A 57,310-nucleotide genomic window follows, 5' to 3' on the forward strand; every position below is an offset into this window, starting at 1 on the left:
GGCTGAAACTCAGCCCGTCCGGCGATTGAGGACACTCCGGGGGGACCCAGGAAGGGCGTGCGGGGTCCGGGGGCGGAGCCCCCGTTACGGCAACCAGGCAGAGCCCTGGCTCACCACAGCACCGGCAGCCTCTCCGGCAGCCGTTTGATGAAGCCCGTACGCCACACCAGTTGCTCCTCGGGCACGGCGAGCCGCAGCCGCGGCACCCGGTCCACGAGCGCGGCCAGTGCGGTCTCGGCATGCAGCCGGCCCAGAGCCGAGGCGGGGCAGAAGTGTCGGCCGCCGCCGAAGGAGAGATGCGGATTGTGCGCACGCTCCAGGTCGAGACGCCCGGGGTTCTCGAAGACCTCGGGATCGAAGTTCGCGCCCTCGACCAGGACCAGCACCAACTCGCCCTTGCGGACCAGGACATCACCGAGCTGTACATCGTCGAGAGCGAGGCGCGGCAGTCCGTCGCCGATCGACAGATTCCAGCGCAGCAGCTCGTCGACGGCGCCGCCCATCCGCTCCGGGTGCTCCCGCAGATACCCGATCAGCTCCGGGCGCTGGAGCAGCGCCAGTACGGCCAGGACCAGGAAGGCGGAGGTGGAGACCGCGCCCGCGCCGAACAGCGACACGGCGACGGTGGCGAGCATCTCGTCCGTCAGATGCGCCGACTCCTCGTCCTCGCGCAGCGCCGCCAGCCGGCCCAGCAGTCCGGTGCGTTCGGACTCGGGGACGTTCAGCCGCTCGACCATGTAGTCGAGGTCCTTGTACCAGTTGAGCTGCGAGCCCTCGAAGGTGTGCGAACTGGTCATGAAGGCGATGTCCAGGCCGGACATCAGCCGTCGCCAGTCGCTGAAGGGCACCCCGATCACCCTGCAGTGCAGTGCGGCCGAGAAGGGGTCGGCGAAGCCGGTCCGCAGATCGACCGGCGGGCCCTCGGCGAGCAGCCTGTCGATCAGCTCGTCGGCCGTGGCACGCAGCCAGCCGTGCAGCCCTTCGTCCGCACGCGGGTTGAGTGCCTTCATCACCGCGCCGCGCAGCCCCGCACTGCTGATGTTCCCCATGTTGTTGACGACCTCGGGCGGGATCGTCAGCGCGTACTGGCGTGGCACTCCGGGAGCGGCCGTCTCCTTGAGGCTGAACCGCTTGTCCTGAAGAACCTGGCCGGCCAGCCGGTGGCTGCTCACCAGCCAGGCGCTGTCGCCGGTGAGCGTACGCACCCGGGCCACCGGCTGCTGCTCGCGCAGCCGGGTGCACTCCACGGGGAGCGCATCGCCCCGCCGGGAGAGCGGGAAATCAAGCTGCTCGGGCTCGGTGGTCATCGTCCACGCTCCTTTCGGGGGCTTCGGGCCGTACGACGGCATAGCCCTGATTGCGGGCGGCTCGCAGCCCGCCGCCCTTTCCGTAGAGAAGTTCCGTCAACGGCATCAGCGCGTGATAGCAGGAGACGGAGGAGGGGACGCCGAGAATCCCCGGGGTGTCGAGGAAGAAGGGGAGTTCCGCGGCGATGTAGTCGAGACATGCCGATCTCTGCTCGGAGGTGATGGATTCACCGGCGGACAGTTTGGGCGCCAGGAACTGCTGGACCATCCGGTCACAGCTCTTCCGGAATTCCTCGTCCGTGACGAGGAAGTGCTGTACGCGCCGGTGCAGCAGCGCGTACACCGGATCGCCGGAGAATTCCGACAGCGCCCGCACCCCGATCCGCCGGCCCGGCGGCCCGGCGGCCTCCACGCCGCCCAGAATCCGCCTGCGTACGGCCTTGAGCTCCTTGGTCGCACGCCGGGCGGCCTGCTCCGGGGCGTGTCCCAGCGCCGCGAAGACGGCTGACACATGCAGATCGGCATAGACGAAATCAACCGCGGTGAAGCGCGGCGCCGCCCAGCGGGCGAGTTCTGTGATGCGTGCGGCGGAGAAATAGCTGTTCCCCGGGGAAACCCCGATCAGGACATGGTCGGCCTCGTCCCAAATGATGTGGCAGTTACGGGTGAAGGGCCGGACCGTGAATGAGTCGGTTGTGATCGTCACTGTTGACATCACCCTTGCGCCGCTTGTCCCTGGGAGCCCTGCGCTCCTGGTGTGGCGGCGACGCCATGAAGTTATCCGGCCGCGGCGAAGAGTGACGAAGCTCCCCCGGGAATTTGGCGAGAACTGATTCCAGCGGGGCGGAAAATCAACTTCCGTGCTACGGAAAGGTAATTGAAGCCTTTTCTGTCGCCCGGGTCATGCGGCTCATCGGGCCTCGAACAGAGCTTCGGAACCCACCGGCCGGAAGCCCGCCGCCTGGAACGTCCGCACACTGCGGGCGTTCCCCGGCGACTGCTGGGCCCACACCACCGAGTCCGGCACCAAGTGGCGGGCCGCCACAGCGAGTTCCACGCCGAGGCCCCGGCCGCGCGCCTGTTCGTCCACCTCGATCGCGGCCTCCCAGCGGCCCGCGAGGCCCCGGCCGAGGACCAGCACCCCGCCTTCCGCGGCCCAGACCCGCACGCCGTCGCGGAACTTCAGGGCGCGTGCCACCCGCGGGTGCTCCGGGTCCTCGATCTCGCGCAGCTCAAGCCCAGGTCTGCCCGGCAGCGTGCCGGCGACCGTCACCAGGTCGATGGTGTGCATCGAGCGGCCGGTACGGGCCATCATGGCGGCCAGGAACACCGGGTTCATCGCGGCGGCCAGCCGGTCGGAGGCGGTGGCGGCGAGCTCGGCCCGTACCCACTCCGGATCCTCGTCGGTGAAGACCACGGAGTGCGCGGTGAACGCCACCACACCGGCGTCGCGGACGCTCGGCTGCCCGATCACGGTGATGGATCCGTCCGGCGGCGGGAACTCCCCGCGTGCCGCCGCGGCCAGGATCTCCGCCAATGCCTTGCTCATCCCGTGTCCCTCTCCTCTGCCTCAGTCTCCACCTGCTCTTCCTGGAGGACGTACGCAGCGTGCTCGAGGGTGAGAGGAGAGCCGCTGTCGCCCTCGAACGACTGGCCGCTGCCCTGAGGGCTCAATCGGGCGGCTAATCTGACCCCGTCAGTAATGCACCAAGGAGGGGCGGAAGCAGTGGCGGACATCGAAGAGGCGCGCAGGGCGTTCGAGCGCTACGACCTGGACGGCGACGGCCTGATCACGGCGAGCGAGTACAAGAGCGTGATGGCTCAGCTGGGCGACTTCCATGTCACCGAGACGGTCGCCGAGGCAGTGATCAAGACGAAGGACGCCAACGGCGACGGTCAGCTGACCTTCGACGAATTCTGGGCCTCGCTCAACAAGGCCTGAACAGAACTGAGCAGGACCTGAACAGAGCTGCTCAGGGCCTGAACAGGGCCTCGTCAGGCCTGCGCAAGGTCTGACGCACCGGAGCGGCTCCCCGGCCCGGTCGGGGACCGCCCGGATTTCATCCGTCCTGCGCCGCCAGAGCCTCGTCCAGCGTCGGCAGCGTACGGAACACGTCCAGCACGCCGCCCGCCCTGAAGACGCGCAGAGTCGCGGGCCGGGAGCAGACCACCCACAGCCGGCCGCCGAACTCCGTGGTGCGCCGTCGGGCCCGGCAGAGCAGCGCCAGCCCGGAGCAGTCGAAGAACTCGACATGCGTCAGATCGACGATCACCTCGTGGGCGCGCACCGCGGTGACCACATCGAGATAGGCCCCGATCAGCGTGACTGCGGCGATATCGATCTCGCCATGGAGCTCGACGACGGTACGTTCCTGGCGCCGGTACACCCGCCCGTACGGTCCCGGGAGCGGGACGAGTAACTCGTACGGCGTGGACGTCACCCCCTCGGACATTACGGTGTCTCCTTGCTGCGTCGAGCCCGATCTGGTCACCGGGGGCTTGGGTGAACAGGCTGTGAGATTAATGCGGACATGGGGGCCCGCGGCGGAGAAGAAACGTTCGGAGCTCGGAAAGCTCACACTTGCGGGTGAATCTGTGTGAACTGCCTTGACGTGCGACGTTCTTGATCCGTGGAGACGACCAGGAACCGATGAGGCTCAGCGCTCGACGGCCGGTTCAGCCCTCGACGGCCCGCGGCTCAGCACTCGATGATGTTCACCGCGAGGCCGCCGCGCGCGGTCTCCTTGTACTTCACCGACATGTCCGCACCGGTTTCCTTCATGGTCTTGATGACCTTGTCGAGCGAGACCTTGTGGCTGCCGTCGCCGCGCATCGCCATCTTCGCCGCCGTCACGGCCTTGACCGCCGCCATGCCATTGCGCTCGATGCACGGGATCTGCACCAGGCCGCCGACCGGGTCGCAGGTCAGGCCGAGGTTGTGCTCCATACCGATCTCGGCGGCGTTCTCGACCTGCTCGGGGGTGCCGCCGAGCACCTCGGCCAGCGCGCCCGCGGCCATCGAGCAGGCGGAGCCGACCTCGCCCTGGCAGCCGACCTCGGCGCCGGAAATCGAGGCGTTCTCCTTGAAGAGCATGCCGATCGCGCCGGCGGCGAGCAGGAAGCGGACCACGCCTTCCTCGTCGGCGCCGGGCACGAAGTTCATGTAGTAGTGCAGCACGGCCGGGATGATGCCCGCGGCGCCGTTGGTGGGCGCGGTGACAACGCGGCCGCCCGCGGCGTTCTCCTCGTTCACGGCCATCGCGTACAGCGTGATCCACTCCATGGAGCGGGCCAGCGCATCGCCCTCGGCGCGGAGCTGGCGGGCGGAGTTGGCCGCGCGGCGGCGGACCTTGAGGCCGCCGGGCAGGATGCCCTCGCGGGACATACCGCGCGAGACGCAGGCCTGCATGACCCGCCAGATCTCCAGCAGACCCTCGCGGATCTCGTCCTCGGTGCGCCAGGCCTTCTCGTTCTCCAGCATCAGCGCGGAGATCGAAAGACCGGTCTCCTGAGCCAGCCGAAGCAGCTCGTCGCCGGTGCGGAACGGGTACTTCAGCACGGTGTCGTCGAGCTTGATCCGGTCCTCGCCGACGGCGTCCTCGTCGACCACGAAGCCGCCGCCCACCGAGTAGTACGTCTTCTCCAGGACGAGTGCGCCCTGGGCGTCGTACGCGAAGATCGTCATCCCGTTGGCGTGGTACGGCAGCGCCTTGCGGCGGTGCAGGATCAGATCCTTGTCGAAGTCGAAGTCGATCTCGTGCATACCGAGCAGATTGATCCGGCGGCCGGTGCGGATGCGCTCGACCTGGGCGTCCGCGGTCTCGACGTCGACGGTACGGGGAGAGTTGCCCTCAAGGCCGAGCAGGACGGCCTTCGGGGTGCCGTGGCCGTGGCCGGTCGCGCCCAGCGAACCGAAGAGCTCGGCGCGTACGGCGGCGGTGTGGGCCATCAGGCCCTCGTTCTTGAGCCGCCGCGCGAACAGGGCGGCCGCGCGCATCGGGCCGACCGTATGGGAGCTGGACGGGCCTATGCCGATCGAGAACAGGTCGAAGACCGAGATGGCCACGGAAGACTCCTAGAGGGGTTGGTAGACGCCGTTGTCTGCCGAGGTGGTGCAGAGGGCGGTGCGAGGGCGATACCAAGGCGGTACCGGGTGCGGGGCACCGCACGCACTGTCCAGTGTGCGCGGTGCCCCGTCGGTTCGTACAAAAGCGTACGTAGTTACTTCAGGCCAGGGTAAAGCGGGTGCTTCGCGGCCAGGGCCGAGACCCGGGCGCTCAGCGCCTCCGTGTCGTACGACGGCTTCAGCGCCTCGGCGATGATGTCGGCGACCTCACGGAAGTCCTCGTCCTGGAAACCGCGGGTGGCCAGCGCCGGGGTGCCGATCCGCAGACCCGAGGTGACCATCGGCGGCCGCGGGTCGTTCGGGATCGCGTTGCGGTTGACCGTGATGCCCACCTCGTGGAGGCGGTCCTCGGCCTGCTGGCCGTCCAGCTCGGAGTTGCGCAGGTCGACCAGGACCAGGTGCACATCCGTACCGCCGGACAGGACGGAGACGCCGTGCTCGGTCACATCGGCCTGGACGAGACGCTCGGCGAGGATACGGGCGCCGTTCAGCGTGCGCTGCTGGCGCTCCTTGAACTCCTCGGTCGCCGCGACCTTGAAGGAGACCGCCTTCGCCGCGATGACGTGCTCCAGCGGACCGCCCTGCTGACCGGGGAAGACCGCGGAGTTGATCTTCTTGGCGAGCTCCTGCGTCGACAGGATCACACCGCCGCGCGGACCGCCGAGGGTCTTGTGCGTGGTGGTGGTGACGACATGGGCGTGCGGCACCGGGTTCGGGTGCAGACCGGCGGCGACGAGGCCCGCGAAGTGGGCCATGTCGACCATCAGGTACGCGCCGACCTCGTCCGCGATCCGGCGGAAGGCCGCAAAGTCCAGCTGGCGCGGGTACGCGGACCAGCCGGCGATGATCAGCTTCGGACGGGACTCCTTGGCGAGGCGCTCGACCTCGGCCATGTCGACCTGGCCGGTCTCGCTGTCCACGTGGTACGCGACCACGTTGTACAGCTTGCCGGAGAAGTTGATCTTCATGCCGTGGGTGAGGTGCCCGCCGTGGGCGAGGTTCAGACCCATGATCGTGTCGCCCGGCTTCAGCAGCGCGAACATCGCGGCCGCGTTCGCCTGGGCGCCCGAGTGCGGCTGGACGTTGGCGTGCTCGGCGCCGAAGAGCGCCTTGATGCGGTCGATCGCGATCTGCTCGACGACATCGACGTGCTCGCAGCCGCCGTAGTAGCGGCGGCCCGGGTAGCCCTCGGCGTACTTGTTGGTGAGGACGGAGCCCTGCGCCTCCATGACCGCGACCGGAGCGAAGTTCTCCGAGGCGATCATCTCGAGGGTGGACTGCTGGCGGTGGAGCTCGGCGTCGACAGCGGCGGCGACGTCCGGGTCCAGCTCATGGAGAGGGGCGTTGAGAAGCGACATCTCGATCCCTGTCGTGGTCGTGGTCAGTTGCCGGAGAACTCGGTGTACTCGTCGGCGGAGAGCAGGTCCTTCGGCTCCTCGCTGACGCGCACCTTGAAGAGCCAGCCGCCCTCGAAGGGGGCGGAGTTCACCAGTGACGGGTCATTGACGACGTCCTCGTTGGCCTCGGTGACCTCACCACTGACCGGGGAGTACAGGTCGCTGACGGACTTGGTCGACTCCAGCTCGCCGCAGGTCTCGCCCGCGGTCACCGTGTCACCGACCTCGGGGAGCTGGACGTACACCACATCGCCGAGCGCGTTCGCCGCGTGCTCCGTGATGCCGACCGTCGACACGCCGTCCTCGGCGGCCGACAGCCACTCGTGCTCCTTGCTGAAGCGCAGCTGCTGGGGGTTGCTCATGGCCTGAATTCTCCTGTACGCGGGGGAGTGCTGGTGAACGGAGTGAAGGTGCGGACGATCACTTCTGGCGCTTGTAGAACGGCAGCCCGACGACCTCGTACGGCTCGTGGGTGCCGCGGATGTCGACGCCGACGCCCTCGCGGCCCGGCGCGGCGTGCGCCGCGTCCACGTACGCGATGGCGATCGGCTTGCCCAGGGTCGGGGAGGGCGCACCGGAGGTGACCTCGCCGATGACCTGGCCGCCTGCGACCACGGAGAAGCCGGCGCGCGGGACCCGGCGGCCCTCGGCGATCAGGCCGACGAGCTTGCGCGGCGGGTTGGCCTCGGCGCGCGCGGCGGCGGCCTCGAGTGCCTCGCGGCCGACGAAACGCCCGTCGTTCGTGGTCTTCTCGAACTTCACGACCCGGCCGAGGCCCGCGTCGAACGGGGTCAGCGCGGTGGTCAGCTCATGCCCGTACAGCGGCATGCCCGCCTCCAGGCGGAGCGTGTCGCGGCAGGACAGACCGGCCGGGACGAGACCGACGGGCGCGCCCGCCTCGGTCAGCGACTGCCAGAGCTTCTCGGCGTACTGCGGCTCGACGAAGAGCTCGAAGCCGTCCTCGCCGGTGTAGCCGGTACGGGCGATCAGCGCCGGGACGCCGGCCACCGTGCCGGGCAGGCCCGCGTAGTACTTCAGCCCGTCCAGGTCGGCGTCGGTCAGCGACTTGAGGATGCCGGGGGACTCCGGGCCCTGGACGGCGATGAGCGCGTACGCGTCGCGGTCGTCCCGCACCTCGGCGTCGTAGCCCTCGGCGCGGGCGGTCAGCGCGTCCAGCACCACCTGGGCGTTGCCCGCGTTGGCGACGACCATGTACTCCGTCTCGCCGAGGCGGTAGACGATCAGGTCGTCGAGGATCCCGCCGTCCTCCTGGCAGATCATGGTGTAGCGGGCGCGGCCGACGGCCACTCCGCCGATGTTGCCGACCAGCGCGAAGTCGAGGAGATCGGCGGCGCGCGGTCCGGTGACGGTGATCTCGCCCATGTGCGAGAGATCGAAGAGACCGGCCTTGGTGCGTACGGCGTTGTGCTCGTCGCGCTCACTGCCGTACCGCAGCGGCATGTCCCAGCCCGCGAAGTCGGTCATGGTCGCGCCCAGCGAGCGGTGCAGGGTGTCGAGGGCGGTCAGACGGGGGACGTTGCTCATAGATGTGGCTCCCAGGGCAGGCCGACGAGGACATTCCTCCCCATCTGTCATCGGAACCTGAGAGGTTCGTCGCGACCACGCGTATTGGTGGTCGTGACTTGCACCTTGGGTGGAGCCACTCGACAGCGGCTCGCTTTTCAGATCTGCCTCATCACACGCGGTACGGGGCCTGAGAGATTCAAGGGAGGGACTTGCTCCTTCGGCGCCCGGCGCACACAGTGGCCAGGACTCTCCCGCGTGGATTCAAGCGGCCGGTATGCAGTTGGCGCGCACATCATTGCACGCATCGCGGCAGAGTGGTGCGTACGGTCCGGAACGCGGCCGCGCCTGCCCGCAGTGGCCCGCAGCTGCAAATAGGTTGTGTCGCATTACCAACTCTTTACACTTCATGGGCAAGGGTGAGGGTGACCCGACATGGGGGAGGGTGATGACGTTGCAGCAGTCCGGTGTTTTTGCGACGACCGCGGGGGTGCCCGCCCGGCCGGAGAGCTCCGCTCGGGAACGGCTCGGGGCTCCCACAGCCATACTGCGCGACCTGAGAGACCGCTCGGGGCGCAGTCCGCGCAGTCTGGTCTTCGCCGCCGGTGATGTGGTGGTCGTCTCCGGCCTGCCCGGCAGCGGAAAGTCCACGTTGATCCGGCGCGCGGCGCGCGGTCGTGGCATCGACTCGCAGGACACCCGGGACCGGTGGGACGCCCGGATGCCGCGGCTGCTGCCGTACGCCGTGTACCGCCCGCTCGTGCGGATCGCCCACTACGCCGGGCTGCGGCGGGCGCTGCGCTCCGGCGAGAGTGTCGTCGTCCATGACTGCGGTACGCAGGCCTGGGTGCGGCGCTGGCTGGCCCGCGAGGCGCGCCGCCGCGGGAGCGGTCTCCATCTGGTCCTGCTCGACGTCACGCCCGAGGTTGCCAGACAGGGCCAGCGCGAGCGGGGCCGCGGTGTGTCCGGGTACGCCTTCGCCCGGCACCGGCGCGCGGTCGGGCATCTGATCGGCGACGCGGAGGCGGGCCGGCTGCCGGCGGGCTGCGCCTCGGCCGTGCTGCTGGACCGGGACGCGGCGGGGGTGCTGGGGCGGGTCGGCTTCGAGAAGCCATAGGGCGGCGCGCGCTGAAGTTCAGCCCCTGCGGCGCTTGAGGAGCGGGGTCCGGGGCGGAGCCCCGGTTCATGTCCGTCGGTCGGCGGCGTTAGGGTCGTGGCGCGCAGCCGTGGAAGCCCGGGGGAGAAGGACCGCACATGGAGACACCGGAGCAGGCCCATCCGCATCCAGCTTTCGGCTGGCCGGGTAACGAGCTGGAAGAGGTGCTCGCCGCCTCGCTCGGCAACCCCTCCGCCGGGGGCCGTCTCGTCGAGGTGCTCGGCCGCAGCCATATATGGGTGCCGCTGCCCAACGGCGGCGGAGCCGACAGCCCCGATCTCGATCTGCCCACGATGGAGATCGACGGCGCTCCCTATGTCCCGGTCTTCAGCTCCGAGCAGCAGTACCTGCAGTGCGTCGGCAGCCATATCTCCTTCACCGTCGCGCCCGCCCGCGAATTCGCCCGCGGGCTGCCTCCGCAGCTCGGCATCGCCGTGAACCCCGGCGGTGCGGTCGGCGCCCCGCTGCCGCCGCCCGCGGTCGCCGAGCTGTGCCGAGTGGGACGTACACCGTTGGACGGACCCGCGAGCGGCGGCCGGGTGCGGCTCTTCGAGCCCGACTGGCAGGAGGAGCCGGTCGACTTCCTCGCCGCCGCGGCCGGGGAGTTCGAGGCCTCCGGTGTCGTCCTCACCGCCCGCCGTGCGCTCGCCTCCGTCGAGGGCGACCCGCCGACCCTCTTCATCGGTGTCCAGCTCTCCTCCTGGGAGGCCGCCGAGCGCAATGCCCCGATGGACGCGCTCGGCCGGGCACTCGGCCGGGTCCAGGTGGGCTGGCCGGTCAATCTCGTACTGCTGGATGTTGCCCAGGACCCTGTCGGCGCATGGATGCTGGAGCGGGTGCGGCCCTTCTACGAACGGCAGCACGTGTAGTCGTCAAGTCGGTGTCAGGACTGCCGATTAAGCTGGTTTGATGGCCTTACCGCAGCACTTGTGTGCCCGGGGCGGCTGTGCTGTTGCTGCATCGAAGAGGCATCGAAGAGGGGCGGAACCCAGGGTGAGCGCGTCAGGCACCGCGGCGGCCGGGCAGGTCGAGCACATGCTGCGCCAGGTGACTCCCGGACGCTACGACGCGTACGAGGCGCTGCTGCACGCCATCGCCGACCCGTCGAACGGCCAGATCTGGATGCTGCTCTGGCACGGCCAGGCCGGATCGCCCGATGCCCAGTACGGGAACATGGAGGTCGACGGCGTCGGCTACGCGCCGTGCGTCACCTCCGCCCAGGAGCTCTCCGTCTCCGGCTGGAACCGCGCCCACGAGGTGGTCACCGGCCGTGACATCGCCCGCGCGCTGTACCCGGACCGCTGGGGCATCTGGCTCAACCCGCACGCGCCGGGCGGCGGCGTCGGCATCCCCTGGCTCGATCTCCGCCGGATCGCCACCGGCCTCGACCGGATGCCCGCAGGACCGCTGCGACTGTCCGAACCGGCCATCGAGCTCCCGCACTTCTACGGCCTGCTCGCTCAGAACGCCCACCGCACGTCCGCGATCCGCTCGCTGCGCCGCGCCTGGGTGCAGCCCGCGCTCGGCGCTCCGTATCTCGCCATCGGTCTCGATCTGTACGACACGAGCAGGCAGTCCGTGGACACGGTCCGCGCGATGATGCAGCAGTCGATCGCCGCGGTCCCGGACGGGCTGCCGGTCTCCACCGTCGCGATGTCCGACGAGTACGACCCGGTCACGGTGTGGCTGCGGGCCAACGCCCGCCCGTTCTACGACCGCGATGCCCATGCCGGCGGCGCACCGGCCGGCGGTGGCTACGGCTATCCGCCGCCGGTCGGCCACTGAGCCGGTCACTGAGTCGGCCGCAACAGCACAACTGACGGCCTGACCTGTCTATTTCCATGCCCCACACCGATGTTCGGGATGGGATTGTGCGCTCTCGAGGCTTCGAATGCCTTGCAATCAAAGAGCGGCTAACGTCCGCATGGCGGCGCATCGGTCAACTTTCGCCCCATATGCAGTATTTGGCGTTCCGCTCAGTCGGTGGCTCCGTCCGTATAACGGAAACCCCCTCGCCTCATCACGTTTGAGCAACCATTCCCCGAGGGGGCTGGCGGGTGATCGCGGCAGCGTTGAAGACTCCCCGCATCAAGGACCCTTCGGTCCTGTGTACGACCTGCTTCTTCAAGCATTCCTCGCAATACACACAACTGCACCACTGAGTGAACGAAGCCGCTACAGCGGCGGGCATGGGTCGGTCACCGCCGGCCGAGAGGGGTCCCCACCACGATGACGGCACCACTGCACGACACGAGCGCGGCCGAAACCGCTGCCGTCGATGTCGCCGCCGATGTCCCGCAGAAGGCCATCGAGGGGCGTTCGCCCTGGAAGATCGCCTGGATCCGGTTGAAGCGTGACAAGGTCGCACTTGTCGGCGGTTTCGTGGTGCTCCTCCTGATCGTGGTCGCGGTATTCGCTCCACTGATCGTGAGCCTGCTCGGCCACCCGCCGGAGGAACTCCACGAGGATGCGATCGACCCGCTGCTGGGCACCCCGATCGGTGACTGGGGCGGCATCAATTCCGACTTCCTTTTCGGAGTTGAGCCGGTCAACGGCAGAGACGTTTTCAGCCGAGTCGTCTACGGCGCGCGCATCTCGCTTCTCGTCGCCTTCCTCTCCGCCTTCGTCGCGGTCAGCCTGGGCACCGTCTTCGGCGTCGTCGCCGGCTACTTCGGGGGCTGGATCGACGCGGCGATCAGTCGGGTGATGGACCTGCTGCTGGCCTTCCCGCAGCTGCTCTTCATCATCGCCCTGATCTCTGTCGTCCCGAACGAACTCTGGGGCTTCTCCGGTTCGGGTCTGCGGATCGCGGTCCTCGTCCTGGTGATCGGCTTCTTCGGCTGGCCGTACATCGGCCGGATCGTGCGCGGCCAGACGCTCTCGCTGCGTGAGCGGGAGTACGTCGAAGCGGCTCGCAGCCTCGGTGCGGGTCGTGCGTACATCCTCTTCCGGGAGCTGCTGCCCAACCTGGTGGCCCCGATCACCGTCTACACGACGCTGATGATCCCCACCAACGTCCTGACGGAAGCCGCCCTGAGCTTCCTCGGCGTTGGCGTCAAGCCGCCCACCCCGTCGTGGGGCGAGATGCTCTCGACGGCCGTGCGCACCTACGAGGACGATCCGCTGTTCATGATCATCCCGGGCCTGGCGATCTTCGTCACCGTGTTGGCCTTCAATCTCTTCGGCGACGGCGTACGAGATGCGCTGGACCCGAAGGGGTCCCGCTGACCCCCACACGTCCCTGCGGACACACCGCCCCTGCCGAAGCCGTCAGGAGCAATAGCCCAGAACCACGACCCTCGAGGGCCGTGACTACTACGGAGGTTGCGAGCATCGTGACAACCAATCGCACGTCGAACCGCAGGCTTGCCGCAGGCACGGCTGTCGTGCTCGCGGCCCTGCTGACCACCACGGCCTGTGGCGGCAAGGACGACAAGAAGGACGGGGCCGGTGCGCCCGGCTTCAACGCCGGCATCGGCAAGGTGGCCAACGCGGCCGACACCAAGGGCGGCACCCTTAAATTCGTCGGCACGCAGGACGCCGACTCGTGGGACCCGCAGCGCGGTTACTACGGCTTCATGTGGGACTTCGCCCGCTACTACACCCGCCAGCTCGTCAGCTTCAAGGCGGCGCCGGGCCAGGCCAGCACCGAGCTCGTCCCGGACCTCGCGACCGCGAAGGCCGAGATCTCGGACGGCGGCAAGACCTACAAGTACACCCTGAAGGATGGCGTGACCTGGGAGGACGGCACGCCCATCACTTCGCAGGACATCAAGTACGGCATCGAGCGCACCTGGGCCCAGGACGTCATCTCCGGCGGCCCGGTCTACCTGATGCAGGTGCTCGACCCGAAGACCGAGTACAAGGGTCCGTACAAGGACAAGTCCGCGGACAAGCTCGGCCTGAAGGCGATCGAGACGCCGGACGCGAAGACCATCGTCTTCAAGCTGCCGAAGCCGAACGGTGACTTCGAGCAGATGCTCGCCATGCCGGCTGCCTCTCCGGTGAAGAAGGAGAAGGACACCGCCGCCAAGTACGGCCTGAAGCCCTTCTCCAGCGGCCCGTACAAGATCGACTCGTACGCGCCGAACAAGTCGATGTCGCTCTCCCGCAACACCAACTGGAAGCCCGCCTCGGACACCATCCGCAAGGCGCTTCCGGACAAGGTGACGGTCACCTTCATGACCAACGCGGACGACATGGACAAGCGCCTGATCAAGGGTGACTTCGACGTCGACATCAACGCGACCGGCATCGGCCAGGCGGCTCGCACCACGGCTCTGCGCAAGCACAAGGACAACCTCGACAACGGCCAGACCGGCTTCATCCGCTACGCGGTCTTCCCGACGACGGTCAAGCCGTTCGACAACGTCGAGTGCCGCAAGGCCGTCATCTACGCCGCCGACAAGAAGTCGCTGCAGACCGCCCGTGGCGGCCCGCAGGCCGGTGGCGACATCGCCCCGAACATGCTCCCCGCGGGCATCAAGGGCTCGGACCCCACGTACGACCCGTACGAGGTCCTCAAGAACGACAGCAAGCCGAACGTCGCGAAGGCCAAGGCGGCGCTGAAGGCCTGTGGCCAGCCGAACGGCTTCAAGACCACCATCGCGGTGCGTAACAACAAGCCGGTCGAGGTCGCCACGGCCGTCTCGCTGCAGAACGCGCTGAAGCAGGTCGGCATCGACGCCCAGGTCGACCAGTTCGACGGCGCCCAGACGTCCGGCATCATCGGTTCGCCGAAGGTCGTGAAGGACAAGGGCTACGGCATCATCATCATGGGCTGGGGCGCGGACTTCCCGACCGGCCAGGGCTTCTCGCAGCCGCTGGTCGACGGCCGGTTCATCCTGCAGAGCGGTAACAACAACTTCTCCGAGCTGAACGACCCCGCGGTCAACAAGCTCTTCGACCAGGCCATCGCCGAGACCGACCCGGCCAAGGCCGGCGAGATCTACAAGCAGATGAACCAGAAGGTCTCCGAGGCCGCTGTCTACCTGCCCTTCGTCTACGACAAGACGATCACCTGGCGCAGCACTCGTCTGACCAACGCCTACACGGCCGACGCCTACAACGGCCGCTACGACTACGCCTCGCTCGGCGTCGTCAAGTAAATCCCAGTCAGTTCACGTTCCAGTGCCACACCCGCTAGGCACGAAGGGCAGGTGATGGCCGCGAGCGGTGGCCCGGAGCCCTCTCCATAAGAGAGGGCTCCCGGGCCACCGTCGGGCCGAGCGCAGTGCTTGCATATCTCATCAGGCGATTCTTCGCCGTCATCGTCATGCTGATGGTCATCACGCTGGTGACCTTCGGAATCTTCTTCCTCTTCCCCAAGATGATCGGGACGGACCCGGCGCTGTACTTCGTCGGCAAGCAGTCCGACCCCGCCTCCATCGAGGGCATCCGGCAGAAGATGGGCCTGGACGACCCGATCCTGGTCCAGTTCGGCAAGTTCGTGGTCGGACTGGTGGCGGGTCGTACGTACGCCAACGGCTCCGACGTGACGCAGTGCGCCGCGCCCTGCTTCGGGTACTCGTTCAAGACCGAGCAGGAGGTCTGGCCGCTGCTGCTCGAGTGGCTGCCGGTCACCCTCTCGCTCGCCGCGGGCGCTGTCGTGCTCTGGGTGATCGGTGGTGTCTCCACCGGCATCATCTCCGCCCTCAAGCGCGGTACGCCCCTGGACCGTTCGGCGATGGGCATCGCCCTCGGCGGTGTCTCGCTGCCCATCTACTTCACCGGCATGCTGTCCCTGGCGCTCTTCTCCGACCAGCTGGGGTGGTTCGACCGGCCGGACGCGGCGTTCAGTGAGGATCCGGCGGCCTGGTTCAACGGCATGGTTCTGCCGTGGGTCACCCTCGCCTTCCTGTATGCCGCGATGTACGCCCGGCTCACCCGCGCCACGATGCTGGAGGTCCTCAACGAGGACTACATCCGAACCGCCAGAGCCAAGGGCCTCACGGAACCCGTGGTCATCGGCAAGCACGCAATGCGCTCGACCATGACCCCGATCCTGACCGTCCTCGGCCTGGACCTCGGAGCCCTGGTGGGCGGCGCGGTCCTGACCGAGAGCACCTTCTCCCTGCACGGCCTCGGCTACAACGCGGTGAAGGCAATCAGCGACCACGATCTGCCCGTGATCCTCGGAGTCACGCTCATCGCGGCCTTCTTCGTCGTCCTCGCCAACCTCGTCGTGGACCTCATGTACGCAGTGATCGACCCCCGAGTGAGGCTCTCATGACCACGGTGCCAGTCCCGGGAGAGACCCCCGGATCCCCCCTGACGAAGACCGGCGCCGTCGGCGAGCCCGTCTCCGCGGGCTCGGCCCCCTCCACCGCCTTCCTCGAAGTACGCGACCTCCAGGTGCACTTCCCGACCGACGACGGTCTCGTGAAGTCGGTCGACGGACTCTCCTTCACGCTGGAGAAGGGCAAGACCCTCGGCATCGTGGGCGAGTCGGGCTCCGGCAAGTCGGTGACCTCGCTCGGCATCATGGGCCTGCACCGCGTCGGCCAGTACGGCCGGCAGAAGGCACACCTGTCCGGTGAGATCTGGCTGAACGGCAAGGAACTGCTGACCGCCGACCCGGACGAGGTGCGCCGGCTGCGCGGTCGCGACATGGCGATGATCTTCCAGGATCCGCTGTCCGCGATGCACCCGTACTACACCATCGGCAAGCAGATCAGCGAGGCGTACCAGGTCCACAACAAGGTGGACAAGAAGACCGCCCGCAAGCGGGCTGTCGAGCTGCTGGACCGGGTGGGTATCCCGGAGCCCCACAAGCGGGTGGACAGCTACCCGCACGAGTTCTCCGGCGGTATGCGCCAGCGCGCGATGATCGCGATGGCGCTGGTCAACAACCCCGAGCTGCTCATCGCGGACGAGCCGACCACCGCGCTGGACGTCACCGTCCAGGCGCAGATCCTCGACCTGATCCGGGATCTGCAGAAGGAGTTCGGCTCCGCGGTCATCATCATCACCCACGACCTGGGCGTCGTCGCCGAGCTGGCCGACGACATCCTGGTGATGTACGGCGGCCGCTGCGTCGAGCGCGGTCCGGCCGAGAAGGTCTTCTACGAGCCGCAGCACCCCTACACCTGGGGCCTGCTGGGCTCGATGCCGCGCATCGACCGTGACCAGACCGAGCGCCTCATCCCGGTCAAGGGCTCCCCGCCCAGCCTGATCAACATCCCCAGTGGCTGTGCCTTCCACCCGCGTTGCCCGTACGCCGATGTGCCCAAGGGCGGGATCACCCGCACCGAGCGGCCCGAACTGCGGGAGGTCGGCAGCCGGCACCACTCGGCCTGCCACATGTCGCAGGAGGACCGCACGCGGATCTGGACCGAAGAGATTGCGCCGAAGCTGTGAGTACTGCGTCTTCCCCGGGGGCAACCCCCGGACCCCCGGCCGGAAAAGATCGTAAGGATTCCGAGATGGCGATCCCGGAGCAGGCCACCTCCTCGCCCGAGCCACTGCTCAAGGTCACCGGACTGGTCAAGCACTTCCCGATCACGAAGGGGCTGCTGCGCCGGCAGGCCGGTGCCGTCCAGGCGGTCGACGGCATCAGCTTCGACGTACTTCCCGGCGAGACGCTCGGCGTCGTGGGTGAGTCCGGCTGCGGCAAGTCGACGATGGGCCGGCTCATCACCCGGCTGCTCGAACCGACCGGCGGCAAGATCGAGTTCGAGGGCAAGGACATCACGCACCTCGGTGTTTCGGGCATGCGCCCGATGCGCCGGGACGTCCAGATGATCTTCCAGGACCCCTACGGCTCGCTCAACCCGCGCCACACGGTCGGTTCGATCGTCAGCGCGCCGTTCAAGCTGCAGGGCGTCACGCCCGAGGGCGGGGTCAAGAAGGAGGTCCAGCGGCTGCTGGGCCTGGTCGGTCTCAACCCCGAGCACTACAACCGCTACCCGCACGAGTTCTCCGGCGGCCAGCGCCAGCGCATCGGTATCGCGCGGGCCCTCGCCCTGAAGCCGAAGCTGGTCGTGGCGGACGAGCCGGTCTCGGCGCTGGACGTGTCGATCCAGGCGCAGGTGGTGAACCTGCTGGACGACCTCCAGGACGAGCTGGGCCTCACGTATGTGATCATCGCGCACGACCTGTCGGTCATCCGTCATGTCTCGGACCGCATCGCGGTGATGTACCTGGGCAAGATCGTCGAGCTGACGGACCGCAAGTCGCTGTACGAGGCGCCGATGCACCCGTACACGAAGGCCCTGCTCTCCGCGGTGCCGGTGCCGGACCCGAAGCGGCGTGGCGCCAAGAGCGACCGCATCCTGCTCAAGGGCGACGTCCCGTCACCGATCTCCCCGCCGACCGGCTGCCGGTTCCACACCCGGTGCTGGAAGGCGACGGATATCTGCAAGACGCAGGAACCGCCGCTGCTGGCACTGAAGACGGGCCACCAGGTGGCCTGCCACCACCCGGAGAACGCACCGGACCTGGCCCCGGGCGACAAGGCCCTGGAGTCGGCGCGCGAGGCGATCGAGATCGTCGACGTGTCGAAGAAGCCGGAGTCGGCGGAGCCCGCGGAGGCCGCTGCGGTCGCGGCGATCACGGTCTCCAAGACCGGTGGCGAGGCTGCGGACGAGACCTCTGCCGAGGCCGACTCGGACCAGGCCGTTCCGTCGGAGGGCGAGTCCGCGGACGCGGCCGCCGAGGAGACCTCCACGGAGGCCCCGGCCGAGGCTGAGGAGAGTGCCAAGGAGTAGAACCGGCACAATTGCCGGGTGCTCCATGAACTGTTCACGCCCTCCGTCCAGCATGCGCTCGACCTCGTCGGTATCTTCGTCTTCGCGATCTCCGGCGCACTGCTCGCCGTACGCAAGAATTTCGACGTCTTCGGCATGGCGGTGCTCGCAGAGGTGACCGCGCTGGGCGGAGGGATGTTGCGGGACCTGATCATCGGGGCCGTCCCGCCCGCGGCCTTCAGCGATCTCGGGTACTTCCTCACGCCGCTCGTGGCGACCGCCCTGGTTTTCTTCTGGCATCCGCACGTCGAGCGCATCCAGGTCGGGGTCAATGTCTTCGACGCCGCGGGCCTCGGGCTGTTCTGCGTCACCGGCACCACCAAGGCGTACGAGTACGGGCTCGGCCTCACCGCCTCCGCGGCGCTCGGACTTGCCACCGCCGTCGGTGGCGGTGTGCTGCGTGACGTACTCGCCAACGAGGTGCCGTCGCTGCTGCGCTGGGACCGCGATCTGTATGCCGTCCCCGCCATCGTCGGCGCGACCATGGTGGTGGTCTCCATCCAGTTCGACGTCCTGAACGCGGCCACCAGCGGACTCGCGGTGGTGACCGCGTTCGTACTGCGGCTGCTCGCTATGCGCTTCCACTGGCGGGCGCCGCGCGCCTGGAACCGGCGCTCGGAAGCCGCCGAAGAGAGCTAGCCGAAGAGAGCCGGCCGAGGAGGGACGGCAGAGCTGGACCGACTCCGGAGCGCCCCGTTCCGCCGGCGCGGACGGGGCCCGGTGCCGGGGCAGAGCAAAAAGCTACCGCTCAGTAGTTTTCTGTTGTACGGTGCCGCCATGGCACAGGCAGTACAGGCAACCATCGGGGACAGCGAGTTCGACCGCGACACCGCTGTCACCCTGCGCGCACCGGGCGTCTACGACGCGGAGCTCTCGGCGGGCTGGACGATCATCCGCGCCGTCAACGGCGGCTACCTGCTGGCCCTGCTCGGCCGTGCGCTCGGTGACGCCCTGGCGCACCCCGACCCGTTCACGGTCTCGGCGCACTACCTCACGGCGTCGCACCCGGGCCCCGCGGTGATCCGCACCGAGGTCGTACGCAGCGGCCGCACCCTCTCCACCGGACAGGCCTCGCTGTTCCAGTACGCGGAGGACGGCACGGAGATCGAGCGCATCCGTGTCCTCGCTACGTACGGAGACCTGGACGCGCTGCCCGACGACGTGCGCACGACGGCGAAGCCGCCCGTCATGCCGGTATTCCAGGACTGCCTCGGCCCGTCCGACGGCCCCGCGCCGAAGATCCCCGGCAGCTCGGCGATCACGGAACGCCTGAACATCAAGCTCGACCCGGCGACACTCGGCTGGGCTGTCGGTGCCCCCTCCGGCAAGGGTGAGATGCGTGGCTGGTTCGGCCTCGCCGACGGCCGTGACGCGGACCCGTTCTCGCTGCTGCTCACTGTCGACGCGCTGCCGCCGACCTCGTTCGAGCTGGGCCTGCCGGGCTGGACGCCGACGGTCGAACTCACCACGCACATCCGCTGCCGCCCGGCCCCCGGGCCGCTCCGGGTCTCCATCACGACCCGCAACCTGGCCGGCGGATTTCTGGAGGAGGATGCGGAGGTCTGGGACAGCGCGGACCGTCTGGTGGCTCAGTCGCGCCAGCTGGCGAAGGCGCCGCGCGGCTGAGTCCGGGCGCGGTTGAGACCGGGCGCGGTTGAGTCGGGACCTTCATTCTCTCGCGGTTATATAACCCGCGAAGTATGTTCGGGGTATGTCCATACCGTTCGACGTGCTCGCGGAGCCGAGCAGGCGCAGGATTCTCGATCTGCTCCTGGTGCGGTCCGCGGAGACGGTCTGGGCGGAACTGACCGCAGGCGCGGAGGTGTTGGAGGGTGCGCCGGTCCCGGCGGGCTTCACGGCCCCCAAGACCCCACCGGGACCGGTCACCGAGGTGCGGCGACCGGCCCTGCTCGCCTACGCCGTGGACCCGCAGGGCGAGGTCCGCTGGCAACTCGCCGAGGGCACGGGCCACGGCCCCCGTCTGATCCTGACCCAGACCGGCCCGCGGGACATGGATGTGGATGACCTGCTGGCCTCCTGGCACACCCGCCTCACCCACCTGGCGGCGCGCCTGCTGGAAGCGTAGGGGCGGGTGGGTGGGGACATCCCGTTACGCGGCGCGGCCCAGCCACGATGCCAGTCGGCCGTACGCGTCCGCCCCCTCCGGTGCCTCCTGGACCGCCGCGAACGGGACCCCCTCGCCGCGGCTGTCCGCCGGCAGGACCTGCTGGGCGATCGGGAGGATGACCTTGGCCAACTCCTCGTCCAGGGCCATCGGGTGGCCCAGTGCCTGCGACAGGTCCCAGGTGTGGGTCAACGTCTCCATCACATAGCCGCCCACCGCCGCCGCGCCCGGCAGCTCCGCGGCCCACGGGACCGCGACCAGGCGGCCCAGCTTCGCATCGTCCGCCCACGCCGCCGTGAAGCGGCGCCTCGCCTCCTCGTACGCCGTGGTCCAGCCGTCGTCCGCGACGCCGTCCACCCGGGCCGGCACCGCCAGGCCGTCGCCGCCCTCGCCGATGGTCGCGATCCGGTGCGTACCGCCGACGACATGGGACAGCAGCGCCCGTACATCGAACTCCGTACAGGGCGTCGGGTCGCCGAGCCGCTCGGGCGTCACGGTCTTCAGCAGGCTCGCGAACTGGTCGGCCGCGCGCTCGTACAGGGGGCGGGGGTCGTTCATGGTGTCCATCTCCTCAATTGCCGGTCTCGGTGACGAGGCACACCCTGCCCGGATAACCTGACATCCACCGTCAAGTTTTCCGGAGACCCTCAGACCCGTGAAATCAGACCGGCTGCTCTCGATCCTGCTGCTCCTCCAGACCCGCGGCCTCGTCCCGGCCGCCGAACTCGCCGAGCGGCTCGAAGTCTCCGTACGTACCATCTACCGCGATATCGAGGCGCTCTCGTCCTCCGGCGTCCCCGTCTACGCCGAGCGTGGGCGGCACGGAGGCATCGCGCTGCTGCCCGGCTTCCGCACCGACGTCACCGGGCTGACCGCCGACGAGTCCCGTGCCCTCTTCGTCCTCGCCGCCCAGGGCGCCCACTCCGCACTCGGCCTCGACGAGGCGCTCGGCTCCGCACTGCGCAAGGTCATGGCCGCGCTGCCCGAACCACACCGTCCCGCCGCCGAGTTGACGAGCCGGCGGATCCTGGTGGACCCGGCCCGCTGGATGCGCGTACCGCAGCCGGCCGTCGATCTGGACGTGCTGAACTCCGCCGTCTTCACCGACCGTCGGCTGCGGCTGCGCTACCGGCACAGCGGGACGACCGAACCGCGGACGTACACGCTCGATCCGTACGGACTCGTCGTCAAGGCGGGCGTCTGGTACCTGGTCGCCGACCACCGGGCAGCCCCCCGGCTCTTCCGCGCGGACCGGGTGCTCGCCGCCACTCTCACCGACGCTCCGGTCCGGCGGCGCCCCGGCCAGGAACTGGCCGACGTCTGGCAGGTGTTGCGCCGTCAGGTCGAGGACCGCCCGGCGGACGTACGGGTGACGGCGCTGGTGAGGACCGACCGGCTGGACATGTTCCTGCGCATACAGGCCAGTCAGCTCACCGCCGAGCCCCAGGTCGCCGGTGAGTGGGCGCGCGTGGAGCTCGCGCTGCCGACCGCGATGGCGGCCCGCGCGCTGCTGGCCTTCGGCGAGAGCGTGGAGGTGCTGTCTCCGCCGGAGGCGCGGGAGGAGCTGGCCCGCGCGGCGGCGGCAGTGGTCGAGTTGTACGGAAGCGGTTCCGGCAGGCCCGTCACGCTGCCCGTCGGGCCCGTCAGTCCAGCCAGTGGCGCCGGCCGAGACTCACCAGACGCAGCTGACGGCGGGCCACCGAGCTGACCTGCTCCTCGCCCTCGGGACCGGCCTCCAGGAATGTGTACGCCGTCATCACCATGTGGTCGACATAGACACCCGCGAGCATGCGCAGATCGGCCTCGCTCCATCCGGCCGACTCCGGCTCGCGGGCGAAGGCCGCCGCCACTTCGTCGGCGAACCGGCGCAGTTGCGCGCCAATGGCCTCGCGTACGGGCTGTACACCGCCGTGCCGCTCGCGGGCGATGAAGCGGACATGGGCTGGTGACCTGCGGACGAGATCGGCGATCAGCGCGACGGTCCGGTCGATACGTACATCGTCACCGGTCTCGGCGAGCGCCTCGCCGATCATGGCGTGCAGGCTGCCGAGCGCCTCCTCGACGAGCGCGACGCCGAGGTCGGCCGTGTCCCTGAAGTGCCGGTAGAACGCCGTCGGCGCCACACCCACGGCCCGTGTCACCTCACGCAGTCCGAGGCTGCTCAGACTCTGCTCCTCCAGGAGCTGCAGCGCGGCGTCCAGGAGGGCCTGACGGGTCTTCTGTTTCTGGGCCTGACGGATCCCGGCGGTGTGACTCATAACATTCAGTAAACAACCGTTCTCTCGATAAGGGAAGTGTAGACTCGGGAGTCAGTGAACAGTCGTACTCACAAGTGTTCACCCAAAATTGGGAAGGAAGACAATGGTCGCCATCGTCGCAGCGCTTCTCCTTCTGGGCATCATGCTGGGCGCCGTGGCCCAACTCCCGCTCTCCGTCACCTTCGTGGCCTGCTCCGTCATCGGCGCATGGCTGCTCGTCTTCGCCGTGCGCGAGCGTCGCGCCCGGAACCACTGACCCGGAAGGAGCCGAACCACCATGCAACTCACCGCCGGCGCACGCACCGCACGCACCGCACGCGGCACCCGCACCGAGAGCACCGCCGGGGATGTCACCGTCCGGAACGCCACTCGGCCCGAGACCCGGCCGGAGTCCGAAACCCGGCCCGAGGCGCAGCCCGGGACCCGGCGCGACGCCGACGGCATGGCCGTCGCCGCCTTCGTCCTCGGCCTCGTCGGCCTGCTCGTGATGAACATCGTGCTCGGCCCGATCGCCGTCGTACTGGCCGCAATCGCCCTTTGGCGAGGCACCACCCGCCGCTTCCGCGCCCTGCTCGGACTCGCACTCGGACTGGCTGACCTGGCTGTTCTCGCCGTACTCGTCACCGTGAACGGAACCGTCGTCTGGGGCTTCGGAGGCTGACGCCGGCAGCCGCGGACAGCCGGGAAAGCGGAGCCCGCACGCCCGTGCACCCCTGCGCCGCGTCCGCGCCCCCGCCGGGCCTCGTAGAATCGTGGCCACCATGGCTTACCTCGACCACGCTGCGACCACTCCGATGCTGCCGGAAGCCGTCGAGGCGATGACCGCGCAGCTCACCGTCACCGGCAACGCCTCCGCGCTGCACGCCGCCGGGCGCCGGGCCCGCCGCGCCGTCGAGGAGGCCCGCGAGACCCTCGCCGAGGCGCTCGGCGCACGGCCCAGCGAGGTGGTTTTCACCTCCGGCGGCACCGAGGCCGACAACCTCGCCGTGAAGGGCCTGTACTGGTCGAGACGCGACGCCGACCCGGCCAGGACTCGCGTACTGGCCAGCCCCGTCGAGCACCACGCCGTCCTCGACGCCGTCGACTGGCTCGGCGAGCACGAGGGCGCGACGGTCGAGTTCCTGCCGGTCGACGCGTACGGGCGGGTGCACCCCGAGGCGCTGCGCCAGGCCATCGCGCGCAATCCCGACGATGTCGCGCTCGCCACCGTGATGTGGGCCAACAACGAGATCGGCACCGTCATGCCGGTGGCCGAACTCTCCGCCGTGGCAAAGGAGTTCGGTGTCCCGCTGCATGCCGACGCGGTCCAGGCCTTCGGTCAGCTCGAAGTGGACTTCGCCGCATCGGGCCTGGCCGCCATGACCGTCTCCGGACACAAGATCGGCGGCCCGTACGGCATCGGCGCGCTGCTGCTCGGCCGCGAGTACAGCCCAGTCCCCGTACTGCACGGCGGCGGCCAGGAGCGCCATGTCCGCTCCGGCACCCTCGACGCCCCCGCCATCGCCTCCTTCGCCGTGGCCGGCCGCCTCGCCGCCGAGCGGCGTGAGGACTTCGCCCACGAGATCGGCTCGCTCCGCGACGAGCTGGTCCGGGCCGTCCGTACGGCAGTCCCGGACGCGATCCTCGGCGGCGACCCGGACGACCGCCTCCCCGCCAACGCCCACTTCACCTTCCCCGGCTGCGAGGGCGACTCCCTGCTGCTGCTCCTGGACGCCCAGGGCATCCAGTGCTCCACGGGATCCGCGTGCACGGCCGGCGTCGCCCAGCCCAGCCATGTCCTCCTCGCCATCGGCACCGACCCGGACCTGGCCCGCGGCACGCTGCGCTTCAGCCTCGGCCACACCTCCACCAAGGCGGATGTGGACGCGGTCGCGGAAGCCATCGGCCCGGCGGTGGAACGGGCCCGTACGGCCGGCCTGGTCTGATCCCGGACGCGCACAGCCCGCCCGCAGGGGGCTACCGGGCCGCCGCCCGCGCGTCCCCCACCAGCCTGATGTACCGGTCCCAGTCCCAGTGCGGCCCAGGATCCGTGTGGTCCGTTCCCGGCACCTCCACATGCCCGATGATGTGCTCGCGGTCCACCGGGATCCCGTACCGCCCGCAGATCCCCGCCGTCAGCTTTGCCGACGACCGGTACATCGCGTCCGTGAAATCGGCCGGCCGGTCCACGAAGCCCTCGTGCTCTATGCCGACACTGCGTTCGTTGTACGAGCGGTTCCCGGAGTGGAAGGCAACATCCAGCTCGCGGACCATCTGCGCCACATGCCCGTCCTTGCGTACGACATAGTGCGTCGCGGCTTCGTGCCCAGGATCCTTGAAGGCCCTGAGCGCCGACGGATAGCTGCCCTGGACGACATGGATGACCACGCGGTCGATGGAGTAGTCGTCGGGCCGGTCCGCGAGCCGCCAGTTCGCCCGGGAGGCGGCCGTCCACTCCGCGCCCGCATAGTCGATCGCACCCTCCTTGCGCGCCCTCGTGATCCCCGGCAGGCGCCACCAGATGCGCTTCAGCTCGTCCTTGGCCAGCACGCCCGTCCCCAGCACCACCACCCCGCCGCCGATCAGCACGGCCCGTCTGCTCACGGGCCGCTTACCGCCGTCGTCGCCGCGCTTCGATTCACTCCCCATGCGATCACCAACGCATACTCGCGAGCTTTCGGTTCCCCGGGCCCCTTACCCTGGTAGGGCTATGACTCCTCAGACTTCCCAGCGCCCCCTCCGAGTACTCGCCGCCATGTCGGGCGGCGTGGACTCCGCCGTCGCCGCCGCCCGTGCCGCCGAGGCCGGACACGATGTCACCGGTGTGCACCTCGCGCTCTCCGCGAACCCGCAGTCCTTCCGCACGGGCGCGCGCGGCTGCTGCACCATCGAGGACTCGCGCGACGCCCGCCGCGCCGCGGATGTCATCGGCATCCCCTTCTACGTGTGGGATCTCGCCGAGCGCTTCCGCGAGGACGTGGTGGAGGACTTCATCGCGGAGTACGAGGCCGGCCGCACCCCCAACCCCTGTCTGCGCTGCAACGAGAAGATCAAGTTCGCGGCACTGCTGGACAAGGCGCTCGCGCTCGGTTTCGACGCCGTGTGCACCGGTCACTACGCCACGGTCGTGACGGGTGAGGACGGCAGCCGCGAGCTGCACCGCGCCAGCGACATGGCCAAGGACCAGTCGTACGTCCTCGGCGTCCTCGACGAGCGGCAGCTGGCGCACGCCATGTTCCCGCTCGGCGACACCCTCACCACCAAGGACGAGATCCGCGCGGAGGCCGAGCGCAGGGGACTCGCGGTCGCCAAGAAGCCCGACAGCCACGACATCTGCTTCATCGCGGACGGCGACACCCAGGGCTTCCTCGCCTCGCGCCTCGGCACGGCGGAGGGCGACATCGTCGACGAGTCGGGCAAGAAGCTGGGCAGCCACGACGGAGCCTTCGGCTTCACGATCGGCCAGCGCAAGGGCCTGCGCATCGGCCACCCGGCCCCCGACGGCAAGCCGCGCTACGTCCTGGACATCTCTCCGGTGAACAACACGGTGACGGTCGGCCCGGTCGAGGCACTGGACGTCGACGCCCTGACCGCCATCAAGCCCCGCTGGTGCGGCACGGCTCCGGAGGGCCCGGGCACGTACACCGCTCAGCTGCGCGCGCACGGCGGCGAGACGTCAGTGACCGCGGAGCTCGTCGACGGCACGCTGAATGTGAGCTTCGCCGAGCCGGTACGTGGTGTGGCGCCCGGCCAGGCCATCGTGCTGTACGACGGCACGCGGGTGGTCGGCTCCGCGACCATCGCGACGACCGGGCGGGCGGCCGCGCAGGTCGCCTGATCCTGCGCCGACTGGTCGGTCCCGGCTCCAGGCTGTCGGTCCCGGCTCCGGCGGCCCTCGGTCCCGGCTCCAGGCTGTCGGTCCCGGCGCCGGCCGGTCAGTCCTTCCTCCGGCCCTCACCGGCGAAGAAGTCCGCCAGTAGCGGGGCCAGCACCTGCGGCGCCACCTCATGCGTCTGCCCGGTCAGCGTGCGGTGCCGGCCCCGCGGCAGGCACTCTGACACCGCGCGTGCCGCGTCCCGCAGCCAGCCGGGGCTCGCGCCGCCGTCGACGACCACCACGCGCTGGGCGATCGTACGCAGCTGCTCGACCGGTACCTGACCGTTGCCCATGATCTCGTGGTCGTAGGGGAGGGTGTGGGCCACCGCTTCCCTCTCGGCCCACATCGGCGTCTGCCGCATCCCTGCGACCGCCGCCGGCGGCATCCCGGTCTCCGTCAGGAAGAGCGCGAGCGCGTCGCCGGGCCGCCCCTGCTCCACCAGCTCACGCAGCCTGGCGACGTAGGCGGCGGGCTCCTCGCGGCTCGCCGGATCCGCCGTGAACGGCGGTTCGTACACCGAGAGTTGAGTGATCGGTAGTCCCGCGGCGGCCGCCTTCAGAGCAAGCGCCGCGCCCGAGGAGATGGCGTGCACACAGGCGCTGCCACCCGCCGCGGCGAGCACGGCGGCGAGATCCTCGATCTCGCGCTCCACCGCGTACGGAGCGGTGTCACCGCTCGCGCCCCGGCCGCGCCGGTCATAGGTGAACACACGGAACTGCGAGGCGAGCAGCGCGGCCAGCGGCGCGTCCGTCGCCGCCGTGCACAGCGCACCGCCAATCAGAACCACCGGCGGCCCGGCGCCCCACTGCTCGTACGCGATGCGCGTGCCGTCACCCGATGTGGCCTGGTGCGGCGTTCTGCTCGAGTTGTCCATAGGAGTGCTGACCGCCCCGCCCGGCGGGACTCATCGCTCGTCCACGAGATTCTTCTGTCAGGCCTCGACGACCTCCGTGTCGTAGAAGCAGAAATGCCCCTTGATCTGCGCCACTTCGTCCTTGGGCTCGGGATACGCCCACACCAGGTCCTGCGCGTCCGACAGCGACCAGTAGGAGGCCGTTCCCTTGAAGGGGCAGTAGGTGTGGGTCTCCGAGGGCTTCAGCAGGTCGGTGCGTACGTCCTCCGGGGGGAGGTAGTAGCGCACGGGGGAGCCCGTCTCGCGCAGGACGAGCGGGCGCCGGCTCTCCCCGAGAACTTCGTCGCCGCGCACCACGCGTACGTGAACCGTGCCCTGCTCGAGGGTGATCGTGTGTCCAGCCATACCTGGCACAGCGTCGACAGGGCCCGAGTTCTTCCCCGTACCGTGATCCTATGAATATCTGTGTCTTCCTCTCCGCCGCCGACCTCGACGACCGCTACACCCGGCCCGCCCGCGAATTCGCCGAGCTGGTCGGCAAGGGAGACCACACCCTGGTGTGGGGCGGGTCCGAGTGCGGACTGATGAAGGTCGTCGCGGACGGTGTCCAGCAGGCGGGCGGGCGGCTGGTCGGCGTCTCGGTCGACTTCCTCGGGGTGAAGGCCCGTACGAACGCCGACGAGATGGTGATCGCCAAGGACCTCGCCGAGCGCAAGGCGCTGATGCTCGCCAAGGCCGACGCGATCGTGATCATGGTCGGTGGTACGGGGACGCTGGACGAGGCCACCGAGATCCTGGAGCTGAAGAAGCACGGCAAGCACTCCAAGCCGGTGGTGCTGCTGAACACCGCGGGCTTCTACGACGGGCTGAAGCAGCAGTTCCGGCGGATGGAGGACGAAGGCTTTCTGCCGCTTCCGCTGACCGACCTGGTGTTCTTCGCGGAGGACGGGGTCTCGGCGCTCGCCTACCTGGAGGAGTCGGTGGGCGTGCAGTAGTGCGAGCATGTCCCGTATGGGCACACATCTGATCACCGGGGCAGGCTCGGGCATCGGCGCGGCGGTCGCGCGCCGACTGCACGGACGCGGCGACGAACTCGTCATCCTGGCGCGCGACGCCGGGCGCGCCAAGGAGCTCGCGGGCCGCTATCCCGGGTCCCGTACGCTCGTCGCCGATCTCGCGGACCCGGACCGCATCTCCAGGTCGCTCGGCATGCAGCCGATGCCGGACCGCCTGGACTCCCTGCTGCACATCGCGGGCGTCGTCGACCTCGGCCCGATCGCGGAACTCCGCCCCACGACCTGGCACCAGCAGCTCAACGCCAATCTGATCTCCCCGGCCGAGCTGACCCGGCTGTTCCTGCCCCAACTCAGGGCAGCCAAGGGCCATGTTCTCTTCGTCAATTCGGGCGCGGGCCTCAACGCCCATGCGGAATGGGGCGCCTACGCCGCGTCCAAGCACGGTCTGAAGGCGCTCGCCGACTCGCTGCGCCACGAGGAGCACAGCAATGGCGTACGCGTGACCTCCGTCTATCCGGGGCGTACCGCTGGCCCCATGCAGGCCAAGGTGCACTCGCAGGAGGGCAAGGAGTACGACGAGTCCCGCTGGATCAGCCCGGAGTCGGTCGCGACGACGATCCTCACCGCGATCGATCTGCCGCGCGACGCGGAGATCAACGACGTGACGGTGCGGCCCGGGCGCTGAGGACGCTCGCGCCGGGCCTCCGGCGGGAGCGGCGCGTACCCTTCCCGAGTGAGCGACAAGAACAACTTCCCCTGGGCCCCCGCCACCGGCATCGGATCCATGCCCGGCGGCGACGCACGCGAGGCCGCGAAGACCGTCGCCGGTTCCTTCGAGGACTTTCCCTATCTGGCCGAGCTGCCCGCCCGCGGGCCCGGCGCCGACATGATCGGGCGGACCATCGGGCTGCTCGTCGAGATGTACGCGCACGTCGAGCCCAGCGGCTGGCGGATCAGCGACCGGCCGGGGCGCGACACCCGCCGGGCCCGCTCCTGGCTCGGCGAGGACCTCGACGCGCTGGAGGAGTACACCCAGGGCTACGAGGGCCCGCTGAAGGTGCAGGCGGTGGGGCCGTGGACGCTCGCCGCCGCGCTGGAGCTGCGGGGCGGCGAGGCCGCGCTCGGCGACCCCGGCGCCGTACGCGATCTGACGGCCTCGCTCGCGGAGGGGCTGCGCGGCCATCTCGCCGAGGTACGCCGCCGGGTGCCGGGCGCGCGCGTGGTGCTGCAGCTCGACGAGCCGTCGCTCACCGCCGTGCTGCGCGGACAGATCAGGACCGCCAGCGGGTATCGCACACACCGGGCGGTCGACCGCCAGATCGTCGAGAGCGCCCTGCGGGACGTGATCGGGGTGAGCGAGGATCCCGTCACCGTCCATTCCTGCGCTCCGGACGTGCCGTTCGCGCTGCTGCGCCGGGCCGGGTTCGCGGGCGTCTCGTTCGATTTCGCACTGCTCACCGAGCGTGACGAGGAAGAGATCGGTGAGGCGGTGGAAGGCGGGACGAAGCTCTTCGCGGGCGTCGTGCCGTCCACCGACGCCGCATTGTCAGACCCTGCCGGTAGCGTCATGGGTGTCAGGACGTTGTGGCGCAGGCTGGGGCTGAATCCGGGGACTCTCAGCGAGTCCGTGGTGATCACCCCGTCGTGCGGTCTCGCGGGTGCCTCACCGGCGTACGCGCGCGCCGCGCTCGCCCACTGCGTCCGGGCGGCGAGATCGCTCGCAGACAACCCTGAGTAACGGGAGGACGAGACGGTGGCTGTCGAACAGCAAGGGTCTGTGCCCGCCGAGGCACGGGAGAAGCATGCCCAGCTGGCCGAGCAGGTCGAAGAGCACCGCTTCCGGTACTACGTGAACGACCAACCGGTCATCAGCGACGCCGAGTTCGACAAGCTGCTGCGCGGGCTTGAGTCGCTGGAGGACAAGTATCCGGAGCTGCGTACGCCCGACTCGCCGACCCAGAAGGTCGCCGGGCAGTACGAGACGGAGTTCAGCGCGGTCGCGCACCGCGAGCGGATGCTCTCCCTCGACAACGCCTTCGACGAGGAGGAGCTCACCGCGTGGGCCGAGCGCATCGCGCGCGACCTCGGCTCGCAGAAGTACCACTTCCTGTGCGAGCTCAAGGTGGACGGCCTCGCCGTGAACCTGACGTACGAGAAGGGCCGGCTGACCCGGGCGGCGACCCGGGGCGACGGCCGCGTCGGCGAGGACATCACCCCCAATGTCCGTACGATCGCGGACATCCCGGACCGGTTGCAGGGTGACCGCATTCCGGATCTCGTGGAGATCCGTGGCGAGGTCTACTTCCCGATGGAGAAGTTCGAGGAGCTCAACGCCCGCCTGGTCGAGGCCGGTGACAAGCCTTTCGCCAACCCGCGCAATGCCGCGGCGGGTTCGCTGCGCCAGAAGGACCCGAGGGTCACCGCGACCCGTCCGCTGCGCATGGTCGTGCACGGCATCGGCGCGCGCGAGGGCTTTGACATCGACCGCCTGTCGCAGGCCTACGACCTGCTGAGCGAGTGGGGCCTGCCCACCGCCCGGCACAACAAGGTCGTGGACTCGCTGGAGGATGTACGGGAGTTCATCGCCTACTTCGGCGAGCACCGCCACTCGGTGGAGCACGAGATCGACGGTGTGGTCGTCAAGCTCGACGAGATCCCGCTCCAGGGGCGGCTCGGCTCCACCTCGCGCGCGCCGCGCTGGGCGATCGCGTGGAAGTACGCCCCGGAGGAGGTCAACACCAAGCTGGTCAACATCCGCGTGGGCGTCGGCCGCACCGGGCGCGTCACGCCGTATGCGCAGGTGGAGCCGGTCACGGTCGCGGGCTCCGAGGTCGAGTTCGCCACCCTGCACAACCAGGACGTGGTCAAGGCCAAGGGCGTGCTGATCGGCGACACAGTGGTGCTGCGCAAGGCCGGCGACGTCATTCCGGAAATCCTCGGTCCGGTCGTGGATCTGCGGGACGGCAGCGAGCGTGAGTTCGTGATGCCGTCCGAGTGCCCCGAGTGCGGGACGGCGCTGCGGCCGATGAAGGAGGGCGACGTCGATCTGCGCTGCCCCAACGCCCGCTCCTGCCCGGCCCAGTTGCGTGAACGTCTCTTCTATCTGGCCGGCCGCAAGTCGCTGGACATCGAGAACTTCGGCTATGTGGCGGCGGCAGCGCTCACCAAGCCGCTGGAGCCGCCCACACCGCCGCTGACCGACGAGGGCGATCTGTTCGACCTCACCATCGAGCAGCTGCTGCCCATCAAGGCGTATGTCCTGGACCAGGACAGCGGACTGCCCAAGCGCGACCCGAAGACCGGCGAGGAGAAGCTCGCCATGATCTTCGCCAACAAGGAGGGCGAGCCGAAGAAGAACGCCCTGGCGATGCTGGAGAACATCGCCGCGGCCAAGGAGCGACCGCTGGCCCGGATCATCACGGGACTGTCCATCCGTCATGTCGGCCCGGTCGCGGCCGAGGCGCTGGCCCGGGAGTTCCGGTCGATCGAGCGGATCGAGCAGGCCACCGAGGAGGAGCTGGCGGCGGTCGACGGGGTGGGCGACATCATCGCGGCCTCGGTCAAGCAGTGGTTCGCGGAGGACTGGCACCGCGAGATCCTGCGCAAGTGGCGCGCCGCGGGCGTTCGTATGGAGGAAGAGGGCGCGGGGGAGGACGAAGGGCCGCGTCCGCTCGAGGGACTCACCGTTGTCGTCACCGGCACGCTGCAGAACTACACGAGGGATGGCGCAAAAGAGGCCCTCCAGAGCCTCGGAGCGAAAGTGGCCGGTTCCGTTTCCAAGAAAACGGCGTTCGTGGTGGTCGGTGACAACCCGGGTTCGAAGTACGACAAGGCAATGCAGTTGAAGGTGCCCGTGCTGGACGAGGAAGGCTTCGCCGTTCTGCTCGAACAGGGGCCCGATGCAGCTCGTGAGGCCGCTGTGCCTCCAGAGGCGTAACGGAGGGGGCGTGCGCGGGGCTTGGGAGGGGCTTGCGCCGAGGTCCTTTGGGGGCGCGCGGGGCCGGATTCGGACGCGAAAACGGGACCCGGAACACCAGGTACAGGTCACCCGTTCAGCGCATACCAGATGGTTAAGGGTGGCCGGGTCGCATTCGGGCAAGAGCTGTAGAGCGCTGCCCGTCCGAGCCTCCTGCGGCCTACTGTTGAGATGTGCGCCTGTCGTGCACGGCTGCGTGGTGGGATTTCAGTCGTGGTGGCATGACTACGGGAGCCATCGCGAGGCATCGGCACCGCCGGCTGTGAGAGGGACGGGAATGAAACCGACCGAGAGCGCCGCCCCGGTCTCACGGCCGCGTGGATTCGCGGCCCTTGCAGGAATGACATCCGGGCTGCCCGTCATCGTCATGGTGATCGCCGCCGCCGTACTCGTCACCGGGATCGTACGGACCGTGCAGGAGGGCCATGCGCTCTTCCCCTCGTCCACGGTGGGCTGGTCGCTCGCCGTCCTCACCGGGATCATCGTCGGCCATCTGGTCGCGCTCGGCCGCGACCGCTGGTGGGGCGGCACCGGCTCCGGCGCCGCCCTCACTCTCGCCGTCCTCCTGCTCTTCGGCTGGGTGCCCGCCGGTCTGGTCAGCCTCGCCGTCGTCGCACTGGTCGGCGCCGCCCGCAGGCACCGCTGGCGACAGGGCGTACTGCACGGCTCCGTCGACCTGTTGGGGATCGGCGCGGCCGCGCTCGTCCTCGCCGCCTTCGGCGTTGCGCCCAGCGTGGAGCGGCCCTGGCTGCCCCTGGACTGGGGCGTCGAGGCCGCGCCCGAAGTGATCCTGGCGGCCACCGCCTATCTCGCTGTCACCCGACTGCTCCTCTGGTATGTGCTGGCCCCGCAGGGCGGCGGGCTGCCCACCGTCGCCCGTACGGCCCTGCTCAGGCAGGGTCTTGTCGCAGTCGCTCTCCTCGGCATCGCGCCGCTGATCTGCGTGGTCGCCACCGCCCTGCCGCTCCTGCTGCCCCTGTTCGCCGTACCGCTGATCGCTCTGGACTCCACGCTCTGGATCGCGCGGGCCAGAGCCGAGGAGCAGCTGCGCGACCCGCTGACCGGGCTGCCCAACCGTCAGTGGCTGCTGGAGCGGACCTGGGCCGCCCTGGAGGACGCCGAGGGCAGCGGCGCGCGATCCGCTCTCGTGCTGATCGACCTCGACCGTTTCCGGTCGGTCAATGACACACTCGGCCATCTCGCGGGCGACCGGCTGCTCCTCCAGATAGCTGATCGGCTGCGACTGGCTCTGCCGCGAGGGGCCGAGGCGGCCCGGCTCGGCGGCGACGAGTTCGCCGTACTGCTCCCGACGGCCGACTCCACCACCAGCGCCACCCGCATCGCCCGCCATCTGGTGGCCGAGCTGTCGTCGCCGCTGGACCTGGACGGACTCACGCTCGTCCTGGAGGCGAGCGCCGGCGTCGCCGTCTTCCCCGACCACGCGCTGGACGCGGAGGGCCTGCTGCGGCGCGCGGACGTGGCGATGTACCAGGCGAAGCGGGACCGTACGGGCGTCGAGGTGTACGAGTCCAAGCGCGACTCCAACACTCCCGACCGGCTCGGTCTGCTCGGCGATCTGCGCCGGGCGCTGGACGCCGGCGACGTGGAGCTCCATTACCAGCCCAAGGTCGGCTTCGACGGCCATGTCGCGGGCCTTGAGGCGCTGGTCCGTTGGGTCCACCCGGAGCGCGGCCGAGTACCTCCGGACGAGTTCATCGCCATCGCCGAGTCCTCGGGCCTGATGCCGTATCTGACGGAGTACGTCCTCGACACGGCCCTCGCCCAGGTCGCCAGATGGCGCGCGCAGGGTCTGGACGTCCCGGTGGCGGTCAATGTCTCGCCGCGAGACGTCCACACCCCCGGGTTCGCCGGGCTGGTCGCCGCCCGCCTCGCCCGCCACGGTGTCCCGCCGGGCTCGCTCCAGTTGGAGATCACGGAGCACGTACTCCTCGAGGACCCGCAGCGCGCCGCCGACACCCTCGCCGGGCTGACCGACCACGGGGTGAAGATGTCCCTGGACGACTTCGGCACCGGATACTCCTCGCTCGTCCACCTGCGTCGCCTGCCGGTGAGCGAGCTCAAGATCGACCGGTCCTTCGTCGCCCGGCTCGCCGTCGACAACGAGGACGCGGCGATCGTCCGCTGCACCGTCGACCTCGCCCACTCGCTGGGCCTGCTGGTGGTCGCCGAGGGCGTCGAGGACGACGAGACCTGGGAGCGGCTGCGCGATCTGGGCTGCGACGCCGTACAGGGCTGGCTGGTCGCGGCCGCGATGCCGCCGCAGGAGACCACCGCATGGCTGCGGGCCAGGGGCGAGCGCGGCTGGCACCGCCCGGCGGAGCTGCCCGCCGCATCGGATGCCGACGAGCCGTCCAGCCAGGTCGTCCCCTGACGGTGCCGGCGGTCGGGTGGTCGGGGCGCGCATCGCTGCCGGTCCGAGGCCGGTGCGCGGCGGCCCGAGGCGGTCCGGGGGTGGCCGGGGCGGAGTCCCGTGGGCAAACCGTTTAGTGGGCAGCGGCCCGCGCCCCATAGGATTGGGGCTCAAAGCACACACTCTCACCCCTGAGGATCGCTGCATGCCTGGCATTACGCGCGAGGAGGTCGCCCACCTCGCCCGGCTGGCGCGTCTGGAGCTGAAGGCCGAAGAGCTCGACCACTTCGCCGGACAGCTCGACGACATCATCGGCGCGGTCGCCCGCGTTTCCGAGGTCGCCGACCAAGACGTACCCCCGACCTCCCACCCGCTGCCGCTGACCAACGTCATGCGCGCGGACCAGGTCCGTCCGTCGCTCACCCCCGAGCAGGCGCTCTCCTGCGCCCCGGCCCAGGAGCAGCAGCGTTTCAAGGTGCCGCAGATTCTGGGGGAGGACTAACCACCATGACGGCCATCAACAAAATCGAGAGCTGTATCAAGCTCACCGCCGCCGAGATCGCCGCGAAGATCGCCGCAGGCGAGCTCACGGCCGTCGAGGTCACCGAGGCCCACCTGGCCCGGATCGAGGCCGTCGACGAGAAGGTGCACGCCTTCCTGCACATCGACCGCGAGGGTGCGCTCGCGCAGGCCCGCGCCGTCGACGCCAAGCGTGAGGCCGGCGAGAAGCTCGGCCCGCTGGCCGGTGTGCCGCTGGCGCTGAAGGACATCTTCACCACCGAGGGCATCCCGACCACGGTCGGCTCCAAGATCCTCGAGGGCTGGATCCCGCCGTACGACGCGACGCTGACCAAGAGGCTCAAGGCAGCCGACGTCGTCATCCTCGGCAAGACCAACATGGACGAGTTCGCCATGGGGTCCTCGACCGAGAACAGCGCGTACGGCCCGACGGGCAACCCCTGGGACCTGACCCGTATCCCCGGCGGTTCGGGTGGCGGCTCCAGCGCCGCCCTCGCCTCCTACCAGGCCCCGCTCGCCATCGGCACGGACACCGGCGGCTCCATCCGCCAGCCCGCCGCCGTCACCGGCACGGTCGGCGTCAAGCCCACCTACGGCGCGGTCTCCCGCTACGGCATGGTCGCCTTCTCGTCCTCCCTCGACCAGGGCGGCCCCTGTGCCCGTACGGTCCTGGACGCGGCGCTCCTGCACGAGGTCATCGCCGGTCACGACGAGCTCGACTCGACGTCCATCGACGCCCCGGTCCCGCCGGTCGTCGAGGCCGCGCGCAACGGCTCCGTGGCCGGGATGCGCGTCGGCGTGGTCAAGCAGTTCTCCGGCGAGGGCTATCAGGCCGGCGTCGTCCAGCGCTTCAACGAGTCGGTCGAGCTGCTGAAGTCGCTCGGGGCCGAGATCGTCGAGCTGGACTGCCCGTCCTTCGACCTGGCCCTGTCGGCGTACTACCTGATCGCGCCGTCCGAGTGCTCCTCCAACCTCGCCCGCTTCGACGCCATGCGTTACGGCCTGCGGGTCGGCGACGACGGCACGAAGTCCGCCGAGGAGGTCACCGCGCTGACCCGTGAGGCCGGCTTCGGCGACGAGGTCAAGCGCCGGATCATGCTGGGCACGTACGCGCTCAGTTCCGGCTACTACGACGCGTACTACGGCTCCGCCCAGAAGGTGCGGACGCTGATCACCCGGGACTTCGAGAAGGCCTTCGAGCAGGTCGACGTGATCGTTTCGCCGACCACGCCGACCACCGCCTTCCCGATCGGCGAGCGCGCCGACGACCCGATGGCCATGTACCTCGCCGACCTGTGCACCATCCCGACCAACCTGGCCGGAAACGCGGCGATGTCGCTGCCCTGCGGTCTCGCGCCGGAGGACGGCCTGCCGGTCGGTCTGCAGATCATCGCCCCCGCCATGAAGGACGACCGTCTTTACAAGGTCGGCGCCGCGGTCGAGGCCGCCTTCGTGGAAAAGTGGGGACACCCGCTGCTCGAGGAGGCACCGTCGCTGTGAGCGCAATGACCAAGGCCAAGGGCTTCAAGAAGTCCAAGACCGGTACGTATCTGTCGATCGGCACCACCGCCTTCGGCGCGATCAGCGTCATCAAGCAGGCCAAGAAGGCCCGCTTCGAGGGCGACACGCTCCGGCTGATCGACGCCGTCGTCTCCGCTGCCGCCATCGCCACCGGCGTCGCCCTGCTCGTGCGCGAGCTGAAGCGCCTGGGCGACGACGACGTCCTGCTGGGCTGAGAGGGAAAGTTTCACCGTGACCGTCACTGAACTGGTGTCGTACGAGGACGCCCTCGCTGCCTACGACCCCGTCATGGGCCTCGAGGTCCATGTCGAACTCGGCACCAAGACCAAGATGTTCTGCGGCTGCTCGACCGAGCTGGGCGCCGAGCCCAACTCGCAGACCTGCCCGACCTGTCTGGGTATGCCCGGCTCGCTCCCGGTCGTCAACGCGATCGGCGTCGAGTCGGCCATCAAGATCGGCCTCGCGCTCAACTGCGAGATCGCCGAGTGGTGCCGCTTCGCCCGGAAGAACTACTTCTATCCGGACATGCCGAAGAACTTCCAGACCTCGCAGTACGACGAGCCGATCGCCTTCAACGGCTATCTGGACGTCCAGCTGGAGGACGGCGAGGTCTTCCGCGTGCAGATCGAGCGCGCCCACATGGAGGAGGACACCGGCAAGTCGACGCACGTCGGCGGCGCCACCGGCCGTATCCACGGCGCGTCCCACTCCCTGCTGGACTACAACCGCGCCGGCATCCCGTTGATCGAGATCGTCACCAAGCCGATCGAGGGCGCGGGCGAGCGTGCGCCGGAGGTCGCCAAGGCCTACGTCGCCGAGCTGCGCGAGCTCATCAAGGCGCTCGGCGTCTCCGAGGCCCGGATGGAGATGGGCCAGATGCGGTGCGACGTGAACCTGTCGCTGCGCCCGCACGGCCGGGAGAAGTTCGGCACGCGCTCCGAGACGAAGAACGTCAACTCGCTGCGCAGCGTCGAGCGTGCGGCCCGCTTCGAGATCCAGCGGCACGCCGCGGTCCTCAACAGCGGCGGCACGATCATCCAGGAGACCCGTCACTTCCACGAGGAGGACGGCTCCACGACGTCCGGCCGCGTGAAGGAAGAGGCCGAGGACTACCGGTACTTCCCGGAGCCCGACCTGGTGCCGATCGCCCCGCCCCGTGCGTGGGTCGAGGAGCTGCGGGGGACGCTGCCCGAGCTGCCGCGTGTACGCCGTAACCGGCTGCGCGAGGACTGGGGCATCTCCGAGCACGATATGCAGTCGATCCTCAACGCCGGCGCGGTCGACCTGATCGTCGCCACGATCGACGCGGGCGCGGATGCGGCTGCTGCGCGCAAGTGGTGGATGGGCGAGCTGGCCCGCCGCGCCAACGAGGAAGGCGCGGACCTGGCATCGCTGGCGATCACGCCGGAGCAGGTCGCCCGGGTCGCGCAGCTCGTCGCGTCCGGTGACCTCAACGACAAGCTGGCCCGCCAGGTCATCGAGGGCGTACTCGCCGGCGAGGGCGGCCCGGACGAGGTCGTCGACAAGCGGGGCCTCAAGGTCGTCTCGGACGAGGGCGCGCTCGGCGCGGCCGTCGACGAGGCGATCGCGGGCAACGCGGCGATCGCGGACAAGATCCGCGGCGGCAAGGTCGCGGCGGTCGGCGCACTGGTCGGCGCGGTCATGAAGACCACCCGCGGCCAGGCGGACGCGGCGCGCGTCAAGGAGCTGATCCTGCAGAAGCTCGGCGTCGAGGGCTGACGGCCGGCATCCGCAGCCTGGAGGCGCGGCTCGCACCACACGGTGCGGGCCGCGTCTTTGTGTGGAGGGCGGTTCGAGTGCGGCGGGAGGCGTGCGTGTGCCGACGTCCGTGCCCGCGCCCGCGCCCGCGCCCGCGCCCGTGGCAGTGTCCCGGCGCGAGGCCTGCCCGAGTCCCGGCGCAAGGTCTGCCCGTGCCGCGACCTGCTCGTGTCCCGTCCGGGGGCGACACCGGCTCGGGCGTGCACTCCTGGGCCCTACGCGCGCGACGCCCATGCTCGTGTCCCGGCGCCCGTAGTTCGTGTCCCGGCGCGCGTGCCGCAGCGCCTGCCCGTGTCCCGCCCGGGCTCCGCCCGTCCCGTCAGTGACGTATGCCCAAGCCCGGCAGCCACAGTTCGCCGCGGTCCTTGCAGCTGACATCCCGGGCCCGCAGCTCCTCCGGCTCCTTCGTGCCGCGTGCCCGCAGTTCAGTGATCGCCAGGCGAGCCACCGCGGCCACCTCTCCGCGCTCCGGTTCCGCGAAGTCCGCCTGCCACCAGCCGCGGTCGCGGGAGTGCCAGCCGCGCGAGCGCATCAGCCGGTCGCGCTCCGGGCTGTCCTCGCCGTCCCGGTCGTCGACCGAGACATGCAGCCCGTCCTCCAGGGCGTACGAGATCAGCAGCTGGCGGCCGCGGTCCGCTCCGCTGGTCACGCTGAAGCTCGCCCAGTCCTCGCCGACCTGTACGGCGAGCTGCTCCACCCAGGCCGCGAGCAGCAACGCCAGCGCGGTCTCGAAGTGCTCGAGGCTGGACGCCATCCGGCCGCCCGGCCGCTCGATCGGGCGCTCGCCAGGGCCGCTGCGGTCCAGCTGCCAGATGTACGGCAGGAAATCGAAGTCGTGCGGCTCGTCCGCCGACCAGGCGCCGCCCCACTCGAAGGTCCTGCGCTCCTCGTCCTCCAAGGTGTCGGTGTTGTGGACCGAAAGCTGCGCCCGCCGGCGGTCCCCGGTGAGCACCACCAGCCTTCTGCTGTCCCGCCACCGGACGTTGGGACCCTCCGCCGAACCGCCGTAGAGCGTCGGCTCCCCGATCCGGGCCACGATCGCGTCGTACACCTCCCGGAACCCCTCCCGCCGGTCCCGCAGCGACGCGCCCGGGTCGTACGCGAGCACCTGGACGGGGGGCTGGTCGACGTGCGGATCGGGCGCGTCATGGAGCATCAGGGCGAGCTCTGCGGCACCGCCGGGTGACAGGATCGGCTGGTTGGTCCCCGTGTATTCCATGCCGCCATCGTGCCAGCCGCTACCGACAACACTCCTGTGGTCTTGGGGACATGAGGGCTCGGGAATCGAGGCCGTGGCCGAAAGTCGCCGGGTCCGGGGGCCTGGAGCCGGTCACCGAGCCGGTCACCGAGCCGGTCACCGAGCCGGTCACCGAGCCGGTCACCGAACCTGGCACGGTGCTGGATGACGCGGGCCGCCCGCCCAACACGGCAGCCTCTGACCAGCCGCTTCCCGACCCCGGCTTGGACTCTTCGCACGGGCTCTTGGACGTTCACCGACACGATGTCCCTGGGACTTCCCCAAGTCATCCGGACTCATTACGTTCCGGGCGGTAACACCGGAATCGGGAGGATCACTTGGCCACGGACATTTCACGGCGGCGCCTGTTCGCACTCGGCGGAGGCGCCATCGGCGCGGCGGCGGCCGGTTCGCTGCTGCCGCCGTCCCTGCAGGCCGCGCTGGCCGCGGAGCCCCAGTCGGGCGGTCTGCGGTCGGTCAGGCACGTGGTGATCCTCATGCAGGAGAACCGGTCGTTCGACCACTACTTCGGAACCCTGCGCGGCGTCCGCGGCTTCGGCGACCGCAACGCCATTGAGCTCCCGTCCGGAAAGCCGGTCTTCGAGCAGCCCGGCCCGCTGCGCACCGTGCTGCCCTTCCCGGTGCGCGACGCCGCCGAGGCGCAGAAGAAGGACCTCCAGTACATAGGCGCACTCGACCACTCCTGGGAGGGCGGCGCCAAGGCCTGGCACGACGGATGGATGGACGGGTGGGTCTCCGCGAAGACCGCCGCGACCATGGCGTACTACGACCGCCGTGACCTGCCCCTGCACTACGAGCTCGCGGACACCTTCACCATCTGCGACGCCTACCACTCCTCGACGCATACGTCGACGAGCCCGAACCGCAACCATCTGTGGAGCGGCTGCACCGGGAACGAGGCCGACGGCAGCCGGGCGGTGACGAACGCCGCGTACGACGAGGGCACCCACCCCGGCTACCCCTGGCCCACCTACGCGGAGCGGCTCGAGAAGGCCGGCCGGTCCTGGAAGACGTACACCGAGTGGGAGAACTTCACCGACAACAACATCGAGTTCTTCACCAGCTTCAAGAAGATCGCGCGCAAGGCGCTGGCGAAGGCCGGCGACTTCACCTACATGGAGGCCTTCTACGCCAAGGTGCGCGAGACCGAGGACGCCGCCGAGCGCGCACGGCTGCTCGCGGCGCTCGAGGAGGGCGTGGCGACGCTGAGCAGGAGCGAGCGGTCGCTCTTCGAGCGGGGGCTGCGGCGGGTGGAGACCGGTGGCCTCGCCGAGCACTTCCGGGCCGATGTGGCCGCGGGCAAGCTCCCCGAGGTGTCGTACCTGGTGCCGTCCGCGATCGACTCCGAGCACCCCGGCTCCTCCTCGCCCATCGCCTCCGCCTCGCTCGTCTACAAGGTGCTGGATGCCCTCGGCTCGCACCCCGACGTGTGGCGGCACACCGTCGTCCTCATCAACTACGACGAGAACGACGGCTTCTTCGACCATGTCCCGCCGCCCGTGCCGCCCGTCGACAACAAGGACGAGCGCTGGCAGGGGCTGCCGACCGGGCTCGGTGTCCGCGTGCCGATGCTCGTCGTCTCGCCCTGGTCGGTCGGCGGCTATGTCTGCTCCGAGGTGTTCGACCACACCTCGGTGATCCGGCTTCTCGAGAAGTGGACAGGCGTCGAGGAGCCCAACATCACCCCGTGGCGGCGCGCGGTCACCGGCGATCTGACCTCCGCCTTCGACTTCCGGCGCGGCAGGCCGCAGCCCGAGGTGGAGCAGCCGGGGGCGGTACCGCCCTTCACCGGGCGCTGGCGGCCCGTGCCACCTCTGGTGCAGCACATGCCCGTACAGGAGGAGGGCACCCGGCCCGCGCGTCCCCTGCCGTACCAACCCGACGCGCACGGCAAGGTCTCGGGCGGCGCCTTCACCGTGTCACTCAGCAACAGCGGGCGCGCGAGCGCGCACTTCGCGCTCTATCCGTACGGCGGTGAGTTCCCCGTCCCGCAGCACAAGGACGTAAGGGGCAGTGCGCGGTGGACCGTGCCCCTTACCAAGGACGCCTACCGCTTCACGATCACCGGGCCGAACGGCTTCCGCCGTGAGTTCGCCGGCAGCGCCAAGGGCGGCGTGCAGGGCCGTTCGGAGGTTCGCGCGGAGGTCTCCTCGCACATCGACCATCACGACCGCGATGTGCATCTCACCCTGCGCAACGACGGCGCCCAGCCGGTCACCTTCACCGTCCGCCCGCTCGGCTACGTCGACGAGGCCGACCTCGGCGACTGGACGCGCACGATCACGGTCAAGGCCTGCCGCAGCCGCACCGTCGTGCACTCGGCGGCCGACGCGCACGGTTGGTACGACATCGAGGTGACCACTGACCGCGACCCCGCCTTCCGCCGCCGACTGATGGGGCATATCGAGAACGGGCGCGCGAGCGTCTCGGGCTGAGAAAGCGCCTGTACGCCGGTGGTGCGCGGGAGTTCGGGACCTATGGCCCGGGCTTCCGCGCACAACTGTGAGTAAGGACACGAAAGGGGCAAAGAATCATGATTGACTGTCAGAGTGTATCTTTGTAGATCATGAGTTCTTTGCGGGCTGTTCCCGGTCAAAGATCCACGAACCATCCAGGGAGCAACCGCGTTGGCAGCCATCGCCCGATGGTGCATCACGCACCGCCTCGTTGCCGTGCTTCTCTGGCTGCTCGCCCTCGTCGGCGTAGCGACCGCGGCGGTCTTCGCAGGAGCCGCGTACTCCAACGACTACGAAGTCCCGGGCACCGAATCCGGCCGCGCCACCGCCCTTCTCGAGGAGGGCTTCCACGGCCGGGGCGGTGACAGCGACACCATCGTCTGGCACACCGACGCCGGCAGCGTCCGCTCCGCCGGCGTCGAGCAGCGCATGTCCGAGATGCTCCACGACGTCGCCGAGCTCGACGGGATCGCCTCCGTCGCCGGCCCGTACGGAGCCGAGGGCGTCCGGCGGATCAGCTCCGACGGGCACACCGCGTACGCCACCGTCACCTTCGACCAGCAGGCCGACGGCATTTCCAAGGCGCGGGCCGAAGCTGTCGTCGCGACAGCGAAGGCCGCACAGGCCGACGGGGTTCAGGTCGAGCTCGGCGGCAGCGCCATCGCGCTCACCGAAGCGCCGGGCGCGCACATGGCCGAGATCGTCGGCGTGGCCGTCGCCGCCGTCGTCCTCCTCCTCGCCTTCGGTTCACTCGCCGCCTGCCTGCTGCCCATCGCCACCGCGCTGGTGTCGGTCGGCACGGCGTACGCGGGCATCGTGCTCCTCGGCCATGTGATGACCGTCGCCGACTTCGCACCGATGCTCGGCATGCTGATCGGGCTCGGCGTCGGCATCGACTATGCGCTGTTCATCGTCACCAGACACCGCAAGGGCCTGCGGCGCGGACTGCCGGTCGCCGAAGCGGCCCGGAACGCCGTCGCCACCACCGGACGCGCCGTCGTCTTCGCCGGCGCCACCGTCTGCATCGCCCTGCTCGGCATGCTCATCCTGCGCCTCAGTTTCCTCAACGGTGTTGCGATCGCCGCCTGTCTCACCGTCGTACTCACCGTGGCCGCGTCCGTGACCCTGCTGCCCGCGCTGCTGTCCTTCATCGGGATGCGCGCGCTGAGCCGGCGCGAACGCCGACAGCTGATCGAGCACGGTCCGCAGCCCGAGCTGCCGACCGGCTTCGCCGCGCGCTGGGCCACGTTCGTGGAGCGATATCCCAAGTTGCTGGGAACGGTCGCCGCGGTGGTCATGCTGCTGCTGGCCGTGCCGACGCTCTCGCTCCACCTCGGCACCTCGGACCAGGGCAACGGCCCGTCCTCGTCCACCACCCGCCAGGCGTACGACCTGATGCGGGACGGCTTCGGGCCCGGCGTCAACGGGCCGCTCACCCTCGTTGCCCATCTCGACGGCGCGGACGACCGGCTCGCCATGGCCAAGCTGCCCAACGCCCTGCGCGGCGCCGAAGGCATCGAGTCCGTCGGCCCGGTCACGTACAACGGCAGCGCCGACACCGCAGTCCTCACCGTCGTACCGGACTCCGCACCCCAGTCGCAGTCGACCAGCGAACTGGTCGAGCGACTGCGCACGGACGTCCTGCCGCCCGCCACGGACGGCACCTCGCTGGTGGTCCACGTCGGCGGCGTGACCGCGAGCTACGACGACTTCGCCGGGATCATCGTCGGCAAGCTGCCGCTCTTCGTCGGCGTCGTCATCGCGCTGGGTTGTCTCCTGCTGCTGCTCGCCTTCCGCTCCATCGGCATTCCGCTGAAGGCCGCCGCGATGAATGTGGCCGCCGTCGCCTCGTCCTTCGGGATCGTCGTCGCGATCTTCCAGTGGGGCTGGGGGAGCGAGCTGCTGGGGCTGGGCAGTGCGGGCCCGATCGAGCCCTTCCTCCCGGTGATCATGGTCTCGGTGCTCTTCGGGCTCTCCATGGACTACCAGGTCTTCCTGGTCAGCCGGATGTACGAGGAGTGGCTGGAGACCGGCGACAACCGGCGGGCGGTACGGGTCGGCCTCGCCGAGACCAGCCGCGTGATCAACTCCGCGGCCGTGATCATGATTTCGGTCTTCCTCGCCTTCGTACTCAGCGGCGACCGGGTCATCGCGATGTTCGGTATCGCCCTCGCGGCCGCGGTCGCGCTGGACGCGTTCCTCCTGCGTACGCTCCTGGTGCCCGCGCTCATGCACATGCTGGGCGGCGCGAACTGGTGGCTGCCGCGCCGGCTGGACCGATGGCTGCCGCGGATCAGCATCGAACCGCCCGAGTGCCGGGCCCATGCGAAGATCTCTGTGCATCGCGCGAGCGAAGAAGCACAGCTCGTGCCGTAACCGGCCGGAGGATGAGGAATGTTCGCGATATCGCTGGGTGACGCCGGAGCGGAACTGCGTCCCCTGGAACCGTGGCGGGCCGAGGAGTTCTTCGCCCACATGGACCGCGGACGGGACTTCATCGGCCAGTACATCGGGCTCGCCGCGCTCTGCACGGATGTCGAATCGGCGCGCGCCTTCCTCCAGTCGTACGCCGAGAAACAGGCCGCGGACACCGGCCGGATCCATGGAATCTGGCTCGACGGGACGCTCGTCGGCGGTGTGCTGTTCCGGACCTTCGACGCCGCCTCGGGCAACTGCGAGGCCGGCTGCTGGCTGGAGCCGTCCGCCGCGGGGCGTGGTCTGGTCACGCGCGCCACCCGGGTGCTGATCGACTGGGCGGTGGAGGAGCGCGGGATGCACCGCGTCGAGTGGGTGGCGTCCGCTGCGAACACGGCCAGCGTCAATGTCGCCAAGCGGCTGGGGATGACGCGGGACGGAGTGCTGCGGGAGAGCTACCTGTACAAGGGCGTACGGCACGACATGGAGGTCTGGTCGGTGCTGGCTCCTGAGTGGCGGGCCGGTCGTTAAGGGGACTCTCAGACAGGCCACCTAGCGTGCGGCGCATGAACCCCACCGAGACCACAGAGACCAAAAAGACCACCGACGCGACCGATGTGACCGAGGCGCCCGAGGCGACGGACAAGGCCGCCGCCGAGCCGGCCGGGGCCGCTGGGCCCGCCGGACCCGCGGCCGACGAGAACGCCGCCGCGGAGGACAACGAGACGGACGGCGACGCCCAGGAGGCGCCTCACACGCCCTCCGGTGTCGGAGCCGCCGCCGGGGCCGTCGTCGCGGCCGGTCTCGGCGTCGTGGCGCTCAGCGGCAGCTGGGTCGGGAAGATCGCCGCCGAGCGGCAGACGCTCATCGGACAGATCAAGACCTCGCAGGGCGGCACCCCGGCCCAGCAGATCTCCGCGGTCTACGGCGACGCCTGGCACACCACCGCTCTGGTCAACGGCATCTTCGCGCTGCTCGCGCTGATCGTCGGCGTGGCCGTACTCGCCTGGCCGCAGAAGGCCGGCTGGGTACGGGCCTTCGCTGTGGCCGGAGTCGTACTCGGTGTCCTGGGGCTGATCGTCTCCGCCGGCATGTACTTCGACCTCTTCCTGGGCCTGCCCAGCGCCGGTTCTCAGTAGCCCCTGGGGCGCTTAAACCATTGGTGCTCACGGTCCGCCCACTGCTGCAATGTGCGGATGGATCACGACGCGGCGCTCACCCTGTTCGACGACCAGATGCGGCGGCGCACCCGCGCCGACGACCCCGATGACTCCGGCGCGCGCGTCGAACGGGTCGGCGACGTCGTGCGGCAGGTCGGTGCCGACGGAGACTGGAACGGCATCGTCTGGTCCGGCCTCGACCCGGCCACGGCCGATGCGGCGATCGCCGAGCAGGTGCGGTACTTCGCCTCCCTGGGCCGCGACTTCGAGTGGAAGCTGTACGCCTACGACCGGCCCGAAGACCTCGGCGCACGGTTGCGGGCAGCAGGCTTCACACCCGAGCCCGAGGAGACGGTGATGGTCGCCGAGATCCGCGACCTGCCCACCGCCGTCGACCTCCCGGAGGGAGTCCGGCTGCAACCGGTCACCGATCGGGCCGGCGTGGATCTCATCGCCGATGTGCACGAGCAGGCGTTCGGTACGAGCAGCGCCCGCCTGCGCGAACAGCTCCTCGCGCAACTGGCACAGACTCCGGACTCGGTCACGATGACCGTCGCGATGGCCGGTGACCTGCCTGTGTGCGCGGCGCGTATGGAGCTGCACCCGGGCACCGAGTTCGCCAGTCTCTGGGGCGGCGGCACCCTGGCCGCCTGGCGGGGCCGGGGTATCTACCGGGCCCTGGTCGCCCACCGGGCCCGTATCGCCGCCGCGAACGGCTACCGCTTCCTGCAGGTCGACGCCTCCAGCCAGAGCCGGCCGATCCTGCAGCGGCTCGGCTTCGTACCTCTGAGCACCACCACTCCCCATCTGTACGAGCAGCCTCATATTGACGAGCAGCCTCCGGTACGGCACTGAGGCCCAGGCGCTCCATAAGGCCCGAGGTGGCGGGGCCTTAGGCCGTCGGCGTACGCATTCCGGTACGTCTAAGGCCCCCACCCCCGCGAAGATGCGGCACTCGCCCGATGTGGCAGGACCCCCTGGGAGACGAGAGTTGAGGCATCGCAAGACGCCGGAAGAACTCTTCACCAGGGAGTACGAGATGTTCGAGTACGAGCTCCAGCAGTACCGCCGGGCCGACCTGATCCGCGAGGCCGACACCCAGCGGCTGGTGCGCCAGGTACGCAAGGCCCGCCGCGCCGCGAGGCGGGCCGCCAAGGACGCGGAGGGCCGGGTGAGTCCCGACAGCGCCCGCTACACGCGCGCCGCGTGAAGTGGCTGGCCTCGCGAGATGACTGTCGTCCCGATCAAAAAGGGTGCCACGGTGTCGGACGGTTGTGCGATGCTCGGCGACGTGGAGACCAGGTCCGTCAGCCCGGTGTTCGTCGGCCGCGCCGGCGAACTGGCCAAGCTCACCGATGCGCTCGCCCGCGCCGGCGCGGGCGAGCCGCAGGCGTTGCTCCTCGGTGGTGAGGCCGGGGTCGGCAAGACCCGCCTCGTCGAGGAACTACTCGCCGAGGCATGCCGCCGCGAGGCCGTCGTCGCGGTCGGCGGCTGTGTCGAGATCGGCGCGGACGGACTTCCGTTCGCGCCCTTCTCAACCGCCCTGCGCGCCCTGCACCGGCAGGTGCCGAAGGAGCTGTCCGCGGCCGCCGCGGGCCAGGAGGACGAGCTGGCGCGGCTGCTGCCGGAGCTGGGGGAGAGCACCCGCAGAGAGCCCAGCCAGCACGACGAGGAGGGCATGGCCCGCCTCTTCGAACTCACGGCGCGATTGCTGGAGCGGATCGCCACCGACCGCACCGTCGTCCTGGTGCTCGAGGACATGCACTGGGCCGACGCCTCCACCCGGCACCTCCTCGCCTATCTCTTCCGCACACTGCACCGCGGCCGGCTCGTCGTGATCGCGACCTACCGCTCCGACGACGTCCACCGGCGCCACCCGCTGCGGCCCTTCCTGGCCGAGCTCGAGCGGATGCGCACCGTCCAGCGCATCGACCTGACCCGCTTCAACCGCAGCGAGGTTCACCACCAGATGGCCGGGATCCTCGCCGTCGAACCCGAACCGGCCATGGTGGACCGGGTCTTCGAGCGCTCGGACGGCAACGCCTTCTTTGTCGAGGAGCTCGCCTGCAGCATCGCCGACGACTGCCCCACCGGCCTGCCGGAATCCCTGCGCGACATCCTTCTCGTACGCATCGAGGCGCTGCCCGAGGACGCACAGCGGGCGGCACGAATCGTCGCCGAGGGCGGTTCGACGGTCGAGTACGGGCTGCTGCTCGCCGTCGCCCGGCTGTGCGAGGACGACCTCATCGAGGCGCTGCGGGCCGCGGTCGGCGCGAACATCCTGCTGGCCACGCCCGACGGGGACGGCTACCGCTTCCGGCATTCGCTCGCCCGCGAGGCCGTCAGCGACGATCTGCTGCCGGGGGAGCGTTCCCGGCTCAACCGTCACTTTGCGGAGGCACTGGAGGCCGACCCGTCCCTGGTGCGGAAAGACGAGCGCGCGATGCGGCTCGCCACGTACTGGTACCACGCGCACGATGCGGCCAAGGCTCTGCCCGCCGTGCTCAGCGCCTCGGTCGAGGCACGGCGACGGCACGCCTATTCCGAGCAACTGCGGCTGCTGGGCCGGGCGATGGAGCTGTGGGACAGCGCGCCCGACGAGGTCCGGGCCGAGCTGCGTCCCGTCGACTACGCGGAGGTCTATCCGCCGTGCGGCTGCGATCCCGCCACCACACCGCTGCGCTATCTCGACCTGATGGCGGAGGCGTCCGTCGCGGGCCGGCTCTGCGGTGAGCGCGAACGGGCGCTGAAGATCACCAAGCGGGCTCAGCGGCTGGCGGAGGCGGAGAACGACCCGCTCCGCACCGCCTGGTTCTCGGTCCAGCGCTCCCGGTTGGTCTCGTCCCTGGGCCGCGGTGACGGCTGGGCGGAACTGGGGACCGCGCAACAGCTGGTCCGCGGACTGCCGCCGTCCGCCGTCCACGCGGAGGTGCTCGCAGAAGCTGCAAGCTGGGGCATGGTGCACAATCCGGGCCCCGGCAGCCTGGCGACGGCCGAGCGCGCCGTCGAGTACGCGCGGATGGTCGGCGAGGAGGACATCGAACTCCGCGCCCGTCTCACGCTCGGCAGCCTCATGGTCGACGCGGGCAACGTCGACGGCGGGCTCACGGAGATGTACGCGGTCAAGGAACGGGCCGTCGCCCTCGATCTGCCCTCGCACGTGGGCCGCACCCATGTGAATCTTCCGTCCGTGCTGGAAGGCGTCGGCCGCTCCGCCGAGGCGGTGGACATCCTCGCCGAGGGCATCGAACTCTCCCGCACCTACGGCCTGTTGGACACCGAGGCGTGGATCTCCGGGAACCTGTCCGAGTCGTATGACTCGCTCGGCCGCTGGGACGAGGCGGTCGAGGCCGCGGAACGGGCGCTGCGCATCGCGCTGAGCCCCAAGCCGCGCGGATACGGCGCCGCCCGCTGCGCCGTCCTGGCACTCGCCCGGGGCGATGTGGCCACCGCGACCCAACAACTGGAGGCGGCACGCGCCCACTTCGGGCCCCATGACCCGATGCCACAGTGCATCCTGCCCCTGGGCACGGTCGCGCTCAGCATCGCCGCCGCGCAGAGCCGGGTGCTGGACGCCCGGGCGGAGTTCGAGCGCGCGGCGACGGCGGGCTTCCCGCCGGGCACCCAGCGGTACGCCTGGCCGCTGCTGCGCGCCGCGGCCACGCTGGAGGCCGATACACGCGGCCTGCCGGCCGCGGAACCGGGCCGTGCCGAGGTGCTGGAGCGGATACGCAAGGCGGCCCGCGGCCTGGTCACCGCAGTGCCGGTGTGGGTGGCGCACGAACGGTGGGTCCGTGCGGAACTGCTGCGCGCCGCCGGCGAGGACACGGCGCTGGACTGGGCGGAAGCCGGCGCGGCCTTCGAACCGCTGGACCGCCCGTACGACCTGGCGAGGGTCCGCCACCGCTGGGCGGAGGCCCTGCTGCAGTCGGATCGGGCGCAGGCAGCCGAACTGCTGCGCCTGGCCCATGCCACCGCCCGGCAGCTGGGCGCGCGCCCCCTGGCCGAGGACATCGCGCTGCTCGCCCAGCGTGCCCGCATCCAGCTGACCGACGATCCGGCGCCTTCGGACGCCGCGGCGGCCGGACCCGCGCTGGGACTGACACGTCGCGAAGAGGACGTACTGCGCCTGGTGGCGGCGGGCCGCAGCAACCGTCAGATCGCCGAGGAGCTGTACATCTCCCCCAAGACGGCGAGTGTCCACGTCTCCAACATCCTGGCCAAGCTCGGCGTCTCGGGCCGCGGTGAGGCGGCGGCGATGGCTCACCGCCTGCGCCTCTTCCCGATCCCGGTGGAGGAATGGCAGGAGACCTCGGCCTGACCAAGGAGAACTCTGCCTGACCGCCGCTCTCACGCGCCGCCCGGCGGCTGCTCCTCCGGCGCGCGGACGGTGACCTTCCCCGATGCCAGGTCTATCGGGCCGCGGCTCGGGTCGTTGTCGCCCACGTCGGTCCTGGTCAGGGCGAGCCGGTTGTGTTCCTCGTCGGTGTGCTTGCGGCCCGGCGCGAAGAACTCCTCGAAGACGTTGAACACCAGCTGTTCACCCCTTCACTTCACCTCCAGCTGGAGGATCTTGTCGTCCCCCGGCTGAGGTGTGCCCCGGGTGTCCGTCTCGCTGGTGACGAGCCAGACCTTGTCGCCGCCCGCCGACAGAACCGTGCGCAGGCGGCCGTACTTCCCTATGAGGAACGACTGGGGCGCGGCCGAGGGTTCCGCGCCCGCCAAGGGAATCCGCCAGAGCCGCTCGCCCTTCAGTGACGCCATCCAGATCGATCCTTCGGCGTAGGCGATACCGCTCGGCGAGGCGTCCGCCGTCTTCCACTGGGCCACCGGGTCGACGAACCCGGGCTTGCCGGCCTTGCCCTCCGCGTCGGGCCAGCCGTAGTTCTTGCCGGGCTCGATCAGATTCAGCTCGTCCCAGGTGTCCTGACCGAACTCCGACGCCCACAGCCGCTTGTCGGCGTCCCAGGCAAGGCCCTGCACATTGCGGTGACCGTAGGAGTAGACGACGGAGTCGGCCTCCGGATTGCCGTGCACCGGCTGGCCGTCCGGTGTCATCCGCAGGATCTTGCCGCCCAGCGACTTCTTGTCCTGTGCGAGCCCGGTGTCACCCGTCTCGCCCGTGCCCGCGTAGAGCATCTTGTCCGGGCCGAAAGCGATCCGCCCGCCGTTGTGCCTGACGCCCTTGGGAATGCCTCGCAACACCGTGTCCGGCGCGCCCAGTTGCTGCCCGGACGGCTTCTTCTCGTCGTACAGCATGCGTGCGATGCGGTTGTCCGACTCGGTGGTGAAGTAGGCGTACACCTGATGGTCCGAGGCGAACGACGGCGAGAGGGCCAGGCCCATCAGGCCGCCCTCGCCTCCTGGCGCGACCCCCGGCACCGAGCCGATCACGGTCTTCTTTCCGCTCTCGACGTCGACCCGGCTGATGGTCCCCTCGTCGCGCGACGCGACCAGCAGATCGCCGTCCGGCAGGGCGGCCACACCCCATGGCGACTTCAGCCCCTCGGTCAGCGTGGACACCACCTTCACCGAGCCCTTCGCGGGCGGCCCCTTGGGACTTGGTGAGCCGCTCGAGGCGGAGGGCGCCCCGGTGGCGGACGTCGACCCCGTCCGGCCGGTGGGCGTCTTGTCCTCACCGGACGAGCACCCGGCCGCGAGGAGAAGCACGGCAGCGGCCAGTAAGGCCGTCACAGCAGGACGTTGCACAGTTCTGATCCTTTCGACGGCTGCTCGAGCTGTCTGGTCGACAGCCTTCCGAGCTGTCTGTCCGGCCGGCTGCCTGACTACTGTTCTTACACCGCAGCGGCCGTTCAGGTTCCCGATCTTCCGAGAAGAAATTCCGCGAAGAAGTCCCGAGAGCGAATTGCGGCAAGATCTTCCGAGAAAACGCAGGTGCGCCCACTCACTCCCAGGAACCCCGCGCCGGCGGCAGCCCCGCGATCTCCGCCAGGTCGTACGCCGTCAGCTCCAGCTCCGCCGCGGCCGCGTTCTCCACCGCCCACTCCGCGCGCTTCGCCCCCGGCGCCGCCACCACACTCCGCCCCCGTCCCAGCACCCACGCCAGCGCCACCTGCGCCGGAGTCGTCCCAGGACCGTGCCGCTCCGCGATCCGCCGCAGCCCCGCCACCACCGGCTGGTTCGCCGCCATCATCTCCGCCGTGAACCGCGGATGCCGCGCCCGCACATCATCCGGCTCGAAGCCCTGCCCCGGCGTCAGCGTCCCCGTCAGGAACCCGTTCCCCAGCGGCATCGCCGCCAGGAACCCCACCCCGCGCGCCTCGCACCACGGCAGCAGCCGCTCCAGCGCCTCCGGCGACCACACCGACAGCTCGGCCTGCACGGCACTCACCGGGAACACCTGCTGCACCCGTTCCAGCTGCCGGATCGTTCCCTCGTGCAGATGCGCTCCGGACCGGCGCGAAGCCCGTGCCCCCACCGCGCACATTCCCAGCGCCCGCACCTTCCCGGCGCTCACCAGCTCTGCCATCGCGCCCCAGGTCTCCTCGACCGGTACTTCCGGATCCGCCCGGTGCAGCTGATAGAGGTCGATCACATCGGTCTGCAGCCGGCGCAGCGAGGCGTCGCACGCCCGCTTCACATACCCGGGCCGTCCATTGGCGACCACATGCTGTTCGCCGACGAGCAGCCCGACCTTCGTCGAAACGAACGCCTCCGCCCGCCGCTCCTTCAGCACCCTGCCGAGCAGCAGCTCATTGGTGAAGGGCCCGTACATGTCGGCCGTGTCCAGCAGGCTCGAGCCGGCGTCGAGCGCGGCGTGCACCGTACGCAGCGACCGGTCCCCGCGTTGCTGAGAGCCGCTGTATGCCCAGCTCATCGGCATACAGCCGAGCCCGATAGCACCCGCTACGAGGGCCGCCGCACCGATTGTCCTGCGCTCCAACTGCCCGTACCCCTCCCTTGGCCGCTGACCAAACTAACCAATGCGGACCGCGGCACTTCGCATAGCCTCCTGACCATGACTGCAGACGTGTGGCTCCCGATTCCGGCCGACGAGTTCGAAGGACTGCCCGCTCCCTCGGAATCGGGCCTCAACTACCTTCATTGGGACGGTGGCCCGGACTTTCCCGCCGATCCCGCCGACTGTGTCTTCTACGCCGTCCCGTACATGAAGGGCACCGAGGTCGCGGTCCGTCCGCTGGCCGCGATGACGTCCGTACGCGTCGTCCAGACCCTCTCCGCCGGGATCGATCATGTGGAGCCCGGACTCGGCTCGCTGCCCGCCGGCGTACGCCTGTGCAATGCCAAGGGCGTCCACGAGGCCTCCACCGCCGAGCTCACCCTCACCCTGATCCTGGCCTCCCTGCGCGGCATTCCCGGATTCGTACGCGGCCAGGACAAGGAGGAATGGCGGTCCGGTTTCTATCCTGCGCTCGCCGACAAGTCGGTGCTCATCGTCGGGTACGGATCGATCGGTGCCGCCATCGAGGACCGGCTCGCACCCTTCGAATGCGCGCGGGTGGCGCGCGTCGCGCGCTCTGCCCGCGCCACGGAGCGCGGTGAAGTGCGCGCACTCACCGAGCTGCCCACCCTGCTCCCCGAGGCGGACGTCGTGATCCTCTCCACTCCGCTCACCGAGCAGACCCGAGGCCTGGTGAATGCCGGTTTCCTGGCCCGGATGAAGGACGGATCGCTGCTGGTGAACGTCGCCCGCGGCCCGGTGGTCGACACCAAGGCGCTGCTCGCCGAGGTCGAGAGCGGACGCATCACCGCAGCTCTCGACGTCACCGACCCGGAGCCGCTGCCCGCCGGCCACCCGCTCTGGCACGCCCCCGGTGTCCTCATCAGCCCCCATGTGGGCGGCTCCACCTCGGCGTTCATGCCGCGCGCCAAGCGGCTGCTCGCCGCGCAACTCACCCGGTTCGCCGCCGCGGAGCCGATGCACAACGTGGTGTTCACGACCCGGTAGTGAACCTCTCGCCCGCGCGCAGCGTGCACTCTATGAAGTCACTCGGATGCGTCGTGTGCTGATACTCCTCCTGATCGTCACGGAGAGTAGAGGGACTATGTCCCTGAGTGACGAGACTGGTGTATCGTCCCGACCGGGGGACTGCACCGGGCAAGGGGCGGTGCTGCAACGCGACCTGACTGTCGATCAGACTTCGAGGGGGGCGACGGGCGATGTACGGCCACTGGGCGAAACATCCGACGCGGCGGGGCCGCCGCCGACCACCCTCGCACGCTGCGAAGCGCAGACCCGATCCGATGACGGTCGCACCGGACGCGGCGCCCCGTAGGACGACCACTCCCCGTACGACTCCCCGTACGACGCCCCGCAGGACGGCGACGCCCCGCGGAGCGGCCCGGTGAGCGCCCTGGGGGCGCTCATGGCCCGGCAGGCGGTCGTGGACGGCGGAGACAGTACGAGGCTGGTCTCCAAGCTTGTCCTGGCAGCCATCTGCGCCGGCTACGGCGTCGGTGCCGCCTTCGGCTGGGGCTCGCGCGAACTGGCCCTGGTCATGGGCGATTTCGGCCTGAGCGCCGCCGCCCTGATCGCAGCCGTCTCCTGCTTCCTCTACGCCCGCGCGAGGCACAGCCGTTTCAGGCCCGCGTGGCTGCTGTTCGCGCTCTCCTCCGCCATGGCCGCCGGTGGCAACGCGATCTGGGGGTGGTACGAGGTCGTGCTGGGCCGCGAGGTGCCGAGCCCCTGCATCGCCGATCTGTTCTTCCTCTGCTTCGCGCCGCCCGCCATCGTCGGCCTGCTCGTCCTCGCCAAGCGTCCGGTCACCAGGGCCGGCTGGGTCTGTCTCGCGCTGGACGCCTGGCTGATCGGCGGCTCGCTGCTGACACTCTCCTGGAGCCTCGCGCTCGCGCACACCGCGCACGTCCAGGGCGAGAGCGTGGCCCCGGCCGCGCTCGCCCTCGCCTATCCGCTGCTGGACATCGTGCTGGTCAGCATGGTTCTCGCGCTTCACTTCCGGCGCTCGGCCACCAACCGCTCCGCGATCAACACCGCCATCGCCGCCCTCGCGCTGACCGTCCTGTGCGACGCCCTGTTCACCTCACCGCTGCTGCGGGAGAGCTACCGCTCCGGCCAGCTCCTCGACGCCGGTTGGTTCTCGGGTTCGCTGCTGCTCGCGTACGCCCCCTGGGGCGCGCGCCGCACGGTCGAGACCGCGCGGCCCCAGCGTGGGCCGCGCCACCCGAGCCGCCCCGTCGCGGGCTCGCTCGCCGCCCTCACGCCGTATCTCGCCGCTGCCGTCTGCACCCTCGGCATCCTCTACAACGTCATCGAGGGCCGCCGTGTCGACCGGGTCGTCGTCCTCACCGGCTGCACCGTCGTGCTCGCCCTGGTCGTCCGGCAGGGCATCATGCTCCTCGACAACATCGCCCTCACCCATGAACTGGCGCAGAAGGAGAACCACTTCCGCTCGCTGGTGCAGGGCTCGAGCGACGTCATCATGATCGCCGCCCCGACCGGGATACTGCGCTATGTCAGCCCCGCCGCCTCCGGCGTCTACGGCCGCGAGGCCGAAGATCTCATCGGCTCCGAGCTCGCATCGCTCATCCACCCCGAAGATCTCGGCCGTGTGGTCCTCGAGGTGCGCCGGTTTCTGGCCGCGGCGCCGGCCGAGGAGCCGACCACCCGGATCGAGTGCCGCTTCAAGTCGGGCACCGGCGACTGGCTCAATGTGGAGTCCACGGTCAACCGCCACCAGGGCGGCCTGATCTTCAACAGCCGCGATGTCACCGAACGGGTCCGCCTCCAGGCGCAGTTGCAGCACAACGCCGAGCACGACCCGCTCACCGACCTGCCCAACCGCGCCCTGTTCACCGAGCGGGTCCGCCAGGCCCTGACCGGCCGCCGCGCCGGCGACCAGGGCACGGCCGTGCTCTTCATCGACCTCGACGGCTTCAAGGGAGTCAATGACCGCCTCGGCCACCAGGCCGGCGACGAGCTGCTGATCCAGGCGGCCCGCCGCCTCCAGGACTCGGTACGGGCCGGGGACACCGCGGCCCGCCTCGGTGGCGACGAGTTCGCCGCCCTCATCGTCGGCGACGGCACCCGCGACCAGTCGGCCCGCGAGTTCCAGGTCCGTGAGATCGCCGACCGGCTGCGGCTCACCCTCTCCCAGCCGTACCTCCTCGACGGCAACGACGTACGCGTGGCCGCCTCCATCGGGGTGGCCTTCGCCGAGCCCGCCATCACCCCCACCGACCTGATGCGTAACGCCGACCTCGCCATGTACCGCGCCAAGGCCGCCGGCAAGGACCGCGTCGAGTTGTACGCACCACAGATGCAGGCCGAGGTGGTGCGCCGCACGGAACTGGACGCCCGGCTCCGCAGCGCCCTGCACGAAGGCGAATTCGCGCTGCTCCACCAGCCCGTGGTGAGCCTCGCCACCGGCCGGATCGACGCCGTCGCCGCGCAGGCCCGCTGGCGCTCCGCCCAGGGCATCCTCTTCACTCCGGCCGAATTCCTGCGGGTCGCCGACGACACGGACCGCACCGCCGAGCTCGGCCGCTGGCTGCTCGAGGAGGCCGTGGCACAGGCCGCGGAGCGCGGCAACCTCGGCCACCGGGTGCCCGTATCGGTCCGTATGTCGGCCCGCCGCCTGCTGGACAAGTCCCTGCCGCTCGGCTCCATCGAGGCCCTCCTCATCCGGCACGGGCTTCCCTCGGGCGCGCTGGTCATCGAGCTCGCCGACAGCGATCCGCGGATCTCCTTCGACGATCTGGAGCTGCGGCTCGTCTCGCTGCGCAGACTCGGCGTACGGATCGCGCTGGACGGCTTCGGCAGCGGTTACGCCGCCATCAACGCACTGCGCCGCCTCCCCGTGGACGTACTGAAACTGGACAGGGGTCTGGTGGAGGGCGTCGTCGAGTCCGCCCGGCTGCACAAGATCACCGCCGGGCTGCTGCGGATCGCCTGCGACCTCGGTATGCAGTCCGTGGCCGACGGTGTCGACGTGCCGGAGCAGGTGCTGGCACTGCGCGCCATGGGCTGTACGCACGGCCAGGGCATGGCTTTCTCCGGGCCTCTGGACGAGTACCGGCTGCGCCGCGCGCTGGTGCGAGACGAGTTCCCGGTGCCCGGCGGGATCGCTCTGCCGGCCCTCACGGGTGGCGCGTTCCCTGCCCGCAATGGCTCAAATAATGAGACGCGCGTCCCACCCACTTGACAGTGATAGCACGCCGGGGGGAGGGTCATTGCCATGCGCACCCGAATTCTCGTACTTGGAAAGCGCGTCGGCTGAGCAGAGCTATGAAGGCCCTGCGGACCCCTCCCGACGCGCTCCCCTCGCTTGCCTCACGGCACGAGGGGTTTTTTGTTGCACTGGAACCTCTCAAACCCTCGCAAAAACCCTCAGCTTCGAGAAGAGAATGTCGATGACCGAGCAGGCCACCGGGGCCCACCACCCGCAGCCGCGGGCCCGTAGCGGCGGACCGACGTCCGCCACCGTTGAGCACGTCACGGGCGCGCAGTCCCTCATCCGTTCTCTCGAGGAAGTGGGGGCCGACACGGTG

At 69.8% G+C, this 57,310-nt stretch carries 53 protein-coding genes and 1 riboswitch (1 of these 54 cut by a window edge); of the genes, 36 read left to right on the top strand and 17 right to left on the bottom strand.

Going from position 1 to position 57,310, the window contains the following annotated elements; all coding sequences use genetic code 11:
• Positions 1-110 precede the first annotated feature (110 nt).
• From ACFWDI_RS34410 to ACFWDI_RS34420, 3 genes are all read right to left on the bottom strand, one after another.
• Positions 111-1,307 (bottom strand): cytochrome P450, encoded by a 1,197-nt coding sequence (locus ACFWDI_RS34410; RefSeq protein ID WP_385310138.1) that lies wholly within the window; start codon positions 1,305-1,307, stop codon positions 111-113.
• On the bottom strand, positions 1,282-2,013 hold the full coding sequence (locus tag ACFWDI_RS34415) for a tRNA-dependent cyclodipeptide synthase (protein WP_385310139.1): 732 nt from the start codon (positions 2,011-2,013) through the stop codon (positions 1,282-1,284). The genes ACFWDI_RS34410 and ACFWDI_RS34415 overlap by 26 nt, the downstream gene beginning before the upstream one ends.
• 204 nt (positions 2,014-2,217) lie before the next feature.
• The gene (locus ACFWDI_RS34420) at positions 2,218-2,856 is read right to left on the bottom strand and encodes a GNAT family N-acetyltransferase (RefSeq protein ID WP_385310141.1); all 639 of its coding nucleotides are present in this window, start codon (positions 2,854-2,856) and stop codon (positions 2,218-2,220) included.
• 177 nt (positions 2,857-3,033) lie between these two features.
• On the opposite strand from ACFWDI_RS34420, the gene ACFWDI_RS34425 reads away from it, so the two are divergent.
• The gene (locus ACFWDI_RS34425) at positions 3,034-3,249 is read left to right on the top strand and encodes an EF-hand domain-containing protein (RefSeq protein ID WP_327326209.1); all 216 of its coding nucleotides are present in this window, start codon (positions 3,034-3,036) and stop codon (positions 3,247-3,249) included.
• 118 nt (positions 3,250-3,367) lie between these two features.
• Here the strand turns inward: ACFWDI_RS34425 and ACFWDI_RS34430 are convergent, their stop codons facing one another.
• The 5 genes from ACFWDI_RS34430 to gcvT form a co-directional block, all read right to left on the bottom strand.
• Entirely contained in the window at positions 3,368-3,760 is a 393-nt protein-coding gene (locus ACFWDI_RS34430; protein WP_385310143.1) for an STAS domain-containing protein, read from the bottom strand.
• Between the two features lie 245 nt (positions 3,761-4,005).
• A complete protein-coding gene (locus tag ACFWDI_RS34435; protein ID WP_385310145.1) occupies positions 4,006-5,373 on the bottom strand; it encodes an L-serine ammonia-lyase in 1,368 nt (455 codons plus the stop codon).
• 155 nt (positions 5,374-5,528) lie between these two features.
• Complete coding sequence (glyA, locus tag ACFWDI_RS34440; protein ID WP_327326212.1) at positions 5,529-6,791, bottom strand: serine hydroxymethyltransferase; 1,263 nt, start codon at positions 6,789-6,791, stop codon at positions 5,529-5,531.
• A gap of 23 nt (positions 6,792-6,814) precedes the next feature.
• Positions 6,815-7,192 carry a glycine cleavage system protein GcvH gene (gcvH, locus tag ACFWDI_RS34445; RefSeq protein ID WP_326652738.1) on the bottom strand — a complete coding sequence of 126 codons (378 nt, stop codon included), beginning with the start codon at positions 7,190-7,192 and terminating at the stop codon, positions 6,815-6,817.
• Positions 7,193-7,250: 58 nt separating this feature from the next.
• On the bottom strand, positions 7,251-8,375 hold the full coding sequence (gene gcvT / locus ACFWDI_RS34450; protein ID WP_385310147.1) for a glycine cleavage system aminomethyltransferase GcvT: 1,125 nt from the start codon (positions 8,373-8,375) through the stop codon (positions 7,251-7,253).
• A 148-nt stretch (positions 8,376-8,523) separates the two neighbouring features.
• A riboswitch (glycine riboswitch) is annotated at positions 8,524-8,621 on the bottom strand.
• A 181-nt stretch (positions 8,622-8,802) separates the two neighbouring features.
• On the opposite strand from gcvT, the gene ACFWDI_RS34455 reads away from it, so the two are divergent.
• The 11 genes from ACFWDI_RS34455 (at position 8,803) to ACFWDI_RS34505 (ending at position 20,343) form a co-directional block, all read left to right on the top strand.
• On the top strand, positions 8,803-9,471 hold the full coding sequence (locus tag ACFWDI_RS34455; RefSeq protein ID WP_385310149.1) for an AAA family ATPase: 669 nt from the start codon (positions 8,803-8,805) through the stop codon (positions 9,469-9,471).
• Positions 9,472-9,608: 137 nt separating this feature from the next.
• On the top strand, positions 9,609-10,379 hold the full coding sequence (locus ACFWDI_RS34460; protein WP_385310151.1) for an enhanced serine sensitivity protein SseB: 771 nt from the start codon (positions 9,609-9,611) through the stop codon (positions 10,377-10,379).
• A 124-nt stretch (positions 10,380-10,503) separates the two neighbouring features.
• Positions 10,504-11,295 (top strand): enhanced serine sensitivity protein SseB C-terminal domain-containing protein, encoded by a 792-nt coding sequence (locus ACFWDI_RS34465; RefSeq protein WP_385310153.1) that lies wholly within the window; start codon positions 10,504-10,506, stop codon positions 11,293-11,295.
• A 444-nt stretch (positions 11,296-11,739) separates the two neighbouring features.
• Positions 11,740-12,738, top strand: a complete 999-nt coding sequence (locus tag ACFWDI_RS34470; protein ID WP_385310155.1) for an ABC transporter permease — start codon at positions 11,740-11,742, stop codon at positions 12,736-12,738.
• A 107-nt stretch (positions 12,739-12,845) separates the two neighbouring features.
• Entirely contained in the window at positions 12,846-14,618 is a 1,773-nt protein-coding gene (locus ACFWDI_RS34475; RefSeq protein WP_385310157.1) for an ABC transporter substrate-binding protein, read from the top strand.
• A gap of 125 nt (positions 14,619-14,743) precedes the next feature.
• Complete coding sequence (locus ACFWDI_RS34480) at positions 14,744-15,742, top strand: ABC transporter permease (protein WP_385310158.1); 999 nt, start codon at positions 14,744-14,746, stop codon at positions 15,740-15,742.
• A complete protein-coding gene (locus ACFWDI_RS34485; protein WP_385310160.1) occupies positions 15,739-16,869 on the top strand; it encodes an ABC transporter ATP-binding protein in 1,131 nt (376 codons plus the stop codon). The genes ACFWDI_RS34480 and ACFWDI_RS34485 overlap by 4 nt, the downstream gene beginning before the upstream one ends.
• Complete coding sequence (locus ACFWDI_RS34490; protein ID WP_385310162.1) at positions 16,866-18,218, top strand: ABC transporter ATP-binding protein; 1,353 nt, start codon at positions 16,866-16,868, stop codon at positions 18,216-18,218. Before ACFWDI_RS34485 ends, ACFWDI_RS34490 begins: the two co-directional genes overlap by 4 nt.
• A gap of 18 nt (positions 18,219-18,236) precedes the next feature.
• Positions 18,237-18,896: a trimeric intracellular cation channel family protein gene (locus ACFWDI_RS34495; RefSeq protein ID WP_385310164.1), complete on the top strand. Its 660-nt coding sequence runs from the start codon at positions 18,237-18,239 to the stop codon at positions 18,894-18,896.
• 138 nt (positions 18,897-19,034) lie between these two features.
• The gene (locus ACFWDI_RS34500) at positions 19,035-19,883 is read left to right on the top strand and encodes a thioesterase family protein (protein ID WP_385310166.1); all 849 of its coding nucleotides are present in this window, start codon (positions 19,035-19,037) and stop codon (positions 19,881-19,883) included.
• 85 nt (positions 19,884-19,968) lie between these two features.
• Complete coding sequence (locus ACFWDI_RS34505) at positions 19,969-20,343, top strand: hypothetical protein (protein ID WP_385310168.1); 375 nt, start codon at positions 19,969-19,971, stop codon at positions 20,341-20,343.
• Positions 20,344-20,367: 24 nt separating this feature from the next.
• Here the strand turns inward: ACFWDI_RS34505 and ACFWDI_RS34510 are convergent, their stop codons facing one another.
• Positions 20,368-20,940: a TIGR03086 family metal-binding protein gene (locus ACFWDI_RS34510; RefSeq protein ID WP_385310169.1), complete on the bottom strand. Its 573-nt coding sequence runs from the start codon at positions 20,938-20,940 to the stop codon at positions 20,368-20,370.
• Positions 20,941-21,037: 97 nt separating this feature from the next.
• Here ACFWDI_RS34510 and ACFWDI_RS34515 point away from each other — a divergent pair, with 97 nt between their 5' ends.
• The gene (locus tag ACFWDI_RS34515) at positions 21,038-22,090 is read left to right on the top strand and encodes a helix-turn-helix transcriptional regulator (protein ID WP_385310171.1); all 1,053 of its coding nucleotides are present in this window, start codon (positions 21,038-21,040) and stop codon (positions 22,088-22,090) included.
• On the opposite strand, the gene ACFWDI_RS34520 is transcribed toward ACFWDI_RS34515, so the two are convergent.
• Positions 22,026-22,640, bottom strand: coding sequence for a TetR family transcriptional regulator (locus tag ACFWDI_RS34520; protein ID WP_385310172.1), 615 nt, complete (start codon positions 22,638-22,640; stop codon positions 22,026-22,028). The genes ACFWDI_RS34515 and ACFWDI_RS34520 overlap by 65 nt on opposite strands.
• A gap of 103 nt (positions 22,641-22,743) precedes the next feature.
• Between ACFWDI_RS34520 and ACFWDI_RS34525 the strand changes: the two genes are divergently transcribed.
• The 3 genes from ACFWDI_RS34525 to ACFWDI_RS34535 all read left to right on the top strand — a co-directional run bounded on the left by ACFWDI_RS34525 (position 22,744) and on the right by ACFWDI_RS34535 (position 24,565).
• The gene (locus tag ACFWDI_RS34525) at positions 22,744-22,896 is read left to right on the top strand and encodes a hypothetical protein (protein WP_385310174.1); all 153 of its coding nucleotides are present in this window, start codon (positions 22,744-22,746) and stop codon (positions 22,894-22,896) included.
• A gap of 21 nt (positions 22,897-22,917) precedes the next feature.
• Positions 22,918-23,301, top strand: a complete 384-nt coding sequence (locus tag ACFWDI_RS34530; protein WP_385310176.1) for a hypothetical protein — start codon at positions 22,918-22,920, stop codon at positions 23,299-23,301.
• A gap of 100 nt (positions 23,302-23,401) precedes the next feature.
• Positions 23,402-24,565: a cysteine desulfurase family protein gene (locus ACFWDI_RS34535; protein ID WP_385310178.1), complete on the top strand. Its 1,164-nt coding sequence runs from the start codon at positions 23,402-23,404 to the stop codon at positions 24,563-24,565.
• Between the two features lie 31 nt (positions 24,566-24,596).
• On the opposite strand, the gene ACFWDI_RS34540 is transcribed toward ACFWDI_RS34535, so the two are convergent.
• Positions 24,597-25,268 (bottom strand): N-acetylmuramoyl-L-alanine amidase, encoded by a 672-nt coding sequence (locus tag ACFWDI_RS34540; protein ID WP_385310180.1) that lies wholly within the window; start codon positions 25,266-25,268, stop codon positions 24,597-24,599.
• 61 nt (positions 25,269-25,329) lie between these two features.
• On the opposite strand from ACFWDI_RS34540, the gene mnmA reads away from it, so the two are divergent.
• Entirely contained in the window at positions 25,330-26,457 is a 1,128-nt protein-coding gene (mnmA, locus tag ACFWDI_RS34545) for a tRNA 2-thiouridine(34) synthase MnmA (RefSeq protein WP_385310182.1), read from the top strand.
• Between the two features lie 97 nt (positions 26,458-26,554).
• Here mnmA and ACFWDI_RS34550 read toward each other — a convergent pair whose 3' ends face one another.
• Positions 26,555-27,370 carry an alpha/beta fold hydrolase gene (locus ACFWDI_RS34550; protein ID WP_385310184.1) on the bottom strand — a complete coding sequence of 272 codons (816 nt, stop codon included), beginning with the start codon at positions 27,368-27,370 and terminating at the stop codon, positions 26,555-26,557.
• 57 nt (positions 27,371-27,427) lie between these two features.
• Positions 27,428-27,754: a DUF427 domain-containing protein gene (locus tag ACFWDI_RS34555; RefSeq protein WP_385310186.1), complete on the bottom strand. Its 327-nt coding sequence runs from the start codon at positions 27,752-27,754 to the stop codon at positions 27,428-27,430.
• Between the two features lie 50 nt (positions 27,755-27,804).
• Here ACFWDI_RS34555 and ACFWDI_RS34560 point away from each other — a divergent pair, with 50 nt between their 5' ends.
• The 9 genes from ACFWDI_RS34560 (at position 27,805) to gatB (ending at position 38,492) form a co-directional block, all read left to right on the top strand.
• On the top strand, positions 27,805-28,344 hold the full coding sequence (locus tag ACFWDI_RS34560) for a TIGR00730 family Rossman fold protein (RefSeq protein WP_385310187.1): 540 nt from the start codon (positions 27,805-27,807) through the stop codon (positions 28,342-28,344).
• 16 nt (positions 28,345-28,360) lie between these two features.
• Positions 28,361-29,050: an SDR family oxidoreductase gene (locus ACFWDI_RS34565; protein ID WP_385310189.1), complete on the top strand. Its 690-nt coding sequence runs from the start codon at positions 28,361-28,363 to the stop codon at positions 29,048-29,050.
• A 48-nt stretch (positions 29,051-29,098) separates the two neighbouring features.
• Complete coding sequence (locus tag ACFWDI_RS34570; protein WP_385310191.1) at positions 29,099-30,103, top strand: methionine synthase; 1,005 nt, start codon at positions 29,099-29,101, stop codon at positions 30,101-30,103.
• A gap of 15 nt (positions 30,104-30,118) precedes the next feature.
• On the top strand, positions 30,119-32,302 hold the full coding sequence (ligA, locus tag ACFWDI_RS34575; RefSeq protein ID WP_385310192.1) for an NAD-dependent DNA ligase LigA: 2,184 nt from the start codon (positions 30,119-30,121) through the stop codon (positions 32,300-32,302).
• Positions 32,303-32,618: 316 nt separating this feature from the next.
• Positions 32,619-34,733: a putative bifunctional diguanylate cyclase/phosphodiesterase gene (locus ACFWDI_RS34580; RefSeq protein ID WP_385310194.1), complete on the top strand. Its 2,115-nt coding sequence runs from the start codon at positions 32,619-32,621 to the stop codon at positions 34,731-34,733.
• Between the two features lie 184 nt (positions 34,734-34,917).
• Complete coding sequence (gene gatC / locus ACFWDI_RS34585) at positions 34,918-35,214, top strand: Asp-tRNA(Asn)/Glu-tRNA(Gln) amidotransferase subunit GatC (RefSeq protein ID WP_327326241.1); 297 nt, start codon at positions 34,918-34,920, stop codon at positions 35,212-35,214.
• A 5-nt stretch (positions 35,215-35,219) separates the two neighbouring features.
• Entirely contained in the window at positions 35,220-36,731 is a 1,512-nt protein-coding gene (gene gatA, locus ACFWDI_RS34590) for an Asp-tRNA(Asn)/Glu-tRNA(Gln) amidotransferase subunit GatA (RefSeq protein WP_362680403.1), read from the top strand.
• Between the two features lie 5 nt (positions 36,732-36,736).
• Positions 36,737-36,967, top strand: coding sequence for a hypothetical protein (locus ACFWDI_RS34595; RefSeq protein WP_327328505.1), 231 nt, complete (start codon positions 36,737-36,739; stop codon positions 36,965-36,967).
• Between the two features lie 16 nt (positions 36,968-36,983).
• Entirely contained in the window at positions 36,984-38,492 is a 1,509-nt protein-coding gene (gene gatB / locus ACFWDI_RS34600; protein ID WP_385310196.1) for an Asp-tRNA(Asn)/Glu-tRNA(Gln) amidotransferase subunit GatB, read from the top strand.
• A gap of 358 nt (positions 38,493-38,850) precedes the next feature.
• Here gatB and ACFWDI_RS34605 read toward each other — a convergent pair whose 3' ends face one another.
• Positions 38,851-39,750 carry a hypothetical protein gene (locus tag ACFWDI_RS34605; RefSeq protein WP_385310198.1) on the bottom strand — a complete coding sequence of 300 codons (900 nt, stop codon included), beginning with the start codon at positions 39,748-39,750 and terminating at the stop codon, positions 38,851-38,853.
• Between the two features lie 356 nt (positions 39,751-40,106).
• Between ACFWDI_RS34605 and ACFWDI_RS34610 the strand changes: the two genes are divergently transcribed.
• The 7 genes from ACFWDI_RS34610 to ACFWDI_RS34640 all read left to right on the top strand — a co-directional run bounded on the left by ACFWDI_RS34610 (position 40,107) and on the right by ACFWDI_RS34640 (position 50,141).
• Complete coding sequence (locus ACFWDI_RS34610) at positions 40,107-42,224, top strand: phosphocholine-specific phospholipase C (RefSeq protein WP_385310199.1); 2,118 nt, start codon at positions 40,107-40,109, stop codon at positions 42,222-42,224.
• 192 nt (positions 42,225-42,416) lie between these two features.
• The gene (locus ACFWDI_RS34615) at positions 42,417-44,621 is read left to right on the top strand and encodes an MMPL family transporter (protein WP_385310201.1); all 2,205 of its coding nucleotides are present in this window, start codon (positions 42,417-42,419) and stop codon (positions 44,619-44,621) included.
• Positions 44,622-44,639: 18 nt separating this feature from the next.
• Positions 44,640-45,191, top strand: coding sequence for a GNAT family N-acetyltransferase (locus ACFWDI_RS34620; protein WP_385310203.1), 552 nt, complete (start codon positions 44,640-44,642; stop codon positions 45,189-45,191).
• A 35-nt stretch (positions 45,192-45,226) separates the two neighbouring features.
• Positions 45,227-45,799, top strand: a complete 573-nt coding sequence (locus ACFWDI_RS34625; RefSeq protein ID WP_385310205.1) for a hypothetical protein — start codon at positions 45,227-45,229, stop codon at positions 45,797-45,799.
• A 57-nt stretch (positions 45,800-45,856) separates the two neighbouring features.
• A complete protein-coding gene (locus ACFWDI_RS34630) occupies positions 45,857-46,675 on the top strand; it encodes a GNAT family N-acetyltransferase (protein WP_385310206.1) in 819 nt (272 codons plus the stop codon).
• 136 nt (positions 46,676-46,811) lie between these two features.
• The gene (locus ACFWDI_RS34635) at positions 46,812-47,030 is read left to right on the top strand and encodes a hypothetical protein (RefSeq protein WP_362680425.1); all 219 of its coding nucleotides are present in this window, start codon (positions 46,812-46,814) and stop codon (positions 47,028-47,030) included.
• A gap of 69 nt (positions 47,031-47,099) precedes the next feature.
• Complete coding sequence (locus tag ACFWDI_RS34640) at positions 47,100-50,141, top strand: AAA family ATPase (protein WP_385310226.1); 3,042 nt, start codon at positions 47,100-47,102, stop codon at positions 50,139-50,141.
• Positions 50,142-50,170: 29 nt separating this feature from the next.
• Here ACFWDI_RS34640 and ACFWDI_RS34645 read toward each other — a convergent pair whose 3' ends face one another.
• From ACFWDI_RS34645 to ACFWDI_RS34655, 3 genes are all read right to left on the bottom strand, one after another.
• The gene (locus tag ACFWDI_RS34645; RefSeq protein WP_385310208.1) at positions 50,171-50,353 is read right to left on the bottom strand and encodes a DUF6191 domain-containing protein; all 183 of its coding nucleotides are present in this window, start codon (positions 50,351-50,353) and stop codon (positions 50,171-50,173) included.
• A gap of 15 nt (positions 50,354-50,368) precedes the next feature.
• Complete coding sequence (locus ACFWDI_RS34650; RefSeq protein WP_385310210.1) at positions 50,369-51,529, bottom strand: PQQ-dependent sugar dehydrogenase; 1,161 nt, start codon at positions 51,527-51,529, stop codon at positions 50,369-50,371.
• A 196-nt stretch (positions 51,530-51,725) separates the two neighbouring features.
• Entirely contained in the window at positions 51,726-52,724 is a 999-nt protein-coding gene (locus ACFWDI_RS34655) for an aldo/keto reductase (protein WP_385310212.1), read from the bottom strand.
• 75 nt (positions 52,725-52,799) lie between these two features.
• Between ACFWDI_RS34655 and ACFWDI_RS34660 the strand changes: the two genes are divergently transcribed.
• The 3 genes from ACFWDI_RS34660 to ACFWDI_RS34670 all read left to right on the top strand — a co-directional run.
• Entirely contained in the window at positions 52,800-53,750 is a 951-nt protein-coding gene (locus ACFWDI_RS34660; protein WP_385310214.1) for a 2-hydroxyacid dehydrogenase, read from the top strand.
• A 397-nt stretch (positions 53,751-54,147) separates the two neighbouring features.
• Complete coding sequence (locus ACFWDI_RS34665; protein ID WP_385310217.1) at positions 54,148-56,964, top strand: putative bifunctional diguanylate cyclase/phosphodiesterase; 2,817 nt, start codon at positions 54,148-54,150, stop codon at positions 56,962-56,964.
• Between the two features lie 208 nt (positions 56,965-57,172).
• Positions 57,173-57,310: the beginning of an acetolactate synthase large subunit gene (locus ACFWDI_RS34670; RefSeq protein WP_385310219.1), read on the top strand. The gene runs 1,725 nt beyond the window's last position; the window shows 138 of its 1,863 coding nt (coding positions 1-138); the start codon lies at positions 57,173-57,175; the stop codon falls past the right edge of the window.

The organism is Streptomyces sp. NPDC060064, from assembly GCF_042736455.1.
Lineage (GTDB): Bacteria > Actinomycetota > Actinomycetes > Streptomycetales > Streptomycetaceae > Streptomyces.

Coding starts and splice junctions, on each gene's coding strand:
- ACFWDI_RS34485 (WP_385310160.1), top strand. CDS start 15,739: ATGACCACGGTGCCAGTCCCGGGAGAGACCCCCGGATCCCCCCTGACG.
- ACFWDI_RS34660 (WP_385310214.1), top strand. CDS start 52,800: ATGACTGCAGACGTGTGGCTCCCGATTCCGGCCGACGAGTTCGAAGGA.
- ACFWDI_RS34460 (WP_385310151.1), top strand. CDS start 9,609: ATGGAGACACCGGAGCAGGCCCATCCGCATCCAGCTTTCGGCTGGCCG.
- ACFWDI_RS34550 (WP_385310184.1), bottom strand. CDS start 27,370: ATGGACAACTCGAGCAGAACGCCGCACCAGGCCACATCGGGTGACGGC.
- gcvT (WP_385310147.1), bottom strand. CDS start 8,375: ATGAGCAACGTCCCCCGTCTGACCGCCCTCGACACCCTGCACCGCTCG.
- ACFWDI_RS34540 (WP_385310180.1), bottom strand. CDS start 25,268: ATGGGGAGTGAATCGAAGCGCGGCGACGACGGCGGTAAGCGGCCCGTG.
- ACFWDI_RS34505 (WP_385310168.1), top strand. CDS start 19,969: ATGTCCATACCGTTCGACGTGCTCGCGGAGCCGAGCAGGCGCAGGATT.
- ACFWDI_RS34640 (WP_385310226.1), top strand. CDS start 47,100: ATGCTCGGCGACGTGGAGACCAGGTCCGTCAGCCCGGTGTTCGTCGGC.
- ACFWDI_RS34595 (WP_327328505.1), top strand. CDS start 36,737: ATGACCAAGGCCAAGGGCTTCAAGAAGTCCAAGACCGGTACGTATCTG.
- gatA (WP_362680403.1), top strand. CDS start 35,220: ATGACGGCCATCAACAAAATCGAGAGCTGTATCAAGCTCACCGCCGCC.
- ACFWDI_RS34620 (WP_385310203.1), top strand. CDS start 44,640: ATGTTCGCGATATCGCTGGGTGACGCCGGAGCGGAACTGCGTCCCCTG.
- ACFWDI_RS34630 (WP_385310206.1), top strand. CDS start 45,857: ATGGATCACGACGCGGCGCTCACCCTGTTCGACGACCAGATGCGGCGG.
- ACFWDI_RS34560 (WP_385310187.1), top strand. CDS start 27,805: ATGAATATCTGTGTCTTCCTCTCCGCCGCCGACCTCGACGACCGCTAC.
- ACFWDI_RS34555 (WP_385310186.1), bottom strand. CDS start 27,754: ATGGCTGGACACACGATCACCCTCGAGCAGGGCACGGTTCACGTACGC.
- ACFWDI_RS34605 (WP_385310198.1), bottom strand. CDS start 39,750: ATGGAATACACGGGGACCAACCAGCCGATCCTGTCACCCGGCGGTGCC.
- ACFWDI_RS34455 (WP_385310149.1), top strand. CDS start 8,803: ATGACGTTGCAGCAGTCCGGTGTTTTTGCGACGACCGCGGGGGTGCCC.
- glyA (WP_327326212.1), bottom strand. CDS start 6,791: ATGTCGCTTCTCAACGCCCCTCTCCATGAGCTGGACCCGGACGTCGCC.
- ACFWDI_RS34625 (WP_385310205.1), top strand. CDS start 45,227: ATGAACCCCACCGAGACCACAGAGACCAAAAAGACCACCGACGCGACC.
- ACFWDI_RS34410 (WP_385310138.1), bottom strand. CDS start 1,307: ATGACCACCGAGCCCGAGCAGCTTGATTTCCCGCTCTCCCGGCGGGGC.
- gatC (WP_327326241.1), top strand. CDS start 34,918: ATGCCTGGCATTACGCGCGAGGAGGTCGCCCACCTCGCCCGGCTGGCG.
- ACFWDI_RS34535 (WP_385310178.1), top strand. CDS start 23,402: ATGGCTTACCTCGACCACGCTGCGACCACTCCGATGCTGCCGGAAGCC.
- ACFWDI_RS34470 (WP_385310155.1), top strand. CDS start 11,740: ATGACGGCACCACTGCACGACACGAGCGCGGCCGAAACCGCTGCCGTC.
- mnmA (WP_385310182.1), top strand. CDS start 25,330: ATGACTCCTCAGACTTCCCAGCGCCCCCTCCGAGTACTCGCCGCCATG.
- ACFWDI_RS34525 (WP_385310174.1), top strand. CDS start 22,744: ATGGTCGCCATCGTCGCAGCGCTTCTCCTTCTGGGCATCATGCTGGGC.
- ACFWDI_RS34510 (WP_385310169.1), bottom strand. CDS start 20,940: ATGAACGACCCCCGCCCCCTGTACGAGCGCGCGGCCGACCAGTTCGCG.
- ACFWDI_RS34580 (WP_385310194.1), top strand. CDS start 32,619: ATGAAACCGACCGAGAGCGCCGCCCCGGTCTCACGGCCGCGTGGATTC.
- gcvH (WP_326652738.1), bottom strand. CDS start 7,192: ATGAGCAACCCCCAGCAGCTGCGCTTCAGCAAGGAGCACGAGTGGCTG.
- ACFWDI_RS34420 (WP_385310141.1), bottom strand. CDS start 2,856: ATGAGCAAGGCATTGGCGGAGATCCTGGCCGCGGCGGCACGCGGGGAG.
- ACFWDI_RS34430 (WP_385310143.1), bottom strand. CDS start 3,760: ATGTCCGAGGGGGTGACGTCCACGCCGTACGAGTTACTCGTCCCGCTC.
- ACFWDI_RS34565 (WP_385310189.1), top strand. CDS start 28,361: ATGGGCACACATCTGATCACCGGGGCAGGCTCGGGCATCGGCGCGGCG.
- ACFWDI_RS34530 (WP_385310176.1), top strand. CDS start 22,918: ATGCAACTCACCGCCGGCGCACGCACCGCACGCACCGCACGCGGCACC.
- ACFWDI_RS34520 (WP_385310172.1), bottom strand. CDS start 22,640: ATGAGTCACACCGCCGGGATCCGTCAGGCCCAGAAACAGAAGACCCGT.
- ACFWDI_RS34500 (WP_385310166.1), top strand. CDS start 19,035: ATGGCACAGGCAGTACAGGCAACCATCGGGGACAGCGAGTTCGACCGC.